We start from the raw sequence: 56,125 nt of genomic DNA on the forward strand, positions 1-56,125 counted from the left end.
GGGACTGGCTGCGCGTCTGGGCGAAGAACCATCCCCGCTACGGGTACCGACGCGCGTATCACGATGCCCGCGCTGAGGGCTGGGTCGTGAACCACAAGAAGATCCAACGCCTCTGGCGTGACGAGGGCCTCCGTGTCCCGCAGCGGCGGCGCCGCAAACGCGTCGGGTCCTCGACCGTCGACCCGCCGACGGCGGACGCGGCGAACGTGGTGTGGGCGGTCGACTTCCAGTTCGACGCCGACAAGCAGGGCCGCCCGATCAAGATCTGCTCGATCGTGGATGAGCACACCCGGGAGTGCATCGGCGGGCTCACCGAACGGTCGATCACCGCCGACCGGCTCACCGCCCATCTCGAGGACCTCGTCGCCATCCGCGGCGCTCCGGCGGTGCTCAGGTCAGACAACGGGCCGGAGTTCATCAGCGAAGCGATGGCCGACTGGGCCGGCACCCGCACCGGCCTGTCGTACATTCCGCCGGGATCGCCGTGGCGCAATGGGTACGTCGAGTCGTTCAACAGCAGGATCCGTGACGAGTGTCTCAACATCAACAGCTTCTACTCGCTGCTGCACGCGCAGGTCATGATCGGCGACTGGAAGCACGAGTACAACCATCACCGCCGACACTCCTCGCTCGGCTACCTACCCCCGGCCGAGTACGCTCGGCAATGCACCCATCAAATCGAAACCGACGACTCACAGAGCGTCCGGACCGAATGAAGGGGGCGGCCCAGCATGGCCGGCAAGGACCTCGGCGGACGCCGACCGCGAGTCACGGACAGCCAGATCTGCAACGCTCTTCATCTCGTACAAAGCGGCCAACCAGCAGCACAGGTCGTCCGCGACCTCGGAATGTCCCGCGCGACCTTCTACCGCCGGTCACGAGCACTCATCGACTAACACTCGCACGCTGGATCGATCACCCGCACAACGCCGTCATTACAGGCAACAAGGCGACGGTTTGCGCACACCAGTACAGACCTCAGTGCCCACAGCCTCCAGCACAAGGCCCGAAAGGTCTAGGCCCGCCGCGTCGACTAGTTCGGACACTGACAACCGCGGCAGGCGCCTGACGATGACATCTCATTGCGTTAAGAAGGTTGGACAGCTTCTCTGTGCCCGGGCAGCTCCTATTGGACACGACGGCCCGGCGACTATCCCAGCTGCGAACCGGTCGCGTGGGAGGCGACGGTCGTCCCGCATGCAAGCAGAACTGCATGCTCGGTGTCGGATTATGTTTGAGATATGAGCACAGGAGCACGTGAGGGTGGGCGCCCTCTCATATCCGCCGAAGGGCCGCAGAGACAGCTATCACAGCAGTCCAGTCCGGGCATATGGGGGCGGCTCGTGGCAGGAACGTTCGCGATGGACCTCGTTATCGAGGGCCACAGTCAGGTGTCACCACCGTCCTCCCGCGCAGTCTTCCTCGTCGATGTGCCGGACGAGCATTCTCCTGAAACGTCACTTGCTCCGGGCAAGCGTCTTGAGCCGGTTCATCTCCACGGCGTGCATGACACGAGCGTTCACCTTTGCCTGCCCGCGGCCCGCGGAACGGAACTCACCGAACTAGGGTGGGCCGAGCCTCATCAGTATGAGGATTTCGGCACCGAGTTCATGATTTACGGCCCGCGTACCGAAGCGGAGCTGGAGTTCGTTCTCTCGATCATCGCTGAGAGCGTCTCATTCGCGCGTCACGCACCGAAAGTGACCGAATAGCGTTCTTTTTACGGGCACGCGCCAAATTGCCAGCGGCGACAAATCAGTACTCCGAGCGAACATCTACGGCGCACCGAGTGTGTCGCGACCTCGCTCACTCGTATCCCGTGCGTTCTGAGGCGCCGAGGTTACGAGACGGTCAGGCCGACGAGAGCGGCATGCGCTCAACGTGCGACTCGTGTCGCCATGTCGTCCCGCGATGTGTTCGCCGAACGCCTCCCGATGAGCAGCCACGCCAGCGGTCCCGCGATTGACACAAAGAGGGCAACGAGTGTCCAGACGAGAGCATGCAGCGACGAAAGCGAGTTAGCCGAACGCGACAGCGTGAGTAGTGCGATCACGAGCAGAACTAACGTGCACACCGCGGTCGCCGACCAAACCACGTCGCACCACGCGGGGAGCAGCAGGTCCACAGATTCAGACGTGCGGCGAGCCTAATGGGCAACCTTCTAAGCATGAAGGCACCTCTCCAGCTGGGGGTGCAGATCTCGTCGAATGCAGTCTCGCAGCGCACAGGTGATGAGACAGGCAGGATATGCGCCACGCGGCTCGACTGACAGGGAAGTGGTCGCTACGACCTCCGCGTCGTGAACAGAAGAGGCTGCGCCAGCCGGAGGCGCTGTTGTCCATCGTGCGCTGTCGCGGCGCCCACGGGTCAGGAGAAACAAGACCACTCGCCGTACGCAGAGCGCGGCCCGACTCACTTGCGAAGCAGCCTGCCTCAATCGGATCACGAGCATTGAGATTGCTTCCGAGCAACCGGATGAGTCCAGCCGTTCGCGGGTTCTCGAACGGTCCTGCTGGTTCTTCGTCGATCTCATCGAACAGTTCGAACTGACGTCCGCGCGCGTGCTCGCCCGCCCAGCAGAGCACTTCGGCGACGTCGTCAACCTCCGTGAGCGCGTATGCGTCCAAGTTCCACGCGAATCCGGGAGCCGGGCGCTCCCAGAAATTGATGCGGTATGTACGTGAATCAACCGAAGCCCGAGGTTCCGCATGGGCTGTCTGGACGGATCGCTTGGTCACTAGACTGAGAGCCAGCGCGGTGTCCTGTCACCAGGACGAATATGACCGGGCGCGTGAAGCCATTTCACCGTGCTGTTTCGAAACCTAGGTGCGACACGACGGTACAGACCGGCGTTGCGCGATTCGAACGTCATGGTGGAGTCGCGCGCGGGAGTGGCAGGCGCGTCAGCCCTCCTCGATGAGATCAACGACGTCCTGAGCATTGTCCTCTGACGAGAGTCCAATTCGTACCAGATCGTCCTCCACCGCTTCCATCACCGCCACCGCGGCCTGCAGTTCGCCTCCGATTCTGATCACGAGGCGCGCCGACTCGCCGGATTCGGCCGTCAGCTTGGTAAGCGTCTGAAATACTTTCGCCCCGGCTTCATCGAAAGTTACGTCAACGGCATTCTGCCCGCCTTCAGCGGCGCTGGAGTCCTTCACGCCGGCTTGTTCGAATACGGTGGGGAGCAGGACATTCTCGCCGTTGACCGAGACGCATTCGGAATCCACCTCGTCAGCGCACGTTTCCGATACCGCCATCTCGATCAAGCCTGTTTTGCCCGACGACGCGTCGTCGGAGCTGCCGGCAGCTGAACAGGCGCTCAGCGCGAACACACCAAGAACAGCCAAAGAGATCATGGGTGCGCGAGAAGTCATCAAGAACCTTCCTCGGGTGGTCAACGGCACGAAGCCACTTGAGACCATAGGGCACTGGGCCGATCGTGAACAACATCCAGCGCCGCGCGCGCCTCCGAGATGATCATCAGTTTCTGGACGCGCTCGCGTAGGTGCCGGACGACGCAATCGAAAACACCAACACATCGATTCATCACGAGGATGAGAGCGGCATCACCTTGACTTGCGTAGACGTCTGGGGAGTCACGTCTGTCGCGTTGTTGACGCCGGCGACGATACGTTGGCCGACACTTTCGGCGACGGATCGTCCGAAGCTGCTCAGTTGTCTGGCCTCTGACAATCAAGACAGAACTGCGGTGATTCGGGCAGCAGGTCTTCTGCGGGGACACCGTGGGGCCTGAGGTTGAAGACATCGCGGTATCGCAGCTCGATGGTCGAGCGGGAGGCTGCGTCCGGCCTTTGACTGGACAGACAGATGCTGCTCAAGGAACTCCGTTTGCATACGCAGGTACACGATGGATCCTTGCGCGCAGCACCGGCACCGGCTACCGCGGTGGACGTGAGCGAGAAGGTCCATAATCGTCAACCCGCCTAGAAAAGCGTCGACCAGGCGACATCGATCACGCAGAGACCATCCTCGGTCTCGCGATAGAAGACGTCACTCGGAAACTCATCGCCCGAAGTCGCCCCGTCGGGACGACCTTCCACATTGATGTTCCACTGCGGATCAAGCGGAATCTGCTCATCCCAGTAGCGGGCTACGAACGGTTCTGGCTCGCCTGCCGCGCGGCCTTCCCAATCTCCCGCAGTGCCGAGGTCGGATTCTGCGCCTTCGCAGATCAGATCGGATGTCCCACCAGAAGCGAGGTCGTGGATGAGCTTCTCCGACGTTTGGATAACCTGAGCGCCGTCATTTCCCCAAACGATCTTGTCTACGACGGAACACCCCGTCAAAATCACTGCGCACGCGGCCACGAATCCGGCAGTAGCGACGGAACGAAGGGCCTTCATGCGATGAGGCTACAAGACGACACGGCCAACGACCCGGGGGAGAGTGCCGTGGATGCGCGCTAATACATCGGAATCACGCAGCGAACCCGGCAGAGCGGAATGCCCGCGCGTAGATGTCGCGGATCACTGCCTGTTTCCGCGCGTTGTACTCCATCATGGTCTCTTCTCCGTTCGTCGCGAGCTCGGCGGCCTCCCGCTTGGTCTGCGCGTAGAGGTCTCGGTCGGCCGAGTCGCGCCGCAGATGGTCTCGAAAAACCCGGTGCTTCCAGGGTTCCGGCGCGTCGGGCGAAAAGACGTGTAGGTGTGCGAGCGGATCCGCGAGTTTCAGCATGCGGTGCTCGTGCCACCACGGTTCGCGCACCGTGAGCGTGAATCCCGCACGTTCCAGCGCCGGGCACCACGCGTCCTCGTCGGCCGACGACGCGACGATCAGATCCACGTCGATAACGGGTTTCGCGGGCAGGCCGGGCACCGCGGTCGATCCGACGTGCTCGATCTGCAGCGCGCGTGCACCGAGCGCATTTCGCACGCGATCCGCGACCTTCGCGTATGCGACGGGCCACGACGGATCCGCGCCGACGACGTCGATCGGCGCGACGCTCGGCCGAACGACCCACGGCGTCTCGCCGGCCGGTGGTTCGTCGTCAGAGAACGTGAGGATGTCACTGGTCGATGCCATTCGCCCATTGTTGCGCGCGCTGGCACGTTCGTCGCACACAATGGAGGGATGAATCGGCGTGATGCCCTCGCCGCCGGCGCGATCTGCGCGACGGCGTTCGTCCTACTCGCCCTCGTCGTCGCTCTCGCGCCGGGTGCCGTCGATCCGCTCGACATCACGTGGAACGGAATCATGGTCCGCGGCCGCTTGGACGTCGCAATTCACATCTCACACGTCATGAATCTCATCGGCGGAGGATGGGCCGCGGTCCTTGTCGTGCCGATCATCCTCTCTGTGATCACCCTCCTCGTGCGAGGTTGGCGCACGACGATCGTCGTGATCGCGATGATGATCGCGAGCGTCACTGTAGTGCAAGTCGTGAAGACCCTCATCGCCCGCGAACGCCCCGTCGATATGCTCGTGAGCTCCGATTTCGGCTCCTTTCCGTCCGGCCACACCGCCAACGCGGCAACGGTCGCGATTGTGCTGTGCCTCCTGCTGCCGCGCGCCGTCGGAATCGCCGTGGGCATCGCATGGACAATTCTGATGGCCGCGTCACGAACTGTGCTGAGCGTGCACTGGCTGACCGACACGATCGGCGGTGCGCTCGTGGGGGCCGGGGTCGCGCTGCTCGTCGTCGCCGCGTTCGCACCTTGGACACGGCCCCGTAGGCTGAAATCCCCGCCAACGAAGGAGTAGTCGTGCCGCTAATTCGCGCGCTCGCCCCGAGTGACGAGGCTGCCCTCATCGACGTCTGCACGAGAACCGCCGACGCGGGGAGTGACGGGACCGGAATACTCCACGACGATGCGCTCTGGGCAGACCTCTTCGCGCTGCCTTATGCGCGTCGGCACCCCGATCTGGCCTGGGTCGTCGAGACGGACGACGGCCACGTCACGGGATACATCCTTGCCACCGACGATACCGACGCTTTCGAGCAGTGGTTCCGCGATGAGTGGTGGCCGTCCCGCACGAGTCGTTACGCACGCTCGGGGGAGAGGCAGCAGGAACTGCTGCGTTACGGCGACGGACGCGGGCCGGGGAATGAGAAACAAGCCGTCGAGTATCCCGCGCATCTCCATATCGATCTGCTCCCCGTCGTGCAGGGCGGCGGCGTCGGGCGCCGCCTCATCGCGACCCTGCTTGACGAGCTCCGGCGACGCGGCGTGCGAGGAGTGCATCTCGGCGTGGATCCGCAGAACGTCGGCGCCGCGGCGTTCTACGAGCGGCTCGGTTTCGAGCGGTTGCCGTCGCCAGAGGGGTCCGTGAGATACGGGATCCGCATCGCGCCCGTCGACGACGAACGACAGGCGCAGGCGACCGCGGGGCGCACGGACGCCGCGAGCCTCCTCATCCACACCGATCAGGCGCGCGTGTTCGACGCGCTGACCCGTGAGGACGCGCTGCTCGCGTGGCTCCCGCCACGTGGGATGCACGGTCGCTTCGAACGGTTCGATATGCGTGAGGGTGGGTCGTTCCGGCTCGTCCTGACCTATGACGATGCATCGGCGGCACCAGGGAAATCAACCGATGACTCGGACGTCTCGGAGACTCGAATCTCAGCACTGGTGGCGGGGGAGCGGGTCGTTCACGAGGTCGAGTTCGAGTCAGACGATCCCGCGTTACGCGGAACCATGCGCATGGAGTGGTCCCTGCGCCGTGCAGACGGCGGCACGATTGTCGAGATCGTGGCACGCAACGTGCCGTCCGGTATTCGAGCACGAGATCATGCCGAAGGACTCACATCCTCACTGTCGAACCTCGCCGCCTACCTCGAGCCGTGATCTGCGGCGATCTTGACGGTGGGGAGACATCAGATGATCGCGCCGACGAGACGGGGCGCCGCTCACGCGGGGATCACGGCCAACGGTCGCAGCGACATGCCCAGCTAGAGAGCGGCGTCGGGGGAGCGCACCATAAAAAGGTCGATTGAATCTTCACGATCGACGCTGAAGCCGTGGCGTTCGTAGAGTCGCCGCGCAGGGCTTCCTTGAAGCACATTGAGCCGCACGACAAAGCCTTTCTGATCGGCGAGGAGAAGCTCGTGCCGCAGCACCGCAGTGCCGATTCCGCGGCCCTGGAGATCGGGATCCAGGTAGAAGTGCTCCAGCCAATGACCGTCATCAGCAGCGCGAAGTGCGATGGATCCCGCGAACACGCCTCCGACCTCAATGATCCGAGTACGGGTGGGGTCGAAACCGTCGTGCAACCGCTGCCGTACACGCTGCGCGTCGTAGCGACCGAGTCGCTCTAGATCGGCCTTAAGGACGGCGGACCGCAGTTCGGCGATGGGCTCGGCGTCGTCCGATGTCGCGGTGCGTAGCGACCATGAGGACATGCGTGAATCTTATCGCTGGGCCGCGACATTGAGCGGAACCGCAGAGAGGAGAAGAACCTCCGCGCCGACAGTAGAGCCGGACGTGTGCGCCGTGAAGCGATCGCACTGGCCTCCCTGAAATCAAGGCCTGCTCACAGTCGGCTGCGCTCAGCGCACCATGCGTACTTCGACAACGCCGTCGAGGTCAGGGTCGTCCAGCGTCGCATCATCGGTGCTGAACCCATGGCGTTCATAGAAGGCACGTGCGCGGTGATTGGTACTGACGACCCAGAGTTGCGCCGGCCGGTCGCCCAGAACTTCCTGCAGGAGAGCGGACCCTGTACCAGTTCCGTGCTCGTCGGCGAGGAGGTAGATCGAGTACAAGTGCAAGGGTCGTGCTGCGGGGATTCCTTTTGTCGCGTCCGGATGATCTGACGCGCCGGCGAATGCGAATCCGACCACGCGCCTGTCGCGCACAGCCACAGCGACAACGCCCGGACGAGGTTGGCGCGCAAGGATCGATGCCCACATACGGCGCCGCATCTCCAGAGCTTCGGCGTCCGTGAACCGATCTGAAATGAGACCGGAGTACGTCTCCCGCCACGACTGGATGTGAACCGCCGCGATCCCGTCTGCGTCGGTGGGCCCGGCGAGACGCACTCTCAAGGGAGAACCGTTCATCGACGAAGGCTAACGCACGCGGATAGTGAGCACCGTTTGCTGTGGGGGAGTGGGGGCCGGGTCAGGCCGCGTACTTCCACCAATGCACACGCGTCAGCTTCTGATGGATCTCCGCGCTATCCGCTTCTTGACCGAACTAGACGCACCTACGTGTCAAGCAGCATGTCCTCGCCGTCTGCAAGTTCGAAGAACTCGAGCTTGCGCATGCGAAGGTGTGCCGCTGCGACGTCCGCTTCCTCGGATCCGGCGTGGGGCACGACGCGCGTGCTTGTCAGCCGTAAAGTGTGGGCCGGCATGTCCATCGAGTAGGCCGGTGGGCAACTGTTCTGGTCGTCCATTCGGTCGATTCCGCGTAAATCGATAGATGTCAAACAGGCACCAGCCGAGTATCCCGCGTACGTGAGGTTCGAGGACTCGGTCAGTGCAGCAGCGAGTCCAGCCTCGGTTGCAGCGCGGGCAAGTACGAACGCATTCCCGCCCACGACCCAAATTAAGTCAACGTTGTCGAGCCGCCGTTGGAGCGACCCAGCAGGGGATCGCCAGTAGTCCCGCAGATCGAGTTCTTCACTCCGGTATCCGAGTTGGGCGAGATCGTCGACTTCGCGATCCCAGCTGAGCATGCGCCGCTCGTACTCATCTAGCGCATTCATCACGATTAACGCCCTGCCACCGGCGTACGTGAGAGCGGATGCGCGGCGCCCGAAGCGGTAAGAGCTAAGATACGTCCGCATGCTTCTGAAGGTACCGTGGACAGTCACCGCCGATCGCGAGCGTCCTCCGCGATGCGTCTCACAGCGTGCCCTCCATCGACCGCGTAGCTCAACGGATCGTCGGGGGAAGGAACCAAGGGGGCGCGTCAACCGGCGGATCTCGATACACCGACGAGACGATCGCTGATGGGCAAACTCGCGGTTCGTTCCGTCAGACCCCGAGATCAGGTGGACTCGCTTCCTAGGCTCCACGAAGAACCGCCGCCATTCGTGTGGCCCACAGAAGGAGTTCCGCACACCCGAAAGCGCTCGGCGAATCGATAACGTGTCCCTATGGACACGGAGAACTGGGATCTCACAGATGAGACTGGTCGCCCCGTAGGACGCTCGCACCCGCGGGGTGAGCCGATCCCTCGTGGTCTTTATCACGTCGTCGCGAGCGTGTGCGCCGTGCGGAGCGACGGTCGGGTCCTCCTGTCCCAGCGCGCGGCGTCCAAGGATCACCCGTTGGACTGGGAGATCCCGGCCGGAAGCGTGCTCGCGGGGGAGAGCAGTGTCGAAGGCGCCATCCGGGAACTATGCGAAGAAGTCGGCATCGACGTGTCCAACGACTCAACGACGTTCATCGGTCGGTTCACAGAAGACTCAGCTCTCTTCGACTTGTACGCAGCGCCTGTTGCCAGCGAAGCGACTGTGAGTCCTGACGCCATCGAAGTGGCGGACACACGCTGGGTCACAATCGCGGAGTTCGACGAGATGTTCGCGTCCGGCGCTATGGCTGCGCCTTGGAAGCCGCGCATGGCGGCCTTCCGTAAGCGATTCGGCGAAGTCGTCAACGAGCTGAGCCCGGCTCGTTGACGAGCTGATTCCGTCGCCAGACGCACACCAACAAGGGGAGCACGACTACTCGAAGTACTGACGACGACTTCGGACTTGTTGATGGGCAACTGCATTACCTGTTTCGTTACTGGTCGAACCCCGATGTCCGTGCTCGATTCTCATACCGGTGTTGGCACGTATCTGAGGACGTATGTCCTCCGGCGCGCGAAGCCTACGGATTCGTATAACTTCAGGGCCGACTCGCGCGACGGGCGAGAAGTGAGATCCACGTGCGAAAGCACCGACGAACGGATTCGTCGGTGAGCGCTTCGCGCAGGAAGCGGGCAATGCCGCGTCCGCGCGCCTGTTGTTCGACAACCACGTCCTCGACGATGCCGCGCCAGCCGGTGACAAGTGGGAAAGTCACGAGGGTTGCCATTCCGACAACTAGTTCCGCGTCGCGCGCGACGAAGAGGTTTACGGCGGTCGCATCGATCGTTGCGTGCATGCGGTCGGGGTCGAAAGTGGCGGTCGACGACAACTGAGTGAGGAGAGCTTTCACCTGGCGAAAGTGGTCATTCGTCAGGGTCTCTACGACCTCGATATCAATGTCCTCCGTCATGTCACCAAGCCGTTGCTTCCTGTTGTGAGCCGCGCAGTAACTTGTTAGATGATCCCGCTCCTCACTTCGAGGCGAGTTTCACGAGTTGTTGCCCTTGAGCGGCTGGACGATGGTCCGTAAATGGGATGCATTTCAAGCAGCGTCCAGCTCAGTGGCGGCTACGGCATCGCACGGACGACGACCAGTGATCCTTCGAACGTCGGTTGCTGACGGAGTGCGCCGTGCGCGGCGTCCCATTCGCCGGAGTCGAGCGCGGTCTGTAGCGCCGCCGTGTACTGGCCGGCCTGCGTCGGATTGACAAAGCTCCAGGCCGAGCAGGCAGCTCGTGCCTCCGCGACAAGCAGCTCCTCTGGACGACCGTAGTAAGCCTCGTTGAAGCCGTCGGTGCAGTCGAGGGGGATCGGCACGAGGTCCACGGTCGCAGTCCCGCCCAAGCCCTCGACGAGCTGGGACATGGTCGGGTAGCGGCGGCGCTCCGTCGAGATGACACCCGGTGCGTACTTGGCAAGCCAGAAGCGATCGAGGAGGTGCGGATCGCAAGTCAGGATGACGACGGGACCGCGAGTGACGCGGCGAATCTCTGCGAGTCCGGCCGTCAAGTCACCCCACTGATGCACGGAGAAAGTCGTCATCGCCGCGTCGAAGGAGTTGTCGGGGAACGGGAGCGACTCGGCAACTGCGTCGATCGCCCGGCTGAGCACGGTCGGTCGCTGCTTGCGCATGCTGGCGGAGGGCTCGATCGCCGTCACGTCACGATCCGTGGGCTCGTAGCTGCCTGCTCCCGCTCCGACGTTGAGCACGGTACGCGCATCGCCGAGCGCGTCCCACACGGCTTGCGCGATCCGCGGATCGGGACGGCGGTAGTCGCTGTATGTGTTCCCGATGACACCGTAGTCAGCATCGCCGGCGCTACCGTCCTGCTTCCTGAACTGTTCTGCGGTCATACAGCGATCCTGGCACGAACGGCGCAGACACCCGTGGGCGGGGAGCGGCGGTTGCGGGGTTCGGGAGGGGGCAACGTCGTTTTGATCTGACATAATGTGCATTATCGGCTAACCCGATAACGGCGTCAGAGCACCCCGACAACGTCGGTCTGCGAGAAATCCTTGCCTTTGTACAGCAGGCGCAGATCGTATGCACGCGCAAGCCCATACGAGAAGCAATCGCCGTAATTCAGGCGCGCCGGATGGTTGCTCTTGCCGAACTGCTGCCAGCCGATGTACGCAACTTCGCTCATCACCTGATCAACCGGCTCGACCTGCAGGTCGATCTCGGCGCTGAGCTCGCGCAGCCGCTTCGCACCGTCGTCCGGACGCCTATGAGCGACGACCATCAGCGCCTCCATCCACGTGCCGGCAGAGATCAGCACATTGCCGCGTCGCGCGGCAAGCTCATCGATATACAGGCCCGCGTCCGGCTCGTTCGTCAGGATCGCCATGAGTGCCGAGGTGTCGACGACGATCGGTCGGCTCATGCAGGCACTCCGGACTCGTCGTAACCGATGATCTCGTCATCCGTCGGCGCGTCGTCGGCCACTGCGCCAGACGCACTCTCTGCCACCTGCCACAGCCGCGCCCGCACGGCCTCGTACTCGAATGAATCCGCGTCCTGAGCCCGCTGCAAGCGTTCCGCAAAAGCCCGCCGGGCCGCCTCCGTCATGCTCTCCCCTGTTGTCGCGGCGAGCTCGCGGAGCAGACGGTCGGCCTCCGGATCCTTGATATTGAACGCCATGGCACGATTCTAGACGGTGATGTCACGTTATAGAAACCCCCTCACCCGATAACCTCACGACATGACAGCGTCGTCCCCCATCGCCGAGCGGCTCTCCCGCATGATCCGAATCCCGACCGTCGCGGATCGCGGCCCCGAGCCGTTCGAGCAGTTCGTCGCGCTGCTCGAAGAGCTCTACCCGAAGGTGCACGCGAGCCTCGAGCGAGAGCGGATCACCGAACGCGGTCTTCTGTTCCGCTGGCGCGGAGCGGCGGAAAAGGATCCGGTCGTTCTCATGGCGCATTACGACGTCGTGCCGGCGAACGCCGACGAATGGGACGAGGATCCGTTCGGCGGTCGGATCGACCACGGCTGGGTGCACGGGCGCGGCGCGCTCGACGACAAGGGCCCGCTCATCGTCATTCTCGAGGCCGTCGAGGCGCTGCTCGCGGAGGGCTTCACCCCTGCCCGCGACGTGTACCTCTCATTCGGCGGCAATGAGGAGACGTACGGCGACGCGGCGCTCGCGATCTCCGAGCACCTGGACAATGCGGGGATCCGCCCCTGGCTCGTGATCGACGAGGGCGGCGCGGTCGTCGAGGCGCCCCTCCCCTTCACGCGCGGCCGCGCCGCCATGATCGGCGTCGGCGAGAAGGGGCTCGTCACTCTGAGGCTGACCGCGTCGAGCGACCCCGGACACGCCTCCGCCCCGCACGGTCAGAGCGCGATCGACCGCCTCGCGCGCGCCGTGCGCCGCCTCTCCTCGCGCGTATTCCGGCCGCGCGCTCCCCTGGCGATCACGCGCATGCTCCAGATCCTCGCGGACCGCGCCGTCGGGCCCGCGCGCCCGCTGTACGGACTCCTCGCGCGCAGCCGGATCCTCACCGGCCTCGTCTTCGCGGCCCTCGGCGGCGAACCGGCCGCCCTCGTGCGCACGACGATCGCAGCGACGCTGCAAGATGGCGGATCCGCGGCGAACGTCCTGCCGGCGACCGCATCCGTAACCTTCAACCTGAGGTTGATACCAGGCGAGACCGTCGAGTCGGCGGCGCGCCGCGTCGCCAGAAGAATGCGCGACGCCAGCGTTCGGGTCAGCGTCGAGGAGGGATCGGATCCGACGCCGCTCTCCCCCGCCGACGGTCCTGCCTTCGACGCCATCGCCGCGGCCGTCGGCGCGACCTATTCAGACGCGACGGCGACGCCGTATCTCATGATGCAGGCCTCCGACTCGCGGCACTTCCACGCCATCTCCCCTCACGTTTACCGGTTCGCCCCGCTGGAGATGTCGGCGGAACAGCGCGCATCGATCCACGGCGTCGGGGAACGCGTCGAAGCACCAAGCCTCGAAAAGGGGCGCGACTTCCACGTCGCGCTGATCCGCGGCCTGTCATGACCGTGTGGGCGGTCGTCGGCTTCCTCGCCGTCGTCGAATTCACGAGCGGCATCCTGCAGGGCTACTACACGCCGATGCTCACCGATATCGCGCGGGCGCTCGACATCCACGACGCGGACGTGAACTGGTTCGAGGGCACGCAGCTCATGCTCTCGGCCCTCGTCGTGCCCGCGTTCGCCAAGCTCGGCGACATGATCGGCCACAAGCGCATGCTGCTGATCTCGACGGCGATCGTCGCCGTGGCGTCCCTCGCCCTGCCGTTCGCGACGACGTTCTGGGCGTTCCTCGTGTGCTGGGCGATCCAGGGCGTCTACGTCGTGTGGCTCCCCCTCGAGGTTGCGCTGGTGTTCTCCCGCACGCGCGGGCTGTCGGGGGATGCCGCCGGGATCACCGCGAAGGCAGCCGGTGTGCTCGTCGCGGCGCTCGAGGCGGGCGCGATCACGGGCGCACTGGCCGGCGGGGCCCTCATCGACGCCATCGATCTGCGCACCGTGCTGCTCGTGCCCGGCATCGCCGTCGCGATCTGCTTCTTCGTGATCCTGTTCGGCGTACGCGAGTCGTCGGTGCAGACGGGCGGGCGCCTCGACACGACGGGCCTCGTGCTCATCTCGTTCGCGCTCATCGCGTTCACAGGCGGCCTGAGCTTGTTGCGCATCAGCGGCCCGACCGACGCGGTCGCCTGGCTCGTCACGATCGCCGGCGCGGCGCTCATCGTGCCGTTCGTCGCGTGGGAACGGCGCCAGGCGGATCCGGTCATCGACATCGCCATGTTCCGCGACCCCGCGCTGTGGCCAGTATTCCTCACGGCCGGTCTCTTCGGCGTGAGCGTTCTCGGCGCCCAGGCCCCGCTGTCGACGTTCGCGCGCACGGATCCCGCAGTCGCCGGCTTCGGCCTCGGCACCACGGGCTTCGCGACGTCGCTGATCATCGGCGTTTACCTCATCGCGATGATCGCCGGAGCCCTGACATATCCGGTGCTCGCGCGCGCCACATCGCCGCGAGCCGCGCTCATCACGGCGGCGGGGCTCGTCGGCGTCGGGTACCTGATGTTCCTGCCGATGCACGACACCTACGCGCAGGTCATCGTCAACATGGTCGTCGCGGGCATCGGATCCGGTGCCCTCGTCGGCGCGCTCCCCGCGACCGCGGCGGCCGCCGCGCCGCCCACGCAGACGGGCGTGGCGACCGGGCTGACGAACTCCGTGAAGACCGTCGGCGGGGCGATCGCCTCCTGCGCCTTCGGCATCGCGCTCGCGACCGGGCTCACGGCGGCCACCGCTGGATCCCTCACCGGGTACATGACCGTCTGGATCGTGTGCGGGGCGACCGCGATCGCCGCCGCCCTCGCGCTGACCGTCGTGCCGAGGAACGCCTTCCGCCTCGCGCGCGACTGACGGCCGCTCAGCCGACGACGTACTCGGCGAGGTGCTCGCCCGTCAGCGTCGCGCGCGCGGCGACGAGATCCGCGGGCGTGCCCTCGAAGACGACTGTGCCGCCCTCGTGCCCCGCGCCCGGGCCCATGTCGATGATCCAGTCGGCGTGCGCCATCACGGCCTGGTGGTGCTCGATCGCGATGACCGAGACGCCCGAGTCGACGAGGCGGTCGAGCATCGCGAGCATGCGATCGACGTCGGCGAGGTGCAGACCGGTCGTCGGCTCGTCCAGCACGTAGACGGACGCCCCCTCCGTCATCTGCACCGCGAGCTTCAGCCGCTGGCGCTCGCCGCCCGAGAGGGTGTTGAGGGCCTGGCCGAGCGCCACATAGCCCAGGCCGACGTCGACGAGGCGCTGCAGGATCTTCGCCGCCGCCGGTACCTTCGACTCCCCCGCCGAGAAGAACTCGAGCGCCTCGGTCGCCGGCATATCGAACACGTCGGCGATCGACTTCTCGCCGAGCGTGTAGTCGAGCACCTCGGCCATGAACCGGCGCCCGCCGCAGTCCTCGCACGGCGTCGTGACGCCCTGCATGAACCCGAACTCGGTCGTGATCACGCCGTTGCCCTTGCAGGTCGGGCACGCGCCCTCGCTGTTCGCGCTGAACAGGGCCGGCTTCACGCCGTTCGCCTTCGCGAACGCCTTGCGCACCGGTTCGAGCAGCCCTGTGTACGTGGCGGGGTTGCTGCGAGAGGATCCCTTGATCGCCCCCTGATCGACGAACACCACGCCGTCGCGCCCCGCAAGCTGCTCGGAGACGAGCGAGCTCTTCCCGGATCCGGCGACGCCCGTCAGCGCGACCAGCACGCCCGTCGGGATGTCGACGTCGACGTTCTGCAGGTTGTTGGCCGTCGCGCCGCGGATCTCGAGCGCGCCCGTCGAGGCCCGCACGGCCTCCTTCACGCGCGCACGATCGTCGAGGTGCCGCCCCGTGACGGTGTCGGCGGCGCGCAGTCCGTCGACGGATCCGGTGAAGACGATCTCACCGCCCGCCGCGCCCGCGCCCGGGCCGACGTCGACGACGTGATCGGCGATCACGATCGTCTCGGGCTTGTGCTCCACGACGAGCACGGTGTTGCCCTTGTCGCGCAGCTGCACCAGCAGCCGGTTCATGCGCTCGATGTCGTGCGGGTGCAGGCCCGCGGTCGGCTCGTCGAAGACGTAGGTGACGTCGGTCAGGGGCGAGCCGAGGTGCTTGATCATCTTCAGGCGCTGCGCCTCTCCCCCGGAGAGGGTGCTCGCGCCGCGATCGAGGGACAGGTAGCCGAGCCCGATGTCGACGAAGGAGGCGAGCAGATCATCGAGCGCGTCGAGCAGGGTCTTCGCCCCCGGCTCGTCGATAGCGCGCACCCATTCGAGCAGGTCGCTGACCTGCATGGCGCAGCAGTCCGCGATGTTCTTCCCGGCGATCTTCGCCGAGCGCGCCGGCTCCGCCAGCCGCGTGCCCCCGCACTCGGGGCACGGCGCGAACGCGACCGCGCGATCCACGAACGCACGGATGTGCGACTGCATCTGCTCCCGGTCCTTCGTGAGCATCGACTGCTGCACCTTCGGCACGAGGCCCTGATAGGTCATGTTCGTGCCGCCGATCTTGACCTTCACCCCATCGCGGTAGAGGAAAGCGTCGAGCTCGTCATCGGTGAAGTCGTTCACGGGCTTATCGGGGTCGAAGAAGCCCGACTCCGCATAGAACCGCACGCTCCAGCCGCCGACCTTGTACCCCGGGATGAGGATCGCGCCCTCGTTGACCGACTTCGTGCCGTCGTAGAGCTGCGCGAGATCGAGATCGCTCACGCGTCCCGTGCCGTCGCACCCGGGGCACATTCCGCCGAGCACGTTGAACTCGGCGCGCTGCCGCTTCGTGTTGCCCGCGCGCTCGATGAGGATCGCGCCGGAGGCCTTGACGCTGGGCGTATTGAACGAGAACGCGTTCGGCGGGCCGATCTGCGGATCGCCCATGCGGCTGAACAGCATGCGCAGGTACGCGTTGGCATCGCTCGCCGTTCCGACGGTCGAGCGGATGTTCGCGCTGAGGCGCTCCTGGTCGACGAGGATCGCGGTCGTCAGCCCCTCGAGCGAATCCACGTCGGGGCGCCCCAGCTGCGACATGAAGCCCTGCACGAACGAGCTGTACGTCTCGTTGATGAGCCGCTGCGACTCGCTGGCGATCGTGTCGAATGCGAGCGAGCTCTTGCCGGATCCGGAGACGCCCGTGAAGACCGTCAGACGTCTCTTCGGCAGATCGACGTCGACGTTCTTGAGGTTGTTCTCGCGGGCGCCGCGCACCCGGATCGTGTCGTGATGGTCAGCGGCATGGGGCGTCGAGTCGGGCATACGAATAATGGTTGCACGGTCGCGGACTAGATTGTAGGGATGCGCCACCGCGATCGGACTCATCCATGATCGCGATCCTCACCGGGTTCGCGGTCGTCGGCGTCGCGATCCTCACCGGCTACATCATCGGGCGCATCGACCTGCTGGGCGAGACCGGCATCGCCGTGCTCAGCCGGCTCTCGTTCTTCGTGCTCAATCCGTTCCTGATGCTCGTGGTCCTGAGCGATGCCGATGTCGGCATGCTCTTCTCTTCGCTGCTGCCGGTATCGGCCGCCGCGGCGGCCGTCGTCATCGCGCTCTACGTCCTCATCGCGAAGCTCGCGTGGCGGCGTCGCTGGGGCGACACCGTGATGGGCGCGCTGACGTCCGGACAGGTCAACGGCAACAACATCGGCATCCCGATCTCGACGTACCTGCTCGGCAACGCCGCATACGCCGCCCCGATCATCCTCATGCAGCAGATCGCGCTGACGCCGATCACGCTCACCGTGCTCGATGCGATCTCGAACGGCGAGACGAAGTGGTGGAAGGCGATCGCGCGGGCGTTCCGGAACCCGCTGGTCATCGGATCCCTGCTGGGGCTCGCGATCGCGCTGTCCGGTATCGAGATCCCGACGATCGTGCACGAGCCGCTCCAGCTCGTTGCGAACGCGGCCGTCCCGGTGATCCTGATCAGCTTCGGAATGTCGCTGCACGGCCAGCGCGTGCTCACGGTGAAGGGCACCCGGCGAGACGCGCTCGTGGCCACGGCGCTCAAGCTCGTCGTCATGCCGCTCGCGGCATATCTGCTCGGGCGCTTCGCGTTCGGCCTCGACGACCACGCGCTCTACGTGGTCGTCGTGCTGGCCGCGCTGCCGACCGCGCAGAACCTGTTCAACTACGCCCAGCGCTACGGCGAGGGCTACACGCTCGTGCGCGACGTCATCTTCCTCACGACCGTGGGCTGCGTGCCCGTGCTGTTCTTCACGGGGCTGCTGCTCGGCACCTGACGGCTCGCGCGACGGGCGATCACCAGCGCCCGCGTGCGGTCGACGACCACGCCCACGATCAGCGCGATGCCGACGCCGACGACGACCCCGAGGATCGGGTTCTGGCCGAAGACGCTGCCTGCGATGAGGCCGATGCCGACGGAGTACGCGGCCCACGTCACGCAGGCCGCGAGCGACAGCGGCACGAACCGGCGCGACGGGAAGCCCGTGGCCCCCGCCGTGAGGTTGACGGCGACGCGCCCCACGGGAATGTAGCGCGCGACGAAGATCGCCGACGCTCCCCCGCGTTCGAGCCCGCGTGCGGCGACGCCGATCGCCTTCTGCGCGCGGGGGGTGCGCATCCACGCGAAGCGCGTGGTGCCGAGGCGGCGTCCGAGCAGATACGTCAGCGTGTCCCCAGCGAACGCTCCGAGCGCGGCGCACGCCGCCAGCAGGATCATGTTCGGCGCCCCGGTCGCGGCCCCGAGCGCCGCGGCGCCGATGACGATGGTCTCGCTCGGAACCGGCGGAATCAGCGCATCGACGAGCGCCAGACCGGCGACGAGCGGGTACACCCAGGCCGACATCGCGAGCGTCATGAGCATGTCGGTGAGAATGTCCACGGGGGTCCTTTCGGTTCGTACAGTCAGGTTAGGAATTCGGGTGCGGCCGACGCAACAGCCCTGAGGGTGAAAGGCGACGGGGCGACCCCCTACGACGGAGGGATCCGTGCGGCGCGCTCGGGCGAGCCGCACGGCGACCACGCCCATCAGCGCGCAGGCCACGGCCACCTGCCACGACAGGCCGACGACGAACATGACGACGACCGATCCGACGCCGAGCGCCGCGCCGCCTGCCGCCCGAATAACCGATGTCGTCGGTGCGTCGTGCGGTCCTCGCTCGAACCGCGCCGCCGCGATCGACACGGCCGCCACGCACGCGGCCGCCACGATCAGCCACGCCGGCCGGGTCGTCCACCACGAGGCCGAGTGCAGCTCGGGCAGCTCGAACAGCCCGGCGCTCGCGGCCAGAACCGAGAGACCGGCCAGGGCGATCAGGACCGGCATGTGCCAGAGGTAGATCGTCATCGCTCGCGCTCCAATCGCGTCGACGATTCGAGCGACCGAACCGCGTTCCGCGATGCGCCGGATCATCGGCCGCGCGAGCGAGAAGAGCGCCAGCTGGGCGCCACCGAGCAGGACGAGCAGGAGCGTCGGCGGATCCTGGTTCGCGTACATGTCCGCGGGATAAGGGCCGGCCGCCGTCAGCAGCACCGCGACCGACAGCAGCGCCGCGGCGCCGATGACCCGCACCCGGGGCGACAGCCGATCGATGCGGCCGTCGGCATCCCAGAACCCGAGCTGCTGGATGAGGATCCAGACGGCGGCGAGGCCGAGATAGCCCACCGCGTCGTTCCCGGTCGCGAAGCGCGCCGCATCGATGAGCAGGACCGCGGCGAACAGGGATCCCAGGGCCGATCGTGGGGCGCGATCGTGCCAGCTGGCGACCAGCGGAACGAGCGCCTGGGCGAGCGTGAACACGCCGAGGAACCACAGCGGCTGCGAGATGCGGAACCCCGCCGTCGCGACGATGTCGGCCGGCACGCCCGCGAGCGTCAGGGCGAGCAGTCCCCCGCCGATGACGGCGAACATGGCGGCGGCCGGCACGAGGAGCCGCTGCAGGCGGCCGGCGACGAACGCCGCGGATCCGGCGCCGCGATCGCGGGCGCGGCGCCAGGATCCGATGGCCGTGAAGCCGCCCGCGAGGAAGAACAGCGGCATCATCTGCACGAACCAGCTCACCGGCGCGAACCACTCGGTCTCGAGCGCGTTCTCGAACACCGGGCCGTCGCCCGTGAGCGTCACGCCGACCATCATGGCGTGCAGCAGCACGACGAGCACGAGGCTGGCCGAGCGGATCACGTCGATGCTGCGGTCGCGCACGATGGGTCGTGCGATCGGCTCCGCAGGGCGGGGCGCGGTCAGAACGGACATGGGTCCTCCTCGAATCGGTTTCGAGGAATCTATGGACCAGGCATCGTGCCCGTCATCCCGCCGCGGGGTGAACGTCGAAAGGCGCTCGCCCTACCGTCGAGGGAGCCTCAGCCGGGCGAGACGATGCCGGCGTCGTACGCCGTGATCACGAGCTGCACGCGATCGCGCGCGGGGACCTTCTGCAGGAGCTTGCTGACGTGAGTCTTCACGGTCTGCTCGCCGATGAACAGCTCCGACGCGATCTCGCCGTTCGACAGGCCGCGCCCGATGAGCGTGAGCACCTCGCGCTCGCGGTCGGTGAGCCCGTTCAGCGCGAGGGCGGATCTCGAGGGGGCGCGGTCGCGCGTGTCCGCGAACCTCTCGATGAGCCGGCGCGTGACGCTCGGCGCGAGCAGCGCATCTCCGGCCGCGATCACCCGCACCGCCTGCGCGAGCTCCTCCGGAAGGGCGTCCTTGAGGAGGAATCCGCTCGCCCCGGCGTAGATCGCCTCGTGCACGTAGTCATCGATGTCGAACGTCGTGAGCATCAGCACGCGCGGGGTGTGCGGAAGTGGCCGCTCCGGATCGAGGATGCGGGTGGTGGCCTCGATGCCGTCGAGGTCGGGCATGCGCACGTCCATCAGGACGACGTCGGGCTTCAGCTCGCGCGCGAGGCGGACCGCCTCGATGCCGCCCGAGGCCTGACCGATGACGCGGATGTCGGGCTGCGCGTCGAGGAGCGCCGCGAAGCCCGCGCGCACCATCGCCTGGTCGTCGGCGATCAGCACCGTGATGCGGTCAGCAGTCATCGGGATTCCTCTCCATGGGCGCCGAGCGGCAGCCGCGCCAAGACCCGGAAACCGCCGTCGTTCGTGCGGGCCGCGTCCAATGATCCTCCCAGAATCGTCGCCCGCTCGCGCATGCCGACGAGTCCGTGCCCGGGCCGCGACTGCGCGGGCGGGGTTTCGGGGGCGTCGTTCGCGATGTCGATCGCGAGCACGCCGCCGATCACGTCGACGACGACATCGATCCGCGCCCCGGGAGCGTGGCGCATCGCGTTGCTGATCGCCTCCTGCACGATGCGGTACGCGGCGATCCCCTGCGCCGGCGGCGCCTCGGTCCCCTCGGGCATGGCGAGCGTGATGTTCGCCCCCGCGCGCCGTGTTTCGCCCACGAGCGCCGGGATGTCGCCGACCGTGGGCTGCGGTGCGCGCTCCGCCGGCTCGTCGTCGCCGCGCAGCGCGCCGAGCAGCTGGCGCATCTCGGCGAGGGATCCGCGGGCGGACCGGGCGATGTCCGCGAACTCGGCGGCCGCCTCGGGCGTCACGCCGGTCACGCGGTACGGCGCGGATGTGGCCTGGATCTGGATGAGCGAGAGCCCGTGGGCGACGACGTCGTGCAGCTCGCGCGCGATGCGCTGGCGTTCTTCGGCAACGAGGCGCCTCTCCTGCTCGACCAGGCCGAGCTGTCGCTCCTTGTCGAGGGCCGCGCCCACGCGCACGCGATCGCGAACGAGCGTGCCGACGCCGGCCGCGACGGCGCCGACGGAGAGCGCGACGATGCCGCCCGCCATCGATCCGCCGTCGAAGTCGAGCTGTGCCATCGCGCTGATGACGAGCCCGGGAACGAGATACGCGACGAGCCCTCTGCGCCAGCCGTGCAGCGACCACACCGCGAAGACGAGCGCGGTGAACTCGACGATGGCGGTGACGCTCCATGGCCAGGGCGCGCCCGGCGGGGCGACCTCGAACCGCACGACTGCGCTCGAGATGGTGAACACGATCACGCCGACAACCGGCCACCGCACCGCCACCACGAGCGCCGCGCAGCGCGCCGCCGTGACGAACAGCGCCACGAGCACCGGCGCGCCGTAGACGGCCGCCTCGACCGGCGCGGCGATGGCGTACAGGATCGCCGCGAGCGTGCCGGCGGCCGCGTACCAGACCGCTCGCTGATTCGCCGCGATCCACCCGCGCACCACGCGGGGCCGCCGCGGACGCTTCACGCGCGCCTGTCGATTCTTCCGCACCACGCCGTCATCCTGTCACGCCGATCACGGCTCGCGGATCCCTCCACGGTGGGACTTTGTGCGTGAGACGGAAGCGCCGCCTGCGACTACTCGATCGGCCCGAAGCTCGAGACGTCTCCGCAGATCCGCTCGTTGTTCTCGGGAACCGGGTCGACCGCGGCCTGCGCGATCTCGGCGGCGAATTCGGAGACGTTCAGGAGCTTGCCCGCCTGCTCGCGGCGCTGGTCGATCGCGCCCGGGTTGAGGCGGTTGAGGAGCGTCGCGGTGATGGTGCCCTCGATCATATCGGCCGAGACGACGACCAGCTCGATGCCGCGTTCTGCGAGCGACGGGATCCGCTCGCGCAGGGCGTCCTCGCCGGCGCGCTTGGACAGCGCGACGGCCTCGTACTCGGGCATCGTCGGCGTCGTGCGGATGAAGTGCGCCTGGTGGCTCGTGACGAAGACCACTCGCGACCCCGCGGCCATGAGCGGCAGCGCGGCCTCGAGCACGCCGACCTGCGCGTCGCGGTTCAGGCGCATCGCGTAGTCGTCGCCCATGTTCGCCTCCATGCCGCCGGAGGCATTGAGCACGAGGATGTCGAGGCCGCCGAACACGTCCTTCGCGGCGCCCATCATCGAGCCGACGGAGTCGGCATCGGTGAGGTCGGCGCCCACGACGAGGGTCTGCGTGCCGTGATCCTCGTTGAGCTTCGCGGCCAGCTTCTCGGCGCGCGGGGCCTTGTTGCGGAAGTTGATGACGAGGTTCGCGCCGGCGGCGGCGAGGAACGTCGCGGTGTCGGCACCGACGCCGCGAGAGGATCCGGTGACGAGCGCCGTCTTGCCGTCAAGCGTTCCGGCGGGTATCGGGTTCGACACGGTGACTCCTTGGGTCGTGCGGGTGGGTGCGTGACGACTTTACCGGCCCGATGCCGAGCGAGTGGTACGTTCGCGGCATGGCGGTCCACCCCTACCTCGTCGGCGCTCCCGTCCCCCGGATCCTCGCTCACCGCGGACTCGTCACCAACGCGATGCGCGACGAGGGCATCGCGGAGAACACGATCGCGGCGTTCGCGGCCGCGCATGCCGCCGGCGCGACGTTCATCGAATCCGACTGCCACCTGACGTCCGACGGCGAGGTCGTGCTCTTCCACGACGATCGCCTCGACCGGGTCGCGGGCGTCCCGCAGGCGATCGCCGACGTCACGCTCGCCGAGCTCGAGTCCGTCATGTCGACCCGCGGCGGGCTCTCCACCCTCGCTCAGGCGCTCACGGCGTTTCCCGATTCGCGGTTCAACATCGATGTGAAGGCCGACGGCGCGGCCGAGAAGGCCGGGAGGATCATCGCCCAGCACGCCCACCGCGTGCTGCTCACGAGCTTCTCGGACAGGCGCCGCAGGATCGCCCTCCGCGCCGCGCGCACGGCCGCCGGATCCCCCGCGACCGCGCCCGGGAGGGCGACGATCGTCGGGCTCGTGATCGCGACGCGGATCGCGCCGATCCGATGGCTGATCCGGCGGCTCCTGCGCGGCATCGACGCGCTGCAGATCCCCGAGCGCCAGGGCCGGCTCACCGTCCTGACGCCCCGCCTGATCCGTGCCGCGCACGAGGCCGGGGTCGAGGTGCACGTGTGGACCGTGAACGACGAACAGGATATGCGGCGTCTGGTCGGCATGGGCGTCGACGGCATCGTGACCGACCGGGCGGATCGCGCGCTCGCCGCGTTCGCCGACTGAGTTCCGCCCCGCCCCGTTGACCCGCCGCGTACAACGCGCTAGCTTGCGCGAAAGGACGCCGATCCGGTCGTACGGCCGGATGGACTGTACATCCGCTGGGAAAGCCCCGCACCGCGCGAGGTTTCGGATGATCCGCCCAGCGCGGTTCGTTAGACCTGAGTACTGACGAGAGGACTCGAATATGGCAGATCGTAGCCTGCGCGGAATCCGACTCGGCGCCCAAAGCCTTCAGAGCGAAGAGGGCGTCGTGTTCATGGAGCGCAAGGAGCACACGTATCTCTGCGGCACGTGCGCCCGAGAGACGACGCTGACGTTCGCCGCGGACGCTGAGCCGCCGGCCGCCTGGGAGTGCCGCACGTGCGGCGCCGAGGCCATCCTGCAGACGCCAGAGGGCCTCGCCGAGGTCGACCGTTCGGGCGAGAAGGTCGCCCGAACGCACTGGGACATGCTCCTCGAGCGCCGTTCGGTGGAGGAGCTCGAAGAGCTGCTCTCCGACCGCCTCGCGTTCATTCGCGAGCGCCGTGGTGAGGGCCAGGACCCCACGAAGGAAAAGAAGAACAAGAAGTCGGCGTAGACCCCCCTAAACTGGGGTGCATGACGAATGCACCCCAGCGCGCCATTGGCATCGACATCGGCGGTACCGGCATGAAAGCCGGTATCGTCGATCTTCTTGAGGGCACCCTCCTGAGCGAACGGGTGCGGATCCCGACGCCCAAGGGCGCGACGCCCCCCGACGTGCTCTCGACGGCGAAGCAGCTCGTCGGGCTGCTCGGGCCGGATGCCGAGGATCTCCCGATCGGCGTGTGCTTCCCCGCCGTCGTCAAGAACGGCGTGACGCTGTCGGCCGCGAACATCTCCGACGAGTGGATCGGCCTCGACGCCGATGGCCGCTTCGGCGAGGCGCTCGGGCGCGACATCCGTTTCGTGAACGACGCCGACGCCGCCGGGCTCGCCGAGCTGAAGTTCGGCGCCGCGCGCGACCAGCCGGGGTTCACGATCATGACGACGCTCGGCACGGGCATCGGATCCGCGTTCCTCTTCGACGGCAAGCTCGTCCCGAACAGCGAGCTCGGCCATCTCGAGCACAAGGGCGAGAGCATCGAGCGCTGGGCGTCGGCCGTGGCGCGCGAGCGCGACGACATCTCGTGGAGCAAGTGGGCGAAGCGCCTGCAGCACTTCTACGACCGCGTCGAGGCGCTCTTCTCCCCCGACCTCATCGTCGTCGGCGGCGGGGTGTCGAAGAACCCCGAGAAGTTCCTGCCGATGATCGAGACGCGCGCGCCCATCGTGACGGCCGTGCACCGCAACAACGCGGGCATCATCGGGGCCGCGAGCCTGATCCTCAGCTGAGGCCGACAGGCCGGTTCATGCGAATGGGCCGGCCTGTACGCCGGGTTCTGTCCGGGAGACGAATCTCCGTGGACGGCCATCTCTCTCGGCGACACGTTGCCGTGCCGCTCTAGCAACCTACCCGGGAACTCGGCGGGCCGCCTTGTCGTTCCCTGTTGGTCTTGCTCCAGGCGAGGTTTACCTAGCGAGCCGTGTCACCACGGCCCCTGGTGGTCTCTTACACCACCGTTTCACCCTTACCGGCACGAATGCCGGCGGTCTGCTCTCTGTTGCACTTTCTCGCGGATCTCTCCGGGTGGGCGTTACCCACCACCCTGCCCTGTGGAGCCCGGACGTTCCTCGGCGCGCTCTCGCGCGACGCGGCCGTCCAGCCGACCCATTCGCAGTTGTCGAGTCTACGCGAGCCCCGACTCGGCGGTGCGCACGATGATGCCCCCGCACTCGGGGCAGTGGAACACCTCGTCATCGGCGGTCTTGCGCAGCTGGGCGACGTGGGTGGGCGCCAGCGCCATGTGGCAGCCGCCGCACGTGCCGTGCTGGAAGTGGCCGACGGCAGGTCCGCGCGCCGCGAGTCGGTCGTAGTCGGCGACGAGATCGGCGGGGATCTTCTCGACCAGCGCCGCGCGATCCCGCGTCAGCTGTTCGAGCTCGGCGGCGGCCTTCTCGACGGCCTGCTTGCCGCCCGCGCTCAGCTCCTGGCCCTCGGCCGACGTCTGATCGAGCAGCGACTGCTGCGCGGCCACATCGTCATCGGCGGCCTGCAGCTGCTCCATGAGCTCGAGTTGCTGAGTCTCGAGCCCGTCGATGCGCGCCGTGAGCGCCTCGATCTCGCTCTCGAGCGCCCGCGCGTCGCGGGCGACGGCGGTCTTCTCGAGGCGGTCTCGGTCGCGATCCTGGCGCACGCGCGCCACGCTGATGTCGCTCTCGACGCGGCCCAGCAGGACCTTCAGATCGTCACGGGCGTTGGACTTCTCGACGAGCGCACGTCCCTGCTCGCCGCGCACGGCGAGCAGCTCCTTCACACGGGCGGCCTGCGGCGGGTTGCGCCGTGCCTCCTCTGCGCGTTGGAGCTCGACATCGACTCGCGAGAGGTCGAGCAGGGATCGCTGGTCAGACGGCGATGCTTTCACGTGGGTCCTGCCGGGATCGAACCGACGACCACCTGGGTGTAAACCAGGTGCTCTACCAGCTGAGCTAAAGACCCGTTCCGATAAGTCTACGTGGTTCTGACACCCGCGTTGCGCGTGCGATGCTCGAGTGCCGATAGGCTGGATCCATCCGTGTGCGCTGACCCGACCACCGCTCGCCTCCACGCACACCTCGATCCGCAACCCGGGCACGATCTGCCCGCACGACGAAAGGTCACATCGTGGCAGTTCACGATCAGGATCCGTACTCGCAGGGCGCTGTCGACAGCGACCCCGAAGAGACTGCCGAATGGCAGGAGTCCCTGGATCAGCTCATCGACGCGAAGGGATCCCAGCGCGGCCGCGAGGTCATGCTGAGCCTTCTTACTCGATCGAAGGAGCGTCATCTCGGCGTGCCGATGGTTCCGACCACCGACTACGTCAACACGATCTCGACGGGCGATGAGCCCGACTTCCCCGGCAACGAGGAGCTCGAGCGCCGCTACCGCCGCTGGATCCGCTGGAACGCCGCCGTCACGGTGCACCGTGCGCAGCGCCCCGGCATCGGCGTCGGCGGTCACATCTCGACCTACGCCTCGGCCGCGGCCCTCTACGAGGTCGGTCACAACCACTTCTTCCGGGGCCTCGATGACAAGGTCGGCGGCGACCAGATCTTCTACCAGGGCCACGCCTCCCCCGGCATGTACGCCCGCTCGTTCCTGGAGGGGCGCCTGACCGAGCAGCAGCTCGACGGGTTCCGCCAGGAGAAGTCGGCCGCGCCCCACGGGCTGCCGTCGTATCCGCACCCGCGCATGATGGAGGACTTCTGGCAGTTCCCCACCGTGTCGATGGGTCTCGGGCCGATCAATGCGATCTACCAGGCGATGACCAACAAGTACCTCGAGGCGCGCGGCATCAAGCCGGTCGCCGACTCGCACGTCTGGGCGTTCCTCGGCGATGGCGAGATGGACGAGGTCGAGTCGCGCGGGCAGCTCCAGGTCGCCGCCAACGAGGGGCTCGACAACCTCACCTTCGTGATCAACTGCAACCTGCAGCGCCTCGACGGGCCGGTCCGCGGCAACGGCAAGATCATCCAGGAGCTCGAGAGCTACTTCCGCGGAGCGGGCTGGAACGTCATCAAGGTGATCTGGGGCCGCGGCTGGGACGAGCTCCTCGCCCGCGACACCGACGGCGCGCTGCTCAACATCATGAACACGACGCCCGACGGCGACTACCAGACGTTCAAGACGGAGGACGGCGCGTTCGTGCGCGAGCACTTCTTCGGCCGCGACCCCCGCGCGCTGAAGCTCGTCGAGAACTACACCGATGAGGAGGTCTGGGCCCTGCAGCGCGGCGGCCACGACTACCGCAAGGTGTACGCGGCGTACAAGGCCGCCATGGAGCACAAGGGCCAGCCGACCGTCATCCTCGCGAAGACGATCAAGGGCTACGGCCTCGGTCCGCACTTCGAGGGCCGCAACGCGACCCACCAGATGAAGAAGATGACGCTTGACGACCTCAAGCTCTTCCGCGACACGATGCAGATCCCCGTCACGGACAAGCAGCTCGAGGACGACCCGTACCGTCCGCCGTACTACCACCCGGGCGAGAAGGACGAGACGATCGAGTACATGCTCGAGCGCCGTCGCGAGCTCGGCGGTTTCCTGCCCGAGCGCCGCGTCACGAACGTGCCGCTGACGCTGCCGCAGGACAAGGACTACGCGCTGCCCAAGAAGGGATCGGGCAACCAGGAGGTCGCCACGACGATGGCCTTCGTGCGCATGCTGAAGGACCTCATGCGGGTGAAGGGCTTCGGCAACCGCATCGTGCCGATCATTCCCGACGAGGCGCGCACGTTCGGCATGGACTCGTACTTCCCGTCGGCGAAGATCTACAACCACAACGGACAGAACTACCTGTCGGTGGATCGCGACCTGCTGCTCGCCTACAAGGAGAGCCCCGAGGGTCAGATCATGCACGTCGGCATCAACGAGGCCGGCGCGACCGCGGCGTTCACGGCGACGGGTACGACGTACTCGACGCACGGCGAGGTGCTGATCCCGGTCTACATCTTCTACTCGATGTTCGGCTTCCAGCGCACGGGCGACGCCTTCTGGGCGGCCGGCGACCAGATGGCGCGCGGTTTCGTGATCGGCGCCACCGCGGGCCGCACGACGCTGACGGGTGAGGGCACGCAGCACATGGACGGCCATTCGCCCGTCCTCGCCGCGACCAACGAGGCCGTCATCAGCTACGACCCGGCCTACGGCTACGAGGTCGCGCACATCGTGCAGTCGGGCATCGAGCGCATGTACGGCGGCGAGCACGAGGATCCGAACGTCATGTACTACCTCACGGTGTACAACGAGGCGTTCCAGCAGCCGAAGGAGCCCGACGATGTCGACGTCGACGGCATCGTCCGCGGCATCCACCGCGTCTCCGAGGGATCCGGTTCGGACAACCGCGTGCAGCTGCTCGCGTCCGGCGTCGGCGTGCCGTGGGCGTACGAGGCGCAGGAGCTGCTGGCGAAGGACTGGAACGTGGCTGCCGACATCTGGTCGGTCACGAGCTGGAACGAGCTGCGCCGCGACGGCCTCGCCGCCGACGAGCACAACTTCCTCTCCCCCGACCAGGAGCCGCGCGAGGCGTACGTCACGCAGAAGCTGAAGCATGCCGAGGGTCAGCCGTTCGTTGCGACGAGCGACTTCATGCACGCCGTGCAGGACCAGATCCGCCCCTGGGTGCCCGGCCCCTACGCCACGCTCGGCGCCGACGGGTTCGGCTTCAGCGACACGCGTCAGGCCGCTCGCCGGTACTTCAAGATCGACGGCGCATCGATGGCCGTCAAGGCGCTGCAGATGCTCGCTGAACAGGGCAAGATCGACCGCTCGGTCGTCGCCCAGGCGATCGAGAAGTACCGTCTGCACGACGTCAACGCCGGCACATCCGGCAGCGGCGGCGGCGACGCCTGATCCGGCACTGCGTGTGATCGTGGGCGGAACTCTCACGGGAGGTCCGCCCACGAAGGGTTACAAGGGAGTGATATGAGCGACAGTTCGCGCGCGACCATGGACAAGCAGGCGACCCTGTCGTGGCTGCGCCGCATCTCCGGCGACATCTCGACCGCGACGCTGCGCCGGCTCGAGGATTCCCTCCCGTGGTACTCCGAGATGCCTCCCGGGCGACGCTCCGCGGTGGGCCTGGTCGCGCAGGCCGGCATCACGTCCTTCATCGAGTGGTACGAGGATCCCTCGGGTGCGCCGACCATCGCCGCGGACATCTTCGCGGCCGCCCCGCGAGAGCTGTTGCGCAGCGTGAGCCTGCAGCAGACTCTCCAGCTCGTGCGCGTCACCGTCGATGTGACCGAGGAGAAGATCGCCGGCCGCGGCGACCACCTGCGCGAGGCGATGCTGCTGTACTCCCGCGAGGTTGCCTTCACCGCGGCGGACGTGTACGCGCGCGCCGCCGAATCGCGCGGGCTCTGGGACGCGCGCCTCGAGGCCCTCGTCGTCGACACGATCCTCACGGGCGAGACCGACGATGAGCTCCCGAGCCGCATCGCGGCCCTCGGCTGGCACGGCCACGGCGAGGTCAGCGTGCTCGTCGGCACCACGCCGTCCCTGTTCGACGTCGATCAGGTGCGCCGCCGCGCGCGCAAGCTCGGCGTCGACGTTCTGATCGGCGTGCAGGGATCCCGTCTCGTCCTCGTCCTCGGACGCGCGGACGAGCCCTCCCACGAGGGCACGGGCGAGGACGCCCCGCTGAGCTTCCTCGACATCGCCGCGAACCTCGAGCCCTTCTTCGGCGCCGGGCACCTCGTGCTCGGGCCCACCATGGACGCGCTCGTCGATGCGTCCCGCAGCGCCCGTGCGGCGCTCGCGGGCTTCGCCGTCGCGGCGAGCTGGCGCGGCGCGCCCCGCCCCGTCGAGGCCGACGACCTGCTGCCCGAGCGTGCTCTCGCGGGCGACGCGGTCGCGAAGAACACGCTCGTCGAACGCATCTACCGCCCGCTCGAGGGCCACTCCACCGACCTCGTGACCACGCTGTGGAGCTACCTCGATAACGGCCGCTCGCTCGAGGCGACGGCCCGTGAGCTGTTCGTGCACCCGAACACGGTGCGGTATCGCCTCAAGCGCGTCACCGACGTGATCGGGTGGGACGCCACCGGCCCCCGCGAGGCGCTCATCCTGCAGACGGCGCTGATCCTCGGATCCATCGGATCTTCCGAGCACGCTCGCCGACGCCACGCCGCGCGCCGCGCCGAGCGCCCGTAACGCGCTGTGACTCCCGCACAACGATCTTCGCGATTCTTGTACGGGTGTCGCCATCACCCCACCGCCCGCTGACGGAAGAATAGATCGAGTGATTGTCGCCGCTTTTCCCGGACAGGGTTCGCAGACCCCCGGTTTCCTCGCCCCCTGGCTCGAGTTCGACGGCGCGCGCGAGCGCCTCGAGCGCTTCGCCGATGCCGCGGGCGTCGACCTCGTCGCCGCGGGCACCCAGTGGGACGCGGACCGCATCCGCGACACTTCCGTCGCGCAGCCGCTGATCGTGGCGGCGAGCATCCTCTCGTGGCAATCGCTCACGGACGATGAGCGCGCCGCGTTCGGCAGCGTTGCTGGCCACTCCGTCGGCGAGATCGCGGCGCTGGTCGCGGCGGGCGTCATCAGCGACGTCGACGGCATGCGGCTCGTCGGCGAACGCGGACGCGCCATGGCGAAGGCCGCGGCCGAGGCCGACACGGGCATGAGCGCCGTGATCGGCGGCAAAGAGCCCGACGTTCTCGAGGCCATCGCCGATGCCGGCCTGCAGCCCGCGAACTTCAACGGCGGCGGTCAGATCGTCGCCGCGGGCGACATGGTCGGCCTGCAGTCGCTGTCCGAGAACGCTCCGCGCGGCACCCGCGTGATCGCGCTCCAGGTCGCCGGCGCATTCCACACGCGGTACATGGCGTCCGCGTCGAGCGCGCTGCAGTCGGCCGTGGATGCGATCGGATCCGTGAGCGATCCGGTCACCGACCTCTGGACCAACAGCGACGGATCGGTCGTCGCCGACGGCGCCCGCGCTCTCGAGCTGATCGTCCACCAGGTGCAGAACCCGGTGCGCTGGGACCTGTGCATGGCCGGTTTCGCGGATCGCGGGATCACGGGCCTCGTCGAGTGCAGCCCCGCGGGCGCCCTCGTGGGCCTCGCGAAGCGCGGCCTGCGCGGCACGCCGTCCGTCGCCCTCACCTCCCCCGACGATCTGGCCGCAGCGCGCGACCTGCTCGCCGAATCCGCCTCCTGATCGTCGGACGCCAAAGGACCTCATGAACGTCACTCTGAAGCAAGCTCCCACCACCCCGTACACGCGCATCCTCGCAATGGGCGCGGCACGCGGTGAGAACGCCGTGCCGAACGACGACCTGGTCGGCCCGATCGATTCGAGCGACGAGTGGATCCGCCAGCGCACGGGGATCGCGACGCGCACGCGCGCGAACAAGGAAACGACGGCGATCGACCTATCGATCGCGGCCGCGAATGAGGCCATCGCGACGTCAGGCATCGACCCGTCGGAGGTCGATCTCGTCATCGTCGCGACGATCAGCAACCCCCGCCAGTCGCCCTCGGTGTCGGCGATCGTCGCGGATGCTATCGGCGCGACCCCTGCCGCGGCCTACGACTCGAACGCCGCGTGCGCGGGTTACTGCTACGGCATCGCTCAGGCCGACGCGCTGATCCGCACCGGCGCGGCGCGCTACGCGGTCGTCATCGGCGCCGAGAAGCTCAGCGACATCGTGGACCCGACCGACCGGTCGATCTCGTTCCTGCTGGGCGACGGCGCCGGCGCCGCCGTTCTCGGCCCGAGCGACACGCCCGGTGTCTCGGTGTCGCAGTGGGGATCCGATGGCTCGCGGGCCGACCTCGTCGGCATGAATCACACGCTCGTCGAGTTCCGCGACGGCGAGTCCGAGTGGCCCACGCTGCGCCAGGAGGGTCCGAGCGTGTTCCGCTGGGCCGTCTGGGAGATGGCCAAGGTCGCGAAACAGGCACTCGACGACGCGGGCGTCGCCCCCGAGGATCTCGCCGCGTTCGTGCCCCACCAGGCCAACGGCCGCATCATCGACGAGTTCGCGAAGCAGCTCGGCCTCCCCGACAGCGTGAAGATCGCCCGCGACATCGAGACGACCGGGAACACCTCGGCTGCCTCGATCCCGCTCGCCACGCACCGCCTGCTCCAGGAGCACCCCGAGCTGTCGGGCGGCCTCTCGCTGCAGATCGGCTTCGGCGCCGGCCTCGTGTACGCCGCCCAGGTCGTCGTCCTCCCCTGAATTCGAACCGGCCGCAATAGACTTGTGGCGGTTTCCCGACCCATCCGACCATTTCAGCCATAATCAAGGAGAAATCACATGGCACTCAGCACCGAAGAGGTCCTCGCAGGCCTGGCAGAGCTCATCACCGATGAGACCGGAATCGACGCCGGCGAGGTCGCCCTCGAGAAGTCGTTCACCGACGACCTCGACATCGACTCGATCTCGATGATGACGATCGTCGTCAACGCCGAGGAGAAGTTCGGCGTCACGATCCCCGACGACGAGGTCAAGAACCTCAAGACGGTGAAGGACGCGGTCGACTTCATTACGGCCGGCGCAGAGTGATCCGTCGGGGCGCCGCGCGGTGCACGCCCGTGGCGCCCCGCCCTCATCGCACGATCTCGGAGCAAGGGAAACCCGAATGACCAAGCGCATCGTCGTGACCGGAATGGGCGCGACATCTGCCCTCGGCGGCACGGTCGCCGACAACTGGAAGAATCTTCTGGCCGGTGTCTCAGGCGTACGTCCGCTCGAGCACGAGTGGGTCGAGCAGTACGGCCTCCCCGTGACGTTCGCCGCGGAGGCGACGGTTCGTCCCGAGACCATCCTCGACCGCCCGACCGCGAAGCGCCTCGACGTTTCTACGCAGTTTGCGCTCGTCGCGGCACTTGAGGCCTGGGCCGACGCGGGATCCCCCGATGTCGATCCCGAACGGCTCGGCGTCGACTTCGCCACCGGCATCGGCGGCGTGTGGACTCTCCTCAACGCGTGGGACACCCTGCGCGAGAAGGGCCCGCGGCGCGTCATGCCGATGACGGTTCCCATGCTGATGCCGAACGCGTCGGCCGGGTTCCTGTCGCTGCACTTCGGTGCGCGCGCGTTCGCCCGCACCGTGGCCTCGGCCTGCGCCTCGAGCGTCGAATCGCTCGACAGCGCCTACCACCACCTTCAGGCGGGCGATGCCGACATCGTCATCGCCGGTGGCGCGGAGTCGGCGATCCACCCGATCACCGTCGCCTCGTTCAGCTCGATGCAGGCCCTCTCCCGGCGCAACGACGACCCGTCGACGGCCTCGCGTCCGTGGGACACCGACCGCGACGGCTTCGTCATGGGCGAGGGCGCGGGCGTGCTGATCCTCGAGACCGAGGAGCACGCCCTGGCGCGCGGCGCCCGGATCTACGCGGAGCTCGCGGGAACCGGCGTCACGGCCGACTCCCACCACATCACGGCCAATGACCCCTCCGGCGCGGGCGCCGCGCGCGCCGTGCACCAGGCGCTCCGGGCGGCCGAGCGCGCCCCCGAGGACGTCACGCACATCAACGCGCACGCGACGTCGACCCCCGTCGGCGACCCCGCGGAGTACACCGCGCTGCACTCGATCTTCGGAGACCGCGTGCGCGAGATCCCCGCGAGCGCCACGAAGTCGTCGACCGGGCACCTGCTCGGCGGCACGGGCGCGATCGAGTCGGTGTACACGGTGCTCTCGATCCGCGAGCACATCGCTCCCCCGACGATCAACCTCGTCAATCAGGATCCGGCGATCCCGTTCCTCGCGTCGAACACGACGCAGCCGCTGTCCGACGGGCCGCAGCTGGCGATCAGCAACTCGTTCGGCTTCGGCGGACACAACGCCGTTGCGGCGTTCGCCTCCTACGACGGCTGAGGTCTCGCACCGCACGCACGAATGAACGCGGCCCCCGGAGTATTCTCTGGGGGCCGCGTTGGTCTGTGGGGTCAGCCGACCTGGTGCAGCCAAACGACCGGAGCATCGTCGCCGGCCGCGCGGAACACGTCGAGCTCACGGTCCCATGCCGTGCCGAGCGCGATGTCGAGTTCGCGCCGCATCTCGAGCGGATCCAGGTGGTCCATCGCCGCGCGCACGCGCTCTTCGGGCACCGTGATGCTGCCGGAGGCGTCCATCTGCGAGTGGTGCACCCCGAGATCAGGGGTGTGCATCCAGCGTCCGCCCATGGAGGCGGCAGTGGGATCCTCGGTGACCTCGAACCGCAGGTGCTCCCAGCCGCGGATCGCGGAGGCGATGACCGCGCCGGTGCCGGCGAACCCGTCCCACGAGAACTCAGCGCGGCGCGCGCCGTGGAGCGCGGGCTGATTCTGCCATGAGAAGTTCACAGCACGACCGATCGATCGTCCGACCGCCCACTCGAGGTGGGGGCACAGCGCTTTTGGCGCTGAGTGGATGAAGACCACTCCGCGCGCACGTGGTGTCGCCATGATCTCTCCGTTTCGTCAGGTGCGGCTTCCCCTCCGAACCTGAACGGCGATCGAAATGACGATCAGACTATTCGACTGTGTTCTTATTCTGTCCCACACGGGCGAGAATCACAAGATCTGTGGGGCCGGTGGGACTTGAACCCACGGATCGTCGAGTTATGAGCTCGCTGCCTTGACCATCTTGGCTACGGCCCCGCACCGGTAAAGCTTATCGGTCGCCGGCGTCCCCACGCGTATCGAAGGTGCCGGTGCTCCCCCGCGCAATGGGGTGCTCCTGGCTCTCGCTCATGACCTGCGGGTGACGCTTCGCGAGCAGGACGACGCCGACGGCGGCGACACCTCCCGCGATCGTCCAGATGATCACGGTCCAGATCGGCGTGCGCGCGGCCTCTCCGAGGAGTGTGGCCCCGATGATGACGGCGATGATCGGATCGACGACGGTGAGACCGGCAATCACGAGGTCCGGCGGGCCCGACGCGTACGCGGTCTGCACGAAGTAGGCTCCGGCGATGCCGGCGGCCGCCAGCGCGATGCCGCACGCGATCGTGACGAAGTCGAAGTTTCCGGCCTGCACCCGCGTGATGATCACCTTCGCGAGCGTCGCGACGAAGCCGTAGAGGACGCCGGCGCCGGTGATGTAGAACAGCGCACCCGCGCGCGTCTTGAAGATGAGCCACGCGGCCGCGACGCCGATGAGCACGATCATCAGGATCACGAGCAGTACCAGCAGCTGGGTCTCGTCGAGGGGCGACTCGACGGCATACAGCGCGGCGAATGCGACGAAGACGAAGATCCCGCCCAGGCAGAGCGCTACGGCGGTCATCGATGCCTTCGTCGGCATATGACCGGTGTAGTGGGCGTTGACCATCGTCGTCACGACGAGGGACACCGCGCCGAGGGGCTGCACGACGATCAGCGGAGCGATCGCGAGCGCCGAGAGCTGGCACACGATCGCCGCGATGAGCAGCAGCGTGCCCATCACCCAGGAGGGTCGCGAGAAGAGCTTCAGCAGGTGCGAGGCGCGCAGCCCCTTCTTGCCGGTCAGGCCGGCGATGGCCTCGACCTTGCGCACGCCGCGGCTCTGATACTGCGCGCCGAGCGACATGAATACCGCTCCGGCGATCGCGAGCGGGATGCCGAGAAGGAGCCCCGGGTTGTCGAACAGCCCGATGAAGTCATCGGGCGAGACATCGGCGCTCACAAGATTGGTCTGTGCCCAGCTCACATATCCGAGCGTAATGGCATTTTCTCGGGGTGCGCCATGGGGCTGGCCGTAGCCTTGAGGTATGGCCATTCTCCCGATCCGCATCTGGGGCGACCCTGTGCTGCACGCCCCCGCCGACCGCGTCGATTCCATCACGGACGACGTCAGAGCCCTTGTCGCCGACATGTACGAGACGATGGATGCCGCACCCGGCGTCGGGCTCGCCGCGCCCCAGGTCGGCGTGGGCCTGCGGATATACACCTACACGTATGAGGACGACGAGGGCCGCCCCTGGCGCGGCGAGATCATCAACCCCGAACTGTTGATGACCCCCCTGGTGCCCGGTTCGCCGGATGAGGACGAGGAGTCGGAGGGCTGCCTCTCCTTCCCGGGCGAGAGGTTCCCCCTGCGCCGCTCGGATCGCGTCGTGGTCACCGGCACCGATATAGAGGGTGCGCCGGTGCAGATCGACGTGGAGGGGTGGCGCGCGCGCATCATGCAGCACGAGTTCGATCACCTCGACGGCGTGATGTACGTCGACCGCATTTCCGACGGAGACTGGAAGACCGCGCAGAAGATCGCGAAGAAACGCCGATGGGGTGTGCCCGGCGTCAGCTGGACACCGGGGGTCGACGACCTCGAGGGCTGAGCGACGCGCCCGGCACGCCCTCGGTTTCGCGTCCCCGCTCCTCGTTTGTTAGGCTGTTCGAGTTGCGCACGACGCGTGACAGTGCATGATCCTCGGTAGCTCAACGGCAGAGCAGCCGGCTGTTAACCGGCAGGTTATTGGTTCGAATCCAATCCGGGGAGCGCATAGGAAGAACCCCGCCACTCGCTGTGGCGGGGTTCTTCTCGTTACGCCTCGATGAACGCGAGCGAGTCTTCCGCGCCGGGCGTGACGATCGGATCCTCGCCCGATGCGCGCCAGGTCGCGGGCGCGCCCTGATCGAGCACGATCTGGTCAGCGCCGATCTCGCGCGCGAACGACGAATCGTTCGTCACGACGAGCGCCGCCATGCCCCATTCGGCCCGTCGGCGCTGGATCGCGTCGCGGACGACGTGGCGCACCTCGACGTCGATGCCGGCGAGCGGCTCGTCGGCGATGAGCAGGCGCGGATCCATGACGAGGGCGCGCGCGAGAGCGACGCGCTGGCGCATGCCGGCGCTCAGCTCGTGCGGAAACTTGCCCGACGCTCCGAGCGGCAGCCGCACCTCATCGAGCAGCGTCGATACGCGCACCTCGAGGCGCTGGCGAACGATCCGGGGCTCGCGCGACACGATCGGCTCGACGATCACGTCGCCGACCGTCATGTCGGGGTTGAGCGTCGGACCCGCGTCCTGGGCGAGGTATCCGACGCGGTAGGTGAGCACGCTGCGCGCGCGTCCCGGGTAGCGCGCGGAGATGCCGCACACGGTCGCGGATCCGCCGACGATGCGCGCATCGGGCCCGCGCTGGCCCGCCAGCGCGGCCGCCAGTGACGACTTTCCGGATCCCGTCGTGCCGGACACGCACAGCGCGCCGCCGAAACGGACGTTGGCGCTCACGCCGTCCACCGCGCGAACGGCGCCGGATCCGCGTCCGCGCTCCACGCTCAGGTCGTCGAGGCGCAGAGCCCACTCGGTCAGATCGGGAATACGCATCCGTCCATCCTGCCCTACTCCCCTGCGATCAGGCGGCGCTCCTGGTCGATGTCGCGCAGGCGCAGCCGCACGGCGCGCCCCTCTTCCGACTCGGGCGCGACGCGCTGGACCTCGCCGAGCAGCTCGCGCTTGCGCTGATCGAGGCCGCGCACGATGATCCGGCGGCACAGGTCGTTCGCCGAGATCGCGGCATGCTCCTCGTCGCGCGCCGGGAAGTCTCGCATCAGCACCTCGCCGCCGAGCTGGCGCAGCGCCTGGGGCAGCGCATCGATCGCGGCCTGGCCCCAGCCGGGCCGGGATCGATCGACCGACGAGATCGCCGCGCGCACGACGTCCAGCGCGGGCGTGCGGAACTTCGCCTCCAGGGCGCGGTGCATCAGCGTGGGCTCGATGCGGTGCCCGTACTGCAGGATCCCCGTGAGCGCGTCGCGCTCGACCGCCACGTCGGTCGTACGCGGAAGCGACGACAGCGTCGTGGCGGGGGCCGCCGTGGTCGGGGCCGGCGCGAAGGATCGCTCTTCCTGGCGCGCCCCGCGCGCGGCGTTCTCCACCTCGCGATGCACGTCCGCGGGATCCATGCCAAGGCGCTGCGCGAGCACGCGCTCGTAGCCCGGGCGGATCAGCCGGTCCTTGATCTCGGCCACGATCGGCGCGGCGGCGCGCAGCGCCCCGACCCGCCCCTCGACGCTCGTCAGCGGGAAGCCCGCGAGCTTGCGATCGATGACGAACTCGAACATCGGCACCCGGTGGTCGAGCAGCGCGCGCACGGCGGCGTCGCCGCGCTGCAGGCGCATGTCGCACGGATCCAGCCCGTCGGGCGCCACGGCCACGAAGGTCTGCGCGGAGAACCGGTCGGCGTCGGCGAACGCGCGCAGCGCCGCCTTCTGCCCGGCCTCGTCGCCGTCGAACGTGAACACGACCTCGCCGGTCGCGGAATCGTCGCCCATCACGCGCCTCAGCGTGCGGATGTGCTCGCTGCCGAACGCCGTCCCGCAGGTCGCGACCGCGGTCGTGAGCCCCGCGAGGTGGCAGGCCATGACGTCGGTGTAGCCCTCCACGACGATCACGCGCTTCGGCTCGCCGCGCGAGATGTCGCGCTTGGCGAGGTCGAGCCCGTAGAGCACCTGGTTCTTCTTGTAGATCGGGGTCTCGGGGGTGTTGAGATACTTCGGCCCCTGATCCTCGTCGTAGAGCTTGCGCGCGCCGAAGCCGATCGTCTGGCCCGTCACATCGCGGATCGGCCATACGAGCCGGCCGCGGAAGCGGTCGTACACGCCGCCGCGCTGGTTCGTCGACACCAGCCCCGCGGTGATCAGCTCGTCGCGCGTGAAGCCCTCGCCCGTGAGGTGGTTCAGCAGGTGATCCCAGCCCTTCGGCGCATAGCCCACGCCGAAGTGGCTCGCGGCACCCGGATCGAATCCCCGCCCGCCGAGGAACGCCCGCGCGACCTCCGCCTCCGGCGACACGAGCTGCTGACGGAAGTACTCGGCGGCGCGCGAGTTCGCGGCGAACAGCCGCGCGCGCCCGCTCGTCTCGGGCGCGGGCCCGCCGCCCTCCTCGTAGTGCAGCGGGAAGCCGAGGCGCGCGGCGACGGCCTCGACGGCTTCGGAGAAGGAGAGGTGATCCATCTCGCGGAGGAACGTGTACACGTCGCCGGATTCACCGCATCCGAAGCAGTGATAGAAGCCCTGGCTCGGGCGCACGTTGAAGCTGGGGCTCTTCTCATCGTGGAACGGGCACAGACCCTTCATCGAGCCGATGCCGGCCGATTTCAGCGCCACCCGCTCGCCGATCACGTCGGCGATGTTCGTGCGCGCCTTGACCTCTTCGACGTCGGCTTGCCGAATGCGCGGCATCAGCGAGCACCCGCCCGCGCGGCGCCGATCGAGATTCCGACGGAGGCCGGGTCGATATCGCCGACGAGCCGTGCGTGCCACGCCACGGCGGTCTGATCCGTGAGGCTCGCGACCTGATCGACGATCACGCGCTTGCGCTCGTTGTCGCTCGTCGAAGCCGCGTAGTCCGCCGCGAACGCCGGATCGAGCTGGTCGGCACCGGAGGAGAACAGCGTGTCGGTCGACCACAGCGCATCGGCGATGCGCGTCAGGACGGCGCGCTGCTCGTGATACACCGTGCGGCGCTCCTCGATCGTGACGATCGACGCCCCCATGATGCCCTTGAGCACGGCGATCTCGACGTCGACGTCGCGGGGCACGACCACGTGCGCGCGGTACCGGGTGAGGTCGCCCGTGCCGTGGGCCTCGCGCGTGGCTGCAACGGCCGACTTCGCGAAGCGCCCGATGAGGTCGCTCGTGAGGTTCTTCAGCCGCGCGAGCGCCTCGCGCGAACGGTCGAAGTCGGCCCGCCACATCGGCTGACGAGTGAGGCGCCGCAGCGCGTCGGCGAGCTCGTCCCGCGAGTAGTCCGAGCCGACCCACGCCTGAATCTTGCCGATCAGCGCGTCGTGCTCGACCGGATCCGCGAGCAGCGCGACATCGACGTATCCGTTCATCACGGCGTCCTCGAAGTCGTGCACCGAGTACGCGATGTCGTCCGAGAGGTCCATGACCTCGGCCTCGATGCACCGGGCGCGATCGGGCGACCCGTCGCGCATCCAGCGGTAGATCTCTTCGTCCTCGGGATACACGCCGAATTTCAGGCGCCCACCCGGGTCGGCCACCGGATCCGCGACCGTCCACGGGTACTTGCACGTCGCGTCGAGCGTGGCGCGCGTGAGGTTCAGCCCGAGCGAGTGGGATCCCTGCATCGTCTTCGCTTCGAGGCGCGTGAGGATCCGCAGGCTCTGCGCGTTGCCCTCGAAGCCGCCGATCCCCGACGCCCATTCGTTGAGGGCGCGCTCGCCGTTGTGCCCGAACGGCGGGTGGCCGAGGTCGTGGCTCAGGCACGCGGCATCGACCACGTCCTCGTCGAGGCCGAGCGCCGAGGCGAGCTCGCGGCCGATCTGGGCGACCTCGAGCGAGTGCGTCAGCCGGTTGCGCGCGAAGTCGGCGTCGCTCGCGGGGCTCAGCACCTGGGTCTTCGCGGCCAGGCGGCGCAGCGCCGCGGAGTGCAGCACGCGTGCGCGGTCCCGTGCGAAGTGGCCGCGCGATGAGCGGTGCTGCTCGACGAGGAAGCGTTCGGCGTCCCGCGCGGAGTATCCGGCGGGGATCCGCTCAACCGCCACTGGTATCCAGCTCCGCTTCCTGCAGCTCGGCGCTCGCGGCGTGGTCCAGCGTGCGCGACGACAGCCAGTGCTCGGGCAGCACGGCGCGGCGCGCCCGGCCGGCGCGGCCTCGGGGCCCCTCGACGCTGTCGCCGGGGTACGGGGCCGAGAGGTCGAGCTCGCCGATCAGGTCGTCGATCTCGGCGAGTGTGTCGACCTTCGTGAACCGGCCGCGCATGTCACCGCCGACCGGGTAGCCCTTGAAGTACCAGCTCGCGTGCTTGCGGATGTCGCGGCAGCCGCGCTGCTCGTCCTCGTAGAAGTCCACGAGCAGCTCGGCGTGGCGTCGGAACGCCTGCGCGACGAACGCGAGGGTCGCATCCACGATCGGCGCCTCGCCCCCGAATGCGCGCGCGAGCTCGCCGAACAGCCAGGGCCTGCCGAGGCATCCGCGGCCGACGACGACGCCGTCGCACCCGGTCTCGTCGACCATGCGGATCGCGTCCTCCGCGCTCCAGATATCGCCGTTGCCGAGCACCGGGATGCTGTGGACGTGCTCCTTCAGCCGGGCGATCGCCGACCAATCGGCCGTGCCCGAATAGGCCTCTTCGAGCGTGCGCGCGTGCAGCGAGACGGCCGCGGCCCCCACGTCCTCGGCGATGCGTGCGGCGTCGAGATAGGTGGGGTGGTCGTCGTCGACGCCCTTGCGCATCTTGACCGTCACGGGAACGTCTCCCGCACCGTCGACGGCGGCCTTCACGATGTCGCGGAAGAGGTCGAGCTTCCACGGCAGCGCGGCGCCGCCGCCCTTGCGCGTGACCTTCGGCACGGGGCAGCCGAAGTTCAGGTCGATGTGGTCTGCGTGGCCCTCCCCCGCGATGATCCGTGCGGCCTCGCCGGTGTACTTCGGATCGACCCCGTAGAGCTGGATCGATCGCGGCGTCTCGGACTCGTGGTGCTGGATCAGGCGCATCGTCACGTCGTTGCGCTCGACGAGCGCGCGCGTCGTGATCATCTCGGTCACGTACAGCCCGATGCCGTACTCGCGGCACAGACGTCGGAACGCCATGTTCGTCACGCCCGCCATCGGCGCGAGCACGACCGGCACGTCGATCGTGAGCGGCCCGATCTTCAGGGGCGGCATATCGCGCACGGCGGGCGCGGCAGGGGCAGTCTCGAGGGCGGTCGTCACGGATCCATTCTCTCACCACCCGGCTCCAAGGCGCCCCAGCGCCGGTAGCCTGTGGATATGTCCTCAGCAATGGATCTTCGCACCATCGAATTCCTCGACGCCGACGGCGCCGAGAAGACGCTCGCCGACTACGGATCAGGCGTCACGCTCGTCGTCAACGTCGCCAGCAAGTGCGGCCTCACGCCGCAGTACGAGCAGCTCGAGCAGCTGCAGCGCACGTACGGCGATCGCGGGCTGAGCATCGTCGGGTTCCCGTGCAACCAGTTCATGGGTCAGGAGCCCGGTTCGATGGAGGAGATCCTCGAGTACTGCGCCACGACCTGGGGCGTCAGCTTCCCGATCCTCGACAAGATCCGCGTCAACGGATCGCACGCCGCACCCCTGTACAAGGCGCTCAAGAAGACGAAGGATCACGCCGGGCTCGCGGGCCCCGTCGCGTGGAACTTCGAGAAGTTCGTCATCCTGCCGTCGGGCGAGGTGGAGCGCTTCCGCCCTCAGACCACGCCGGACGACCCGGCGATCGTCTCGCTGATCGAGAAGAACCTCACGGCGTAGGCTGGTCGACCGCGCCGCCGTAGCGGCGATCGCGGCTGTGGTAGCTCTGGATGGCGCGCCACAGGTTCTCGCGCGAGAAGTCCGGCCAGAGCGCGTCGTCGAAGATCATCTCGGCGTAGGCCGATTCCCAGAGCATGAAGTTACTGGTGCGCTGCTCGCCGCCCGAACGGATGAACAGGTCGACGTCCGGCATGCCCGGCAGGTAGAGGCTGTTCGAGATGGTCTTCTCATTGATCGAAGACGGCTTCATCCGGCCGGCCTGAACCTCCTCCGCGATGTGCCGCATCGCGTCGACGACCTCCCAGCGCCCGCCGTAGTTGATGCACATCGCGAGGGTCATCGCCCGGTTGTCCTTCGTGAGCTCCTCGGCGACCTCGAGGTCCTTGATGACCGATCCCCAGAGCTTCGGGCGCCTGCCTGCCCACCTGACGCGCACGCCCCACTCGTTCAGCTGATCCCGGTGCTTGTGCAGCACCTCGCGGTTGAAGCCCATGAGGAACCTGACCTCGGCGGGCGACCGCTTCCAATTCTCGGTGGAGAACGCGTACACCGAGAGATGCTTCACCCCGGCCTGCACCGCGCCCGCGATCACGTCGAGCATCGCGTCGACGCCGACCCTATGCCCCTCCGTGCGGGGCAGCCCCTGTTGGTTCGCCCACCGCCCGTTGCCGTCCATCACGACCGCGACGTGGTTCGGCACGGGGCCGGTGAAGCGAGGAGGATTGAGCCCCGTCCAGTCGAGCGGCTTGAACGGCACGGCATCGGGATGGGTGTACGGCTTCGGCATCCTGCCATTATCTCGCCTCGCCGCGTTGCCGAGCGCCTGAGATGTTGCCGAGGGCCTGACGAAATCGCCGATTCGGTCAGGCGCTCGCCGAAATCTCAGACTCTCAGCGACGGCCGAGCGACCGCAGCGCCCGCTCGAGGTGGTGCTGTGCGTAGGCCGAGACGAGCCCGCTCGCGCGATTCGCCGTCGCGGGATCCGCCGCGTCGACCGATTCCCAGTCCCCCGCGAGCAGCGCGGCGACGTGCGCGAGCGCATCCGGATCCGCGCGCGGCGTTCCCGCGACCGCGCACGCCCGGCACACGGTTCCCCCCGCATGCGCGGAGAAGAATTCGTGCGGGCCCAGTTCGCCGCACTGCGCGCAGGCCTCGAGCTGGATCGGCCAGCCGCCGAGCCCCAGCGCGCGCAGGAGGTACGAATCGCGCGTCGAATGCGGCCCGTGCTCGCCCTTCGACAGCGACCGCAGCGCGCCGACGAGGAGGAAGAACTGCTGCGGCTGAACGTCGCCCTCGCTGACGAGGCGATCGGCGGCTTCGGCCATCGCGTTCGCTGCGAGGTACCGGTCGTAGTCTGCGGCGATCGCCGCGCCATAGGCACCCAGCTGATCGACCTGCTGCACGATGTCGAGGTTGCGGCCGATGTAGAGCTGCGCATCGACCGCCATGAACGGCTCGAGCCGGGCGCCGAACTTGCTCGAGGTGCGGCGCACGCCCTTCGCGACGGCGCGCACCTTGCCGTGCTGACGGGTCAGCAGAGTCAGGATCCGGTCGGCCTCGCCCAGCTTCTGGGTGCGGAGGACGACCGCGTCGTCTCGGTAGGTCGGCACCACTCCATTATCCGCCGGAACAGCGTCATGTCGGGCGTTCCGCGCGGAACGCCCGACATGATTCAGAGAGCGGTCAGGCCCCGATGAGCTGCGTGTCGCGCACGCGGATCGTGCGATTCACGGCCGAGACGATCGCCTTCAGCGAGGCCGTCGCGATGTCGCCGTCGATGCCCACGCCCCAGAGTCGCTGGTCGTCGACCTGCAGGTCGACGTATGCCGCGGCCTCCGCATCGCCCGAGGCGCTCAGCGTGTGCTCGGAGTAGTCGTACAGCGTCACCTCGTGGCCGCGCTCGCGGATGATGTCGAGGAACGCCGCGACCGGGCCGTTGCCCGTGCCGGAGACGACGATCTCGGCGTCGTTCTCGCGCAACGTCACCTCGAGATCGCTCTCGCCGTTCGACGTGTGCTTCGTCGTCGTGCCGAGCAGCTCGAAGCGGCCCCAGCTCGTGTCCGGCGCGCCCGAGGGCAGGTACTCGTCCTGGAAGATGTTCCAGATCTCGTCGCTCGTGACCTCGCCGCCTTCGGCGTCGGTCCGGGTCTGCACGACGTTCGAGAACTCGATCTGCAGCTTGCGCGGCAGGTCGATCTTGTGGTCGGCTTTGAGCAGGTACGCGACGCCGCCCTTGCCCGACTGCGAGTTGACGCGGATGACCGCCTCGTACGAGCGGCCGAGGTCCTTCGGGTCGACCGGCAGGTACGGAACCGCCCACGCGATGTCCTCAGTCGTGACGCCCTGCGCCTCGGCGCGGGCCGCCATCGACTCGAATCCCTTCTTGATCGCATCCTGGTGCGATCCGCTGAACGCGGTGAAGACGAGGTCGCCCGCCCACGGGCTGCGCTCCGGAACCGGCAGCTGATTGCAGAACTCGACCGTGCGCTTGACCTGATCGATGTCGCTGAAGTCGATCTGCGGGTCGATGCCCTGTGTGAACATATTGATGCCCAGCGCGACGAGGTCGACGTTTCCGGTGCGCTCACCGTTGCCGAACAGGCATCCCTCGATGCGGTCGGCGCCGGCCAAGTATCCCAGCTCGCTCGCGGCGATCGCGGTGCCGCGGTCGTTGTGCGGGTGCAGCGACAGGATCACGTTCTCGCGGTTGTCGAGGTGGCGGCTCATCCACTCGATCGAGTCGGCATAGACGTTCGGGGTGGCCATCTCGACGGTCGCCGGCAGATTCAGGATGATCTTGCGCTCGGGCGTCGGCACGAGCACGGTCATGACCTGGTTGCAGATGTCGGCGGCGAACTCGAGCTCGGTTCCCGTGTACGACTCGGGCGAGTACTCGTAATAGACCGTCGTCTCGGGGATCGTCTGCTCGAACTTCTTGCACAGCCGAGCGCCCTCGAGCGCGAGGTCGATGATGCCCTGCTTGTCCGTGCGGAAGACGACCTCGCGCTGCAGCACGCTGGTCGAGTTGTAGAGGTGCACGATGGCTTGCTTGGCTCCGCGCAGCGACTCGTAGGTGCGCTCGATGAGCTCTTCGCGGGCCTGCGTCAGCACTTGGATCGTGACGTCATCGGGGATCAGATCCTCCTCGATTAGCTGGCGCACGAAGTCGAAGTCGGTCTGGCTCGCCGACGGGAAGCCGACCTCGATCTCCTTGTAGCCCATCTTGACGAGCAGCTCGAACATCACGCGCTTGCGCTCGGGGCTCATCGGATCGATGAGCGCCTGGTTGCCGTCGCGCAGGTCGACCGCGCACCAGCGCGGGGCCTGCTCGATGCGCTTGCTCGGCCAGGTGCGATCCGGGAGTTCGACCGAAATCTGCTCGTGGAACGGCAGATACTTATGGACCGGCATGCCGCTGGGCTTCTGATTGTTCTTCATCTTCGCGTTCCTTCAGTTCGTGGAAAAACGGGCCACGAGAACCACCGCGACGAGAAGGCCCTAGCTACGAGGTCTCGTCGCGGCAGATAAGGAGAAGAAGTCCGAACTGTCGCACCTCTCCACAATACCACGCATCGTGCCCTGCCGATGCGGGCCCCGCGCGCATCGGGCTGAGCATTCTGCTCAGAAACCGAGCCGGCCGAGGTGCTTCGGATCGCGCTGCCACTCCTTCGCGACGCGCACGTGCAGCGAGAGGAACACGCGCGTGCCGAGGAGCGGTTCGATGTCCGCGCGGGCGCGGGCGCCGACCTCCTTCAGCCGCGAACCATTTCGGCCGATGATGATCGGCTTCTGGCTGTCGCGCTCGATGACGATGTCGGCGTACACGTCGGTGAGCTCGGCGTTGTCCTCGCGCGGCGCGATCTCCTGGATCTGCACCGCGATCGAGTGCGGAAGCTCGTCGCGCACGTCGAGCAGCGCCGCCTCGCGGATGATCTCCGCCACGCGATCCTCGATCGACTCGTCGGTGCTGACGTCCTCCGGGTACAGGGCGGGACCGTCCGGCATCATCGCGAGCAGCTCGTCGGTGAGCACGTCGAGCTGCTCGCCCGTGTCGCTCGAGAGCGGAATCACCGCGGCCCAGTCCTCGCGCAGCGAGTCGACCTCCATGAGCTGCGCCATGATCCCATCGCGGCTCGCGGTGTCGGCCTTCGTTACGATCGCCACCTTCTTCGCGCGCGGGTAGCCGTCGAGCGACTCGGCGATGCGGCGATCGCCGGGGCCGATCTTCTCGTTCGCGGGAACGCAGAACCCGATCACATCGACGTCGCCGAGCACGGTCTCCACGAGGTCGTTCAGCCGCTGACCGAGCAGCGTGCGCGGGCGGTGCACGCCGGGGGTGTCGACGATGATCAGCTGGCCGCCCGGGCGATTCAGGATGCCGCGGATCGCGCGCCTCGTCGTCTGCGGCTTCTCGCTCGTGATCGCGATCTTCTCGCCGACGAGCGCGTTCATCAGCGTCGATTTTCCGACGTTCGGGCGTCCGACGAACGTGACGAATCCGCTCTTCGAGGTCTCAGTCATGGGGTCCGCTCTCTTCTGGTACCTGTATCTCGCCGGTCTTCGGGCGACGCCCGAGGACATGATCGACCTGGCGCAGCGACTCCGTGCGATCGACGAAGATCGTCGCGAGGCCGCGCCCTCTGCCGCGCGGCGTGCCGCCCGTGAGGATGAGCCCGTCGGTCTCGACCTGCTCGCCGGGCTGGGGCATGTGGCCGAGATGCTTCGACATGAGGCCGCCGATCGAGTCGACATCCTCATCGTCGATGTCGACGCTGAACAGCTCGCCCACCTCATCGGCTCCGAGGCCGGCGCTCACGCGGAAGCTGCCGTCGGGCAGCTCGACGACCTCGTTCGTGCGCGCGTCGTACTCGTCGTCGATCTCGCCGACGAGCTCCTCGAGCAGATCCTCGAGCGTGACGATTCCGGCGACGCCGCCGTACTCGTCGATCACGAGGCACACGTGCACCTGGTCGCGCTTCATCTGCTGCAGCAGGCTCTCGGCGCGCATCTGCTCCGGGACGAAGACGGCGGGTCGTGCATACGCGACGACCGCCGCGTCCCGCCACCCTGGCGTGTCTCGGAACGCGTGCTGCACGAGATCTTTCAGGTAGAGCACGCCCACCACGTCGTCGACATCGCCGTCGATGACGGGAAGCCGCGACAGGCCGCTCGTCAAGAAGTCGTCCATCGCCTGCGATGCCCGCGCGTCCGAATCGATCGACACCATCTCGGTGCGCGGCACCATCACGGCGCGCACGATCTGGTCGGTGAAGTCGAACACCGAGTGGATCAGTTCGCGGTCATCATCTTCGATCAGGGCGTGGGTCGCGGCCTCGTCGACGATCGACAGCAGCTGCTCCTCGGAGTCGAAGCCGCGGCGCCGCCCCCCAGGGATCAGGTGCTCGAGCGCGGCGGCGAACGGCTGCGCGATGAACCCGAACACGAGCTTCGCGGCCCGGATCGTCGGCGCCCCGAACCCGAGGATCTGCTCGGAGTAGCGGCGACCGAGGATGGCCGGCGCGGTATGCACGGCGACGAACGCGACCGCCGTCATCACGACGACCGTCACGAGCACGCCCCACCACAGGCTCGAGAACATCTCCTGGAACGCCGCGGCGGCGAGTACGACGGCGCCGACGTCGCACAATACGCGCATGAACGTCAGCGCGGCCTCGTGTGCGTCCCTGGCACGGGAGATGAGGGCGAGCGCCCGCGGGCTCTGGCCTTCGGCGGCATAGTCGACGAGATCCGCGGTCGAGGTCACGCCGAGTGCGGCGTCGAGCGCGGTCGCGAACGCCGCGATGAGGAGCAGAACGATCACTCCCCCGAGGAGCAGTAACTCGGTCATGCCCTGCGGCGCCGCCTCTCGGCGCTCGCGAAGTGGGTCAGCAGCTCGCGCTGGAGGGCGAACATGCGTCGCTCTTCATCGGGCAGGGCGTGGTCGTAGCCGAGCAGGTGCAGCAGCCCGTGCGTCGTGAGCAGCTTCATCTCGTCGAGCAGCGAGTGCCCGGCGGTCTCAGCTTGCGTCTCGGCGATCTGCGGGCAGACGACGATGTCGCCGAGCAGCCCGGGAGGCGTCACCTGTTCGGCCGTTCCGGGGCGCAGCTCGTCCATCGGGAAGCTGAGCACATCGGTTGGTCCGGGCTCGTCCATCCACTGCACGTGCAGCTCGGCCATGGCGGCCTCGTCGACCAGCACGATCGCGAGCTCGGCGTCGGGGCTGACGTGCAGCTCCAGCAGGTGGTGCTGCACGAGGCGCAGCAGGGCCTCGACGTCGACGTCGAGGTCGGACTCGTTGTTGATGTCGATCATGAGCGTCCTCGGTTCTGATTCCTGCCGCCCGGTTGGGGTCCGCGGCGGCCTGCGCGATTCGCGAAGTCGCGCGCCTCGTCGAGCTCGGCCCGGCGGGCGGTGCGCTTCTCGTCGTATTCGCCGTACGCATCAACGATCTTGCCGACGAGCGTGTGGCGCACGACGTCGGCGCTCGAGAGGTTCGCGAAGTGGATGTCGTCGACGTGACCCAGGATCTTGCTCACGACGCGCAGACCGCTCGTGCCGCCCGGCAGATCGATCTGCGTCGTGTCGCCGGTGACGACCATGCGGGTGCCGAATCCCAGGCGCGTGAGGAACATCTTCATCTGCTCGGGCGTCGTGTTCTGCGCCTCGTCGAGCACGACGAACGAGTCGTTGAGCGTGCGTCCGCGCATGTATGCGAGCGGGGCGACCTCGATCGTCCCGCTCGCCATGAGCTTCGGCACGATCTCCGGATCCATCATCTCGTTGATCGCGTCGTACAGCGGGCGCAGGTACGGGTCGATCTTGTCGGTCAGGCTGCCGGGGAGGAAGCCGAGCCGCTCCCCCGCCTCGACCGCCGGCCTGGTCAGGATGATGCGGCTCACCTCGCGGCGCTGCAGCGCCTGGACCGCCTTCGCCATCGCGAGATACGTCTTGCCGGTGCCGGCCGGCCCGATGCCGAAGATGATCGTGTTCTGGTCGATCGCCTCGACGTAGTCGCGCTGGCCCGGGGTCTTCGGCCGGATCGTCTTTCCGCGGGTCGCGAGGATCGTCTCGCCGAGCGACGAGCTCGGGCGCTCCCCCGATTCCTGAATCACCCGGTTCGACGCCGTGACGTCGGCGGGCTCGATCGTGTGTCCGTTGCGTGTCATATCGATCAGCTCGGCGACGAGCACGCGCGCGGCGGCGACATCGGTCTGCTCGCCGGACAGCGTGATCTCGTTGCCGCGCACGAGCACGTCAACGTTCGGGTGCTCCTTCTCGACGATCCGCAGCAGCCGATCCTGCGGGCCGAGCAGCTGCACCATCGCGATGCCGTCGACGGTGATCGTCACGGCGGTCTGAGACGAATCGTCAGCCAACGAGACTCTTCTCCTGGAGGTCGCCCGCGAGCACGTGCGCGTGCACATGGAACACGGTCTGGCCTGCGCCCGCACCGGTGTTGAAGATGAGACGGAACTCGCCGCCGGCGCGCTCGGCCGCGACGCGGTTCGCGAGGTCGACGACTTCAGCGAGGAGTGACGGGTCGCCCGCGGCGAGCTCGGCCACGTCGCGGTACTCGCCCGACTTCGGGATGACCAGCACGTGCAGCGCCGCCTGCGGGTTGATGTCGGTGATCGCGAAAACGCGATCGGTCTCGGCGACGATCTCACCGGGGATCTCGCCGTCAAGGATGCGCGTGAAGATGCTCGGCTCGCTCATGCCGTCGAGTCTACGGGGATTCACCAGCGACCGAGCCGTGCGTTCAGCACGGCGAGGGCCGCGGGTCCCGCCGTCGACGTGCGCAGCACGCTGTCGCCGAGGCGCGCGAGGATCGCTCCCGCGTGCGTCAGCTGCTCGATCTCCTCGGGAGCGATGCCGCCCTCCGGACCGACGACGAGGATCAGGTCGCCCGCAGGCAGATCCATCGTCGTGATCGGAGCCTCAGTCCAAGGGTCGAGCACGACGGTGGTCGCGCCCGTGTGCGCGGCGAGGCCCGCGGTGGTCGCCGCGGCTTCGACCTCCGGGATCCACGCGCGGTGCGCCTGCTTCGCCGCCTCGCGCACGATCGTCTGCCACCGCGCGCGGCCCTTCTCGGCCTTCGGCCCCTGCCAGCGCGACACGCAGCGCGCCGCCTGCCACGGGATGATCCCGTCGATGCCGAGCTCCGTCGCGGCCTGCACCGCGAGCTCGTCGCGGTCGCCCTTCGCGAGCGCCTGGGCGAGCAGCACCCGCCGCTCAGGCGCCGGCCGGTTCTCGCGCGCGTCGACGCGAACCTCGACCCGCTTCGGATCGGCTGACGTCACGGATCCCGTGAGCCACGCGCCGCGCCCATCGGTGAGCGTCACCGATTCGCCCTCGCGCACGCGCCGGACGCTCGCCGCATGATGCGCCTCGGATCCCGTGAGCACGACGACGTCGCCCGGCGTCGCGCCCTCGGCCTGTTCGTGGACGAAGTGAAGGGCCATCGGCGCCTAGCCGCGGAACCGGTCGCGGAGCTTCGAGAACAGCCCCTGCTGATGCTCGGCGAGCTGCGGGCCCGGCGCCTTCGTGCGCTTGGCGAGCTCCTCGACGAGCTGGCGGGTCTTGTGATCGACCTTCGTCGGGGTGACCACTTGCACGGCGACCTTGAGATCGCCGCGGCGCTTCGAGCGCAGGCCGGTGATGCCGCGATCGGCGATCTTGAGCACGTCGCCCGACTGCACGCCGGCGCGCACCTCGAGATCGACCGCGCCGTCGAGGCCGTCGATCGACGCCGTCGTACCGAGGATCGCGTCGGTCATCGACACCTCGAGGGTCGCGAGGAGGTCGTCGCCGTCTCGGCTGAAGACCGCGTGCGGCTCGACGTGGATCTCGATGTAGAGGTCGCCGTTCGGGCCGCCCGCGGGGCCGACCTCGCCCGACCCGGGCATCTGCAGGCGCAGGCCCGTCTCGACGCCGGCCGGGATGTCGAGGCCCACGGTGCGGCGCGAGCGCACGCGCCCCTGACCGCCGCACGTCGTACAGGGGTGCGGGATGCGCGTGCCGTAGCCCTGGCAGGATCCGCAGGGCTGCTGGGTGACGACGTTGCCGAGCAGGCTGCGCACCTGACGGCTCACGTGCCCGGATCCGCCGCACACGTCGCAGCGCTCGGGCTCCGTGCCCGGCTGGCAGCAGCTGCCGCCGCACGTCTCGCACAGCACGGCCGTGTCGATGTCGATGTCGCGGTGGGCGCCGAAGACGACGTCGCCGAGGGCGAGATCGACGCGCACCAGCGCGTCCTCCCCCTGCTGGCGGCGCGAGCGCGGGCGGCCTCCGCGCGATCCGCCGCCGCCCCCGAAGAACGCCTCGAAGACGTCGCCGAAACCGCCGAAACCGCCGCCGAAGCCTCCCGCCTGGTCGCCGCCCATGTCGTAGCGGCGCCGCTGCTCGGAGTCGCTCAGCACCTCGTACGCGTGCGTGACCGACTTGAACTCCTCAGCCGCCTCGGGCGAGGGGTTCACGTCGGGGTGCAGCTTGCGGGCGAGCTTCCGGTACGCCTTCTTGATCTCGTCAGAGTTCGCCTCGCGCGAGACGCCGAGAACGTCGTAGTGGTCTGCCACAATCACCTTTCCGCGGGGTCGCCGCGATGAGTGTCGTCGCCGCGGTCAGCGGCTTTCGTCTTCTTCCAGAACGCGCGTGAGATACGTCGCCACCGCGCGAGCGGCGGCGAGGTTGCGCGGGTAATCCATGCGCGTGGGCCCCATGAGTCCCACGCGGGCGCGGCCGATCGCCGCGTCGTATTCGCTCGCGACGATCGATGCCTCACCGAGTCCGAACGGTGCGTTCTCGCGGCCGATGCTCGTCGCGAAGCCGTTGTCGTCGGGATCCATCGCGCTCATCAGGCGCAGCAGCGTGACCTGCTCCTCGATCGCTTCGAGGAGCGGATGGATGCTGCCGCGGAAGTCGTCCTCGCGGCGCGCCAGCGTCGCCGCCCCCGCCATGACGAGGCGGTTCTGCCGGAACGCGTCGAGCTCCTCGGCGATGGCGCGGATCACGATCTCGCGGGCGACGTCGACGGCCGTGCGGTGCGCGGAATCGTCGGACGCCGCGAGGCTGTCGGCGGCGTCGCCGACCCCGCGCCCCACCACGAGGGGCTGAACGTGCGCCAGAACGGCATCGACGTCGTCGGCGTCCACGGCGGCGGGCAGCAGGGCGAGCCGCTGCGATACGCGTCCGGTGTCGGTCACGAGGATCACGAGTACCCGTCGCGGATCGAGCAGCACGAGCTGCACGTGCGTGACCGTCGCGCGCGCAAACGAGGGGTACTGCACGAGCGCGACCTGACCGGTCAGTTGCGTGAGCACGCGGACGGTGCGTGCAAGGAGGTCGTCCAGATCGGCCGGGTCCGTGAGGAATGACTCGATCGCCGCGCGCTGCGCCTGAGACAGCGGGCGCACGTGAGCAAGGTGATCGACGAACGCGCGGTAGCCCTTATCGGTCGGCACCCGGCCCGACGAGGTGTGCGTCTGCGCGATCAGCTCATCCTCTTCGAGCAGCGCCATGTCGTTGCGGATCGTCGCGGCCGACACCCCGAGCTGGTGCCGCTCGACGATCGCCTTCGACCCCACGGGCTCGTGCGTATCGACGAAGTCCGTGACGATGGCGCGCAGCACCTGGAGGCGTCGGTCGGAGACCATCTCGCGCTCCCTTCGGTCTGGCACTCACATGGTTCGAGTGCCAATTCTATCGCGTCAGTCGGTGAGAGCTCGCACCACGGCGTCCGCGAGCAGTCTCCCGCGCAGCGTGAGAACGATACGGCCCTTCACCGCGAATCCGCCGTCGACGAGGCCGTCGGCGACGAGACCCGCAACCGCGCGGCGGGCATCAGCGTTCGGAAGCTCGGCGACCGGCATGCCCTCGCGGATCCGCGTCTCGAGCAGAACGCGCTCGAGCAGACGCTGTTCGGCGTGGGGAGTCTCGCGCCCGGCCGCAGGCGAGGATCCGGTGGACAGGCGCTGCGCGTACGCCGCGGGGTGCTTGACGTTCCACCAGCGCAGCCCGGCGACGTGGCTGTGGGCGCCCGGCCCGAAACCCCACCAGTCGAACCCGCGCCAATACGAGAGGTTGTGCCGCGAGCGGTGGTTCTCGCCGCGCGACCAGTTCGACACCTCGTACCACTCGTAGCCCGCACCGCCCAGCAGCTCGTCGGCGAGCTCGTACATGTCGGCCTGCAGGTCGTCGTCGGGCGCGGGCACCTCGCCGCGGGAGATCTGCCGGTGAAGCTTCGTGCCCTGCTCGATGATGAGCGCATACGCCGAGATGTGGTCGGGCTCGTGCGCGAGGGCGGTCTCGAGCGACGACCGCCAGTCGTCGAGGCTCTCCCCCGGCGCGCCATAGATCAGATCGAGACTCACGTCGAGGCCGGCGCTCTTCGCCGCGGCGACAGCGGTGCTGACGTTCGAGGGCGTGTGCGTGCGATCGAGTGCGGCGAGCACGTGCGGCACCGACGACTGCATGCCGATCGACATGCGGTTGACCCCGGCCGCGGCGAGCTGGTCCACGACCTCGGGCGTAACGGTGTCGGGGTTCGCCTCGACCGTCACCTCGGCGTTCGGCGCCAGACCGAAGGCCTCCCGCACCCCCTCGAGCATGCGCGCGAGGTCGCCCGCGGGCAGCAGGGTCGGCGTGCCGCCGCCGAAGAACACGGTCTGCGCCGGACGGATCGGCCCGGCCTCTTCCAGCACGCCGCGCGCGAGATCGATCTCGCCGAGCAGCGTGTCCGCGTACTGATCCTGACGCGCGCCGCGCAGCTCGGGGGCCGTGTAGGTATTGAAATCGCAGTAACCGCAGCGCACGCGGCAGAAGGGCACGTGCAGATACACGCCGAAGTCGGTGTGCGGGTCGGCGCTCACGCCGAGCAGGCCGTCGGCCGGTGCGGGGTCGCCGAGCGGAAGAGCGGATCCCACGGCGCTAGGCGAACAGCGGCGATACGGCGCGCAGGTAGGCGGAGTTCATCAGCCGGCGGCGGCGCTTGACCAGTCGGCGGAAAGCGCGGTAGCTCCACCTCACGGGCACGTCGAACGAGCGCACCTCGAACCACACCTCGTCGTTGTCGCGCCATTCGACACTGAAGAGGATCTCCCCGCTCACGAGGGTCGCATCGACGGTTCCGATCGCGAACGCCACGCGGCGCTCGTCCTCGGTGACGAAGATCACGCGGTAGTCGCCGTTCGCCTTGCGCCCCCGGGCACGGCCCATGATGTGGGCGGTCGCGCCGGCGCTGACATACGCCACGCCATCGGCAGTGAACCGCTGATCGCCCTCGTGACTGGCCGGGGGCTGCGGCGTGCCGTCGGCGTCGAAGCTGACGCCCGTGTAGCTGGGCTCCGCCGACGGGCGCACATCGGTGAGCTCGAGGCCCGCCCCGGTGATCACGCGCCAGGCGAGAAGATCATCGCCCGCCTTGCGGAACCGCGCCTCGCCGCTGCCGATGCGCCACGAATCGACGGCCGGCACGGATTTCTCCGGCGGATACTGCAACAGATCGGCGGCCTGACTGGCGCCGACCGCCGCATAGTCGACCGTCTGGTCACGGAAGGTCGCCCTGCGCATGCTGTTCACCCTAACTGGTGGAGGTTATTTCTTGCCCGACGATTCGACGTCACCGGAGAGGGCGGCGATGAAGGCGTTCTGCGGAACCTCGACACGGCCCACCATCTTCATGCGCTTCTTGCCCTCCTTCTGCTTCTCGAGAAGTTTGCGCTTGCGGCTGATGTCGCCGCCGTAGCACTTCGCCAGCACGTCCTTGCGAATGGCGCGAATCGTCTCGCGCGCGATCACGCGAGCGCCGATGGCGGCCTGGATCGGCACCTCGAACTGCTGGCGCGGGATCAGCTTGCGCAGCCGCTCGGCCATCATCGTGCCGTACGCGTAAGCGCCATCGCGGTGCACGATCGCGCTGAACGCATCGACGCGCTCGCCCTGCAGCAGGATGTCGACCTTCACGAGGTCGGCCTCCTGGCTGCCCGACGGTTCGTAGTCGAGGCTCGCGTAGCCCTGCGTGCGGCTCTTCAGGTGGTCGAAGAAGTCGAACACGATCTCGCCGAGCGGCATCGTGTACTTGAGCTCGACGCGCTCCTCGGACAGGTAGTCCATGCCGATGAGCGAACCGCGGCGCGACTGGCACAGCTCCATGACGGTGCCCACGTAGTCCTTCGGCACCAGGATCGACGTCTGCACGATCGGCTCGGTCACGGAGGCGAGCTTGCCCTCGGGGTACTCGCTCGGGTTGGTCACGACCGTCGTCTCGCCGTTCTCGGCGGTGACCTCGTAGATCACGCTCGGAGCGGTGTTGATGAGGTCGAGGTCGAACTCGCGCTCCAGGCGCTCGGTGATGATCTCGAGGTGCAGCAGGCCGAGGAAGCCGCAGCGGAACCCGAAGCCGAGCGCGACGGAGGTCTCGGGCTCGTACACGAGCGCCGCGTCAGAGAGCTTCAGCTTGTCGAGCGCGTCGCGCAGGATCGGATAATCGCTCGCATCGAGCGGATACAGGCCCGAGAACACCATCGGCTTCGGCTCGACGTACCCGTCGAGAGCGACCGCGGCGGGCACCTTCGCGTCGGTGACCGTGTCACCCACCTTCGACTGGCGCACATCCTTGACGCCCGTGATGAGGTACCCCACCT

At 67.9% G+C, this 56,125-nt stretch carries 56 protein-coding genes, 3 tRNA genes, 1 other RNA gene and 1 pseudogene (1 of these 61 cut by a window edge); 21 read left to right on the plus strand and 40 right to left on the minus strand.

Features of this window, described 5'->3' with window-relative positions; all coding sequences use genetic code 11:
• The 3 genes and pseudogenes from G510_RS15840 to G510_RS0107145 form a co-directional block, all read left to right on the plus strand.
• Positions 1-716, plus strand: a 716-nt coding sequence (locus tag G510_RS15840; protein WP_036322348.1) for an IS3 family transposase, incomplete at its 5' end; no start/stop codon positions are given.
• Positions 717-734: 18 nt separating this feature from the next.
• Positions 735-896 (plus strand): annotated as a pseudogene (locus G510_RS17850) (helix-turn-helix domain-containing protein); the annotation flags it as partial.
• 447 nt (positions 897-1,343) lie between these two features.
• Positions 1,344-1,712: a luciferase domain-containing protein gene (locus G510_RS0107145; RefSeq protein ID WP_245563252.1), complete on the plus strand. Its 369-nt coding sequence runs from the start codon at positions 1,344-1,346 to the stop codon at positions 1,710-1,712.
• A 164-nt stretch (positions 1,713-1,876) separates the two neighbouring features.
• On the opposite strand, the gene G510_RS17855 is transcribed toward G510_RS0107145, so the two are convergent.
• The 4 genes from G510_RS17855 to G510_RS0107160 all read right to left on the minus strand — a co-directional run bounded on the left by G510_RS17855 (position 1,877) and on the right by G510_RS0107160 (position 5,046).
• Positions 1,877-2,125, minus strand: coding sequence for a PLDc N-terminal domain-containing protein (locus G510_RS17855; RefSeq protein WP_084644258.1), 249 nt, complete (start codon positions 2,123-2,125; stop codon positions 1,877-1,879).
• A gap of 778 nt (positions 2,126-2,903) precedes the next feature.
• Entirely contained in the window at positions 2,904-3,377 is a 474-nt protein-coding gene (locus G510_RS0107150) for a peptidylprolyl isomerase (protein ID WP_157560468.1), read from the minus strand.
• Between the two features lie 570 nt (positions 3,378-3,947).
• Positions 3,948-4,367 carry a hypothetical protein gene (locus tag G510_RS0107155; protein WP_029153074.1) on the minus strand — a complete coding sequence of 140 codons (420 nt, stop codon included), beginning with the start codon at positions 4,365-4,367 and terminating at the stop codon, positions 3,948-3,950.
• Positions 4,368-4,440: 73 nt separating this feature from the next.
• Positions 4,441-5,046 carry a GrpB family protein gene (locus G510_RS0107160; RefSeq protein ID WP_029153075.1) on the minus strand — a complete coding sequence of 202 codons (606 nt, stop codon included), beginning with the start codon at positions 5,044-5,046 and terminating at the stop codon, positions 4,441-4,443.
• Between the two features lie 48 nt (positions 5,047-5,094).
• On the opposite strand from G510_RS0107160, the gene G510_RS15845 reads away from it, so the two are divergent.
• Together G510_RS15845 and G510_RS18815 are read left to right on the plus strand one after the other, a co-directional pair.
• On the plus strand, positions 5,095-5,724 hold the full coding sequence (locus G510_RS15845; RefSeq protein ID WP_051216562.1) for a phosphatase PAP2 family protein: 630 nt from the start codon (positions 5,095-5,097) through the stop codon (positions 5,722-5,724).
• A 2-nt stretch (positions 5,725-5,726) separates the two neighbouring features.
• Positions 5,727-6,809: a GNAT family N-acetyltransferase gene (locus G510_RS18815; RefSeq protein ID WP_245563253.1), complete on the plus strand. Its 1,083-nt coding sequence runs from the start codon at positions 5,727-5,729 to the stop codon at positions 6,807-6,809.
• 104 nt (positions 6,810-6,913) lie between these two features.
• Here the strand turns inward: G510_RS18815 and G510_RS17865 are convergent, their stop codons facing one another.
• The 3 genes from G510_RS17865 to G510_RS15855 form a co-directional block, all read right to left on the minus strand.
• Complete coding sequence (locus G510_RS17865) at positions 6,914-7,363, minus strand: GNAT family N-acetyltransferase (RefSeq protein ID WP_084644259.1); 450 nt, start codon at positions 7,361-7,363, stop codon at positions 6,914-6,916.
• 147 nt (positions 7,364-7,510) lie between these two features.
• Positions 7,511-8,023 (minus strand): GNAT family N-acetyltransferase, encoded by a 513-nt coding sequence (locus G510_RS0107185; RefSeq protein WP_029153077.1) that lies wholly within the window; start codon positions 8,021-8,023, stop codon positions 7,511-7,513.
• Between the two features lie 146 nt (positions 8,024-8,169).
• Positions 8,170-8,643 carry a Type 1 glutamine amidotransferase-like domain-containing protein gene (locus G510_RS15855; protein ID WP_169562579.1) on the minus strand — a complete coding sequence of 158 codons (474 nt, stop codon included), beginning with the start codon at positions 8,641-8,643 and terminating at the stop codon, positions 8,170-8,172.
• A gap of 423 nt (positions 8,644-9,066) precedes the next feature.
• On the opposite strand from G510_RS15855, the gene G510_RS15860 reads away from it, so the two are divergent.
• A complete protein-coding gene (locus G510_RS15860) occupies positions 9,067-9,591 on the plus strand; it encodes an NUDIX hydrolase (protein WP_051216564.1) in 525 nt (174 codons plus the stop codon).
• A 211-nt stretch (positions 9,592-9,802) separates the two neighbouring features.
• On the opposite strand, the gene G510_RS15865 is transcribed toward G510_RS15860, so the two are convergent.
• The 4 genes from G510_RS15865 to G510_RS0107215 form a co-directional block, all read right to left on the minus strand.
• Positions 9,803-10,174, minus strand: a complete 372-nt coding sequence (locus G510_RS15865; RefSeq protein ID WP_245563254.1) for a GNAT family N-acetyltransferase — start codon at positions 10,172-10,174, stop codon at positions 9,803-9,805.
• A 158-nt stretch (positions 10,175-10,332) separates the two neighbouring features.
• Positions 10,333-11,118, minus strand: coding sequence for a class I SAM-dependent methyltransferase (locus G510_RS0107205; RefSeq protein ID WP_029153078.1), 786 nt, complete (start codon positions 11,116-11,118; stop codon positions 10,333-10,335).
• 125 nt (positions 11,119-11,243) lie between these two features.
• The gene (locus G510_RS0107210; protein ID WP_051216565.1) at positions 11,244-11,648 is read right to left on the minus strand and encodes a type II toxin-antitoxin system VapC family toxin; all 405 of its coding nucleotides are present in this window, start codon (positions 11,646-11,648) and stop codon (positions 11,244-11,246) included.
• The gene (locus tag G510_RS0107215; protein ID WP_029153080.1) at positions 11,645-11,905 is read right to left on the minus strand and encodes a type II toxin-antitoxin system VapB family antitoxin; all 261 of its coding nucleotides are present in this window, start codon (positions 11,903-11,905) and stop codon (positions 11,645-11,647) included. The genes G510_RS0107210 and G510_RS0107215 overlap by 4 nt, the downstream gene beginning before the upstream one ends.
• Before the next feature lie 61 nt (positions 11,906-11,966).
• Here G510_RS0107215 and G510_RS0107220 point away from each other — a divergent pair, with 61 nt between their 5' ends.
• Both G510_RS0107220 and G510_RS0107225 read left to right on the plus strand, forming a co-directional pair.
• Positions 11,967-13,277 (plus strand): M20/M25/M40 family metallo-hydrolase, encoded by a 1,311-nt coding sequence (locus tag G510_RS0107220; RefSeq protein WP_029153081.1) that lies wholly within the window; start codon positions 11,967-11,969, stop codon positions 13,275-13,277.
• Complete coding sequence (locus G510_RS0107225) at positions 13,274-14,671, plus strand: MFS transporter (protein WP_036322352.1); 1,398 nt, start codon at positions 13,274-13,276, stop codon at positions 14,669-14,671. Before G510_RS0107220 ends, G510_RS0107225 begins: the two co-directional genes overlap by 4 nt.
• 7 nt (positions 14,672-14,678) lie before the next feature.
• Here the strand turns inward: G510_RS0107225 and G510_RS0107230 are convergent, their stop codons facing one another.
• Entirely contained in the window at positions 14,679-17,045 is a 2,367-nt protein-coding gene (locus G510_RS0107230) for an ATP-binding cassette domain-containing protein (RefSeq protein ID WP_036322376.1), read from the minus strand.
• A 65-nt stretch (positions 17,046-17,110) separates the two neighbouring features.
• Between G510_RS0107230 and G510_RS17870 the strand changes: the two genes are divergently transcribed.
• A complete protein-coding gene (locus G510_RS17870; protein ID WP_029153084.1) occupies positions 17,111-18,034 on the plus strand; it encodes an AEC family transporter in 924 nt (307 codons plus the stop codon).
• Here G510_RS17870 and G510_RS17525 read toward each other — a convergent pair.
• The 4 genes from G510_RS17525 to G510_RS0107255 form a co-directional block, all read right to left on the minus strand.
• A complete protein-coding gene (locus G510_RS17525) occupies positions 17,947-20,007 on the minus strand; it encodes an acyltransferase family protein (RefSeq protein ID WP_051216567.1) in 2,061 nt (686 codons plus the stop codon). The genes G510_RS17870 and G510_RS17525 overlap by 88 nt on opposite strands.
• A 107-nt stretch (positions 20,008-20,114) precedes the next feature.
• Positions 20,115-20,795 carry a response regulator gene (locus G510_RS0107245; protein ID WP_029153085.1) on the minus strand — a complete coding sequence of 227 codons (681 nt, stop codon included), beginning with the start codon at positions 20,793-20,795 and terminating at the stop codon, positions 20,115-20,117.
• Positions 20,792-22,018 (minus strand): sensor histidine kinase, encoded by a 1,227-nt coding sequence (locus G510_RS15875; RefSeq protein ID WP_051216568.1) that lies wholly within the window; start codon positions 22,016-22,018, stop codon positions 20,792-20,794. The genes G510_RS0107245 and G510_RS15875 overlap by 4 nt, the downstream gene beginning before the upstream one ends.
• Positions 22,019-22,101: 83 nt before the next feature.
• A complete protein-coding gene (locus G510_RS0107255) occupies positions 22,102-22,872 on the minus strand; it encodes an SDR family oxidoreductase (RefSeq protein WP_029153086.1) in 771 nt (256 codons plus the stop codon).
• A 77-nt stretch (positions 22,873-22,949) separates the two neighbouring features.
• Between G510_RS0107255 and G510_RS0107260 the strand changes: the two genes are divergently transcribed.
• The 3 genes from G510_RS0107260 (at position 22,950) to ppgK (ending at position 25,079) form a co-directional block, all read left to right on the plus strand.
• On the plus strand, positions 22,950-23,729 hold the full coding sequence (locus G510_RS0107260; protein ID WP_029153087.1) for a glycerophosphodiester phosphodiesterase family protein: 780 nt from the start codon (positions 22,950-22,952) through the stop codon (positions 23,727-23,729).
• 181 nt (positions 23,730-23,910) lie between these two features.
• The gene (locus G510_RS0107265; RefSeq protein ID WP_029153088.1) at positions 23,911-24,303 is read left to right on the plus strand and encodes an RNA polymerase-binding protein RbpA; all 393 of its coding nucleotides are present in this window, start codon (positions 23,911-23,913) and stop codon (positions 24,301-24,303) included.
• A gap of 20 nt (positions 24,304-24,323) precedes the next feature.
• Entirely contained in the window at positions 24,324-25,079 is a 756-nt protein-coding gene (gene ppgK, locus G510_RS0107270) for a polyphosphate--glucose phosphotransferase (RefSeq protein ID WP_029153089.1), read from the plus strand.
• 20 nt (positions 25,080-25,099) lie between these two features.
• Here the strand turns inward: ppgK and rnpB are convergent.
• From rnpB to G510_RS0107280, 3 genes are all read right to left on the minus strand, one after another.
• Positions 25,100-25,458: RNase P RNA component class A (rnpB, locus tag G510_RS17530), an RNA gene on the minus strand.
• A 16-nt stretch (positions 25,459-25,474) separates the two neighbouring features.
• Positions 25,475-26,209, minus strand: a complete 735-nt coding sequence (locus G510_RS17875; RefSeq protein WP_029153090.1) for a zinc ribbon domain-containing protein — start codon at positions 26,207-26,209, stop codon at positions 25,475-25,477.
• 1 nt (position 26,210) lies between these two features.
• A tRNA-Val gene (locus G510_RS0107280) sits at positions 26,211-26,283 on the minus strand.
• A 165-nt stretch (positions 26,284-26,448) separates the two neighbouring features.
• Here G510_RS0107280 and aceE point away from each other — a divergent pair.
• From aceE to G510_RS0107310, 6 genes are all read left to right on the plus strand, one after another.
• Entirely contained in the window at positions 26,449-29,178 is a 2,730-nt protein-coding gene (aceE, locus tag G510_RS0107285) for a pyruvate dehydrogenase (acetyl-transferring), homodimeric type (protein WP_029153091.1), read from the plus strand.
• A 72-nt stretch (positions 29,179-29,250) separates the two neighbouring features.
• Positions 29,251-30,480, plus strand: a complete 1,230-nt coding sequence (locus G510_RS0107290; protein WP_029153092.1) for a PucR family transcriptional regulator — start codon at positions 29,251-29,253, stop codon at positions 30,478-30,480.
• Between the two features lie 88 nt (positions 30,481-30,568).
• On the plus strand, positions 30,569-31,492 hold the full coding sequence (locus G510_RS0107295; RefSeq protein ID WP_029153093.1) for an ACP S-malonyltransferase: 924 nt from the start codon (positions 30,569-30,571) through the stop codon (positions 31,490-31,492).
• Between the two features lie 22 nt (positions 31,493-31,514).
• Complete coding sequence (locus G510_RS0107300) at positions 31,515-32,516, plus strand: beta-ketoacyl-ACP synthase III (protein ID WP_036322355.1); 1,002 nt, start codon at positions 31,515-31,517, stop codon at positions 32,514-32,516.
• 78 nt (positions 32,517-32,594) lie between these two features.
• A complete protein-coding gene (locus G510_RS0107305) occupies positions 32,595-32,843 on the plus strand; it encodes an acyl carrier protein (protein ID WP_029153095.1) in 249 nt (82 codons plus the stop codon).
• A 76-nt stretch (positions 32,844-32,919) separates the two neighbouring features.
• Entirely contained in the window at positions 32,920-34,161 is a 1,242-nt protein-coding gene (locus tag G510_RS0107310; RefSeq protein WP_029153096.1) for a beta-ketoacyl-[acyl-carrier-protein] synthase family protein, read from the plus strand.
• Positions 34,162-34,232: 71 nt separating this feature from the next.
• Here the strand turns inward: G510_RS0107310 and G510_RS0107315 are convergent, their stop codons facing one another.
• From G510_RS0107315 to G510_RS15880, 3 genes are all read right to left on the minus strand, one after another.
• Positions 34,233-34,730, minus strand: coding sequence for a DUF3145 domain-containing protein (locus tag G510_RS0107315; RefSeq protein WP_029153097.1), 498 nt, complete (start codon positions 34,728-34,730; stop codon positions 34,233-34,235).
• A 120-nt stretch (positions 34,731-34,850) separates the two neighbouring features.
• Positions 34,851-34,925 (minus strand) — tRNA-Ile (locus G510_RS0107320).
• Positions 34,926-34,938: 13 nt separating this feature from the next.
• The gene (locus G510_RS15880; RefSeq protein WP_211219164.1) at positions 34,939-35,955 is read right to left on the minus strand and encodes a multidrug DMT transporter permease; all 1,017 of its coding nucleotides are present in this window, start codon (positions 35,953-35,955) and stop codon (positions 34,939-34,941) included.
• A 61-nt stretch (positions 35,956-36,016) separates the two neighbouring features.
• Here G510_RS15880 and def point away from each other — a divergent pair, with 61 nt between their 5' ends.
• Positions 36,017-36,583: a peptide deformylase gene (gene def, locus G510_RS0107330; RefSeq protein WP_029153098.1), complete on the plus strand. Its 567-nt coding sequence runs from the start codon at positions 36,017-36,019 to the stop codon at positions 36,581-36,583.
• Between the two features lie 89 nt (positions 36,584-36,672).
• Positions 36,673-36,744, plus strand: a tRNA-Asn gene (locus G510_RS0107335).
• Between the two features lie 45 nt (positions 36,745-36,789).
• Here the strand turns inward: G510_RS0107335 and G510_RS0107340 are convergent.
• Genes G510_RS0107340 through dusB form a run of 4 tightly spaced genes read right to left on the minus strand, consistent with a single transcriptional unit; the run spans position 36,790 to position 41,882 of the window.
• Entirely contained in the window at positions 36,790-37,575 is a 786-nt protein-coding gene (locus G510_RS0107340) for an ATP-binding cassette domain-containing protein (RefSeq protein WP_029153099.1), read from the minus strand.
• Between the two features lie 14 nt (positions 37,576-37,589).
• Positions 37,590-39,431 (minus strand): DNA primase, encoded by a 1,842-nt coding sequence (gene dnaG / locus G510_RS0107345; protein WP_029153100.1) that lies wholly within the window; start codon positions 39,429-39,431, stop codon positions 37,590-37,592.
• Positions 39,431-40,759, minus strand: a complete 1,329-nt coding sequence (locus tag G510_RS15885) for a deoxyguanosinetriphosphate triphosphohydrolase (protein ID WP_051216569.1) — start codon at positions 40,757-40,759, stop codon at positions 39,431-39,433. Before G510_RS15885 ends, dnaG begins: the two co-directional genes overlap by 1 nt.
• Positions 40,749-41,882 (minus strand): tRNA dihydrouridine synthase DusB, encoded by a 1,134-nt coding sequence (dusB, locus tag G510_RS0107355; protein ID WP_051216577.1) that lies wholly within the window; start codon positions 41,880-41,882, stop codon positions 40,749-40,751. The genes G510_RS15885 and dusB overlap by 11 nt, the downstream gene beginning before the upstream one ends.
• 105 nt (positions 41,883-41,987) lie before the next feature.
• On the opposite strand from dusB, the gene G510_RS0107360 reads away from it, so the two are divergent.
• The gene (locus tag G510_RS0107360) at positions 41,988-42,485 is read left to right on the plus strand and encodes a glutathione peroxidase (RefSeq protein ID WP_029153102.1); all 498 of its coding nucleotides are present in this window, start codon (positions 41,988-41,990) and stop codon (positions 42,483-42,485) included.
• On the opposite strand, the gene G510_RS0107365 is transcribed toward G510_RS0107360, so the two are convergent.
• The 14 genes from G510_RS0107365 to lepA all read right to left on the minus strand — a co-directional run.
• Entirely contained in the window at positions 42,475-43,272 is a 798-nt protein-coding gene (locus G510_RS0107365; protein WP_029153103.1) for an isoprenyl transferase, read from the minus strand. The two genes, G510_RS0107360 and G510_RS0107365, sit on opposite strands and share 11 nt — an antisense overlap.
• Before the next feature lie 103 nt (positions 43,273-43,375).
• Positions 43,376-44,095, minus strand: coding sequence for a DNA repair protein RecO (recO, locus tag G510_RS0107370; RefSeq protein ID WP_029153104.1), 720 nt, complete (start codon positions 44,093-44,095; stop codon positions 43,376-43,378).
• Positions 44,096-44,168: 73 nt separating this feature from the next.
• A complete protein-coding gene (leuA, locus tag G510_RS0107375) occupies positions 44,169-45,923 on the minus strand; it encodes a 2-isopropylmalate synthase (protein WP_029153105.1) in 1,755 nt (584 codons plus the stop codon).
• 183 nt (positions 45,924-46,106) lie between these two features.
• On the minus strand, positions 46,107-47,006 hold the full coding sequence (gene era / locus G510_RS0107380; protein ID WP_029153106.1) for a GTPase Era: 900 nt from the start codon (positions 47,004-47,006) through the stop codon (positions 46,107-46,109).
• Positions 46,999-48,333, minus strand: a complete 1,335-nt coding sequence (locus G510_RS0107385) for a hemolysin family protein (protein ID WP_029153107.1) — start codon at positions 48,331-48,333, stop codon at positions 46,999-47,001. The genes era and G510_RS0107385 overlap by 8 nt, the downstream gene beginning before the upstream one ends.
• A complete protein-coding gene (gene ybeY / locus G510_RS0107390) occupies positions 48,330-48,797 on the minus strand; it encodes an rRNA maturation RNase YbeY (RefSeq protein ID WP_029153108.1) in 468 nt (155 codons plus the stop codon). The genes G510_RS0107385 and ybeY overlap by 4 nt, the downstream gene beginning before the upstream one ends.
• Positions 48,794-49,909 carry a PhoH family protein gene (locus G510_RS0107395; RefSeq protein ID WP_084644260.1) on the minus strand — a complete coding sequence of 372 codons (1,116 nt, stop codon included), beginning with the start codon at positions 49,907-49,909 and terminating at the stop codon, positions 48,794-48,796. Before G510_RS0107395 ends, ybeY begins: the two co-directional genes overlap by 4 nt.
• Positions 49,854-50,201 (minus strand): HIT domain-containing protein, encoded by a 348-nt coding sequence (locus G510_RS0107400; protein WP_029153110.1) that lies wholly within the window; start codon positions 50,199-50,201, stop codon positions 49,854-49,856. Before G510_RS0107400 ends, G510_RS0107395 begins: the two co-directional genes overlap by 56 nt.
• Before the next feature lie 20 nt (positions 50,202-50,221).
• On the minus strand, positions 50,222-50,947 hold the full coding sequence (locus tag G510_RS0107405; protein ID WP_029153111.1) for a 16S rRNA (uracil(1498)-N(3))-methyltransferase: 726 nt from the start codon (positions 50,945-50,947) through the stop codon (positions 50,222-50,224).
• A 6-nt stretch (positions 50,948-50,953) separates the two neighbouring features.
• Entirely contained in the window at positions 50,954-52,060 is a 1,107-nt protein-coding gene (gene dnaJ / locus G510_RS0107410) for a molecular chaperone DnaJ (RefSeq protein WP_029153112.1), read from the minus strand.
• Between the two features lie 45 nt (positions 52,061-52,105).
• Positions 52,106-53,137, minus strand: coding sequence for a heat-inducible transcriptional repressor HrcA (gene hrcA / locus G510_RS0107415; protein WP_029153113.1), 1,032 nt, complete (start codon positions 53,135-53,137; stop codon positions 52,106-52,108).
• Between the two features lie 54 nt (positions 53,138-53,191).
• Positions 53,192-54,406, minus strand: a complete 1,215-nt coding sequence (hemW, locus tag G510_RS0107420; protein WP_029153114.1) for a radical SAM family heme chaperone HemW — start codon at positions 54,404-54,406, stop codon at positions 53,192-53,194.
• A 4-nt stretch (positions 54,407-54,410) separates the two neighbouring features.
• Positions 54,411-55,052 (minus strand): DUF1990 domain-containing protein, encoded by a 642-nt coding sequence (locus G510_RS0107425; RefSeq protein ID WP_029153115.1) that lies wholly within the window; start codon positions 55,050-55,052, stop codon positions 54,411-54,413.
• A gap of 24 nt (positions 55,053-55,076) precedes the next feature.
• Positions 55,077-56,125, minus strand: the 3' portion of a protein-coding gene (lepA, locus tag G510_RS0107430) for a translation elongation factor 4 (protein WP_029153116.1). The gene runs 802 nt beyond the window's last position; 1,049 of the gene's 1,851 nt are visible here — the last part of the coding sequence; the start codon falls outside the window, past its right edge; its stop codon occupies positions 55,077-55,079.

It is taken from the genome of Microbacterium gubbeenense DSM 15944 (assembly GCF_000422745.1).
Taxonomy (GTDB): domain Bacteria; phylum Actinomycetota; class Actinomycetes; order Actinomycetales; family Microbacteriaceae; genus Microbacterium; species Microbacterium gubbeenense.

Bases quoted from the DNA above. Each gene is read 5' to 3' on its own strand.
- G510_RS0107150 (WP_157560468.1), bottom strand. From the start codon at position 3,377: ATGACTTCTCGCGCACCCATGATCTCTTTGGCTGTTCTTGGTGTGTTC.
- G510_RS0107155 (WP_029153074.1), bottom strand. From the start codon at position 4,367: ATGAAGGCCCTTCGTTCCGTCGCTACTGCCGGATTCGTGGCCGCGTGC.
- G510_RS0107160 (WP_029153075.1), bottom strand. From the start codon at position 5,046: ATGGCATCGACCAGTGACATCCTCACGTTCTCTGACGACGAACCACCG.
- G510_RS15845 (WP_051216562.1), top strand. From the start codon at position 5,095: ATGAATCGGCGTGATGCCCTCGCCGCCGGCGCGATCTGCGCGACGGCG.
- G510_RS17865 (WP_084644259.1), bottom strand. From the start codon at position 7,363: ATGTCCTCATGGTCGCTACGCACCGCGACATCGGACGACGCCGAGCCC.
- G510_RS0107185 (WP_029153077.1), bottom strand. From the start codon at position 8,023: ATGAACGGTTCTCCCTTGAGAGTGCGTCTCGCCGGGCCCACCGACGCA.
- G510_RS15855 (WP_169562579.1), bottom strand. From the start codon at position 8,643: ATGCTCAGCTGGGATCGCGAAGTCGACGATCTCGCCCAACTCGGATAC.
- G510_RS15860 (WP_051216564.1), top strand. From the start codon at position 9,067: ATGGACACGGAGAACTGGGATCTCACAGATGAGACTGGTCGCCCCGTA.
- G510_RS15865 (WP_245563254.1), bottom strand. From the start codon at position 10,174: ATGACGGAGGACATTGATATCGAGGTCGTAGAGACCCTGACGAATGAC.
- G510_RS0107205 (WP_029153078.1), bottom strand. From the start codon at position 11,118: ATGACCGCAGAACAGTTCAGGAAGCAGGACGGTAGCGCCGGCGATGCT.
- G510_RS0107210 (WP_051216565.1), bottom strand. From the start codon at position 11,648: ATGAGCCGACCGATCGTCGTCGACACCTCGGCACTCATGGCGATCCTG.
- G510_RS0107215 (WP_029153080.1), bottom strand. From the start codon at position 11,905: ATGGCGTTCAATATCAAGGATCCGGAGGCCGACCGTCTGCTCCGCGAG.
- G510_RS0107220 (WP_029153081.1), top strand. From the start codon at position 11,967: ATGACAGCGTCGTCCCCCATCGCCGAGCGGCTCTCCCGCATGATCCGA.
- G510_RS0107225 (WP_036322352.1), top strand. From the start codon at position 13,274: ATGACCGTGTGGGCGGTCGTCGGCTTCCTCGCCGTCGTCGAATTCACG.
- G510_RS0107230 (WP_036322376.1), bottom strand. From the start codon at position 17,045: ATGCCCGACTCGACGCCCCATGCCGCTGACCATCACGACACGATCCGG.
- G510_RS17870 (WP_029153084.1), top strand. From the start codon at position 17,111: ATGATCGCGATCCTCACCGGGTTCGCGGTCGTCGGCGTCGCGATCCTC.
- G510_RS17525 (WP_051216567.1), bottom strand. From the start codon at position 20,007: ATGTCCGTTCTGACCGCGCCCCGCCCTGCGGAGCCGATCGCACGACCC.
- G510_RS0107245 (WP_029153085.1), bottom strand. From the start codon at position 20,795: ATGACTGCTGACCGCATCACGGTGCTGATCGCCGACGACCAGGCGATG.
- G510_RS0107260 (WP_029153087.1), top strand. From the start codon at position 22,950: ATGGCGGTCCACCCCTACCTCGTCGGCGCTCCCGTCCCCCGGATCCTC.
- G510_RS0107265 (WP_029153088.1), top strand. From the start codon at position 23,911: ATGGCAGATCGTAGCCTGCGCGGAATCCGACTCGGCGCCCAAAGCCTT.
- ppgK (WP_029153089.1), top strand. From the start codon at position 24,324: ATGACGAATGCACCCCAGCGCGCCATTGGCATCGACATCGGCGGTACC.
- G510_RS0107290 (WP_029153092.1), top strand. From the start codon at position 29,251: ATGAGCGACAGTTCGCGCGCGACCATGGACAAGCAGGCGACCCTGTCG.
- G510_RS0107300 (WP_036322355.1), top strand. From the start codon at position 31,515: ATGAACGTCACTCTGAAGCAAGCTCCCACCACCCCGTACACGCGCATC.
- G510_RS0107305 (WP_029153095.1), top strand. From the start codon at position 32,595: ATGGCACTCAGCACCGAAGAGGTCCTCGCAGGCCTGGCAGAGCTCATC.
- G510_RS0107310 (WP_029153096.1), top strand. From the start codon at position 32,920: ATGACCAAGCGCATCGTCGTGACCGGAATGGGCGCGACATCTGCCCTC.
- G510_RS0107315 (WP_029153097.1), bottom strand. From the start codon at position 34,730: ATGGCGACACCACGTGCGCGCGGAGTGGTCTTCATCCACTCAGCGCCA.
- def (WP_029153098.1), top strand. From the start codon at position 36,017: ATGGCCATTCTCCCGATCCGCATCTGGGGCGACCCTGTGCTGCACGCC.
- G510_RS0107340 (WP_029153099.1), bottom strand. From the start codon at position 37,575: ATGCGTATTCCCGATCTGACCGAGTGGGCTCTGCGCCTCGACGACCTG.
- dnaG (WP_029153100.1), bottom strand. From the start codon at position 39,431: ATGCCGCGCATTCGGCAAGCCGACGTCGAAGAGGTCAAGGCGCGCACG.
- dusB (WP_051216577.1), bottom strand. From the start codon at position 41,882: ATGCCGCCCCTGAAGATCGGGCCGCTCACGATCGACGTGCCGGTCGTG.
- G510_RS0107360 (WP_029153102.1), top strand. From the start codon at position 41,988: ATGTCCTCAGCAATGGATCTTCGCACCATCGAATTCCTCGACGCCGAC.
- G510_RS0107365 (WP_029153103.1), bottom strand. From the start codon at position 43,272: ATGCCGAAGCCGTACACCCATCCCGATGCCGTGCCGTTCAAGCCGCTC.
- leuA (WP_029153105.1), bottom strand. From the start codon at position 45,923: ATGAAGAACAATCAGAAGCCCAGCGGCATGCCGGTCCATAAGTATCTG.
- era (WP_029153106.1), bottom strand. From the start codon at position 47,006: ATGACTGAGACCTCGAAGAGCGGATTCGTCACGTTCGTCGGACGCCCG.
- G510_RS0107385 (WP_029153107.1), bottom strand. From the start codon at position 48,333: ATGACCGAGTTACTGCTCCTCGGGGGAGTGATCGTTCTGCTCCTCATC.
- ybeY (WP_029153108.1), bottom strand. From the start codon at position 48,797: ATGATCGACATCAACAACGAGTCCGACCTCGACGTCGACGTCGAGGCC.
- G510_RS0107395 (WP_084644260.1), bottom strand. From the start codon at position 49,909: ATGTGCACGCGCACGTGCTCGCGGGCGACCTCCAGGAGAAGAGTCTCG.
- G510_RS0107400 (WP_029153110.1), bottom strand. From the start codon at position 50,201: ATGAGCGAGCCGAGCATCTTCACGCGCATCCTTGACGGCGAGATCCCC.
- G510_RS0107405 (WP_029153111.1), bottom strand. From the start codon at position 50,947: ATGGCCCTTCACTTCGTCCACGAACAGGCCGAGGGCGCGACGCCGGGC.
- hrcA (WP_029153113.1), bottom strand. From the start codon at position 53,137: ATGGTCTCCGACCGACGCCTCCAGGTGCTGCGCGCCATCGTCACGGAC.
- G510_RS0107425 (WP_029153115.1), bottom strand. From the start codon at position 55,052: ATGCGCAGGGCGACCTTCCGTGACCAGACGGTCGACTATGCGGCGGTC.